The organism is Neobacillus vireti (assembly GCF_036962345.1).
Classification (GTDB): domain Bacteria; phylum Bacillota; class Bacilli; order Bacillales; family Cytobacillaceae; genus Neobacillus; species Neobacillus vireti_A.
This window is the reverse complement of sequence record NZ_JBALNB010000025.1, coordinates 1-57,671: the sequence shown is the minus strand read 5'-3', so window position 1 is coordinate 57,671 and position 57,671 is coordinate 1. Positions and strand designations below refer to the sequence as shown.

Genomic DNA, 57,671 nt, shown 5'->3' with positions numbered 1-57,671 from the left:
CCATATAATAATTTGTTAATGGCTCTGATACCCCCAATAGAATGAAGGTGATAGGAACCCAAATCCATTTAAAATTCCTCCACATTTCAAGCATCTCTTTTTGAAAAAGCGTTGACCATTGCCTCATTTCCCCACCACCTTCATAAATACATCTTCTAGGGTCATACTGCTAATTTCAAACTTATCGAGGTTCCAATCCTTATCGGAAACTAACTTCAAAAATTCTCTTCTTGCACCCTCAACATCCTTAACAAACACACTAATTTTATTTCCGTCTGCTAATACAGATTGTGTTAAGTAATGATTTTTAAGTACGTTCTCCATCTCCTCTGATTTCTTACTAAAAACCAAGTCTATCTTTGCTTGTTGGTGCCGTTCACGCAAGTCTGCCATGGTTCCGGATTCAACTATTTGGCCATTATGTAAAAATAATATTTCATCACACACTTCTTCTGCATCATTGAGAATATGAGTGGAAAAAAGAATGGTGGTCTCCTTTTTCAGTCCCTCTAGAAGTTCGAGTACCTCCCTTCTGCCAAATGGGTCTAATGCAGAGACCGGTTCATCAAGCATAACGAGCTGCGGACGGTGAATAATTGCCTGTGCAATTCCGAGTCTTTGTTTCATACCTCCTGAGTATTTACCAACTCTGCGATTTTTAGCATCGCTAATACCCACAAGCTCCAGTAGCTCTAAAGATCGTTCCTTTGCCTCCTTTCTAGATAAACCAGCAAGATGTCCAACATATTGGAGAAATTCATAACCAGACATCCAGTCATAAAAAACAGGAAATTGCGGAAGATAGCCAATTAAATGGCGAATATCTCCGTCTTTTTTAGCCTCATTAAACACGATCGATCCTTTAGTGGGTTTCATTAAACCTGAAAGCATGTGCAGTGTTGTCGTCTTTCCCGCACCATTTGGCCCTAAAAGGGCAATACATTTGCCCTTTTCCAGTTTAAAGTCTAACCCCTTTATCACTTCTGTACCTTGAAAACTCTTTTTTAATCCTTGAATTTGGATGAGAGACATTAATTATTTCTCCTTCCGATTACAAAATAAAGGATGGGTCCAACAATATTTACAAAAATAATGATAAATACCCAAAGCAGCTTCGGACCATTGGTCTTTTCAATTCGGGATAAATCTACGAGTGATACAATCAGTAAGATAAGTTGGATAATTAATAAAGGCGCTATCAATCCCCAGTTAATTCCTTCTAAGAATTCCATTCTAATTCCCCCTTGTTTTCACTTTATACAATGATATGACGTTTGAACGATAAAAACGTTCAAAAACCCAGCAAAAACTTTTTTGCTGGGTCAAATGGCCGAACTATTTATTTAATGACTCTAAAAACTAATGGAAATCGATATTCATTTCCTTCATATGCCTTAACTACTGCGATGATTGTAAATACTAAGGCCATAATACCCAAAATCCATAATAGGAAAATACCTACAATAAGGAAGACTAAGATACCGCTTATTACAGAATATACTGTGTAAGAAATGAAAAAGTTAAAATATTCTTTTCCATGATAATTGATAAATGATGACTCATCCTTCTTTAATAACCAAATAACAAGTGGTCCAATGATTGGAAAAAAAAGACTAACCACATAGAGAATGGCCGCAAGCATTCTTTCTTCACTTTTTATCATTTACTATTCCCCCATAGGAAAAATTTTTTCTGTCTCCCCCTAATACTTACGCCGACAAGGTTAAAAGGTTTCATCATTTTTTATAAAACATTTATTTTCCACTGTCACATCAACTATTCAATTGATAAAATAGTAAAAATACTATTTTAAGTGTGCAGAAAGGTTTAATTATCATGAAAATACTTTTAAAAAACGCCATTGTTTATCCCATCACATCAGGACCTATTCAAAACGGTGAGGTCATAATTGAAAATGGAAAAATAATAAATATAGGAAAAAATCTTGAGGTCGACACAACTGTCAAAATTATCGACTGTAACAATCAATATCTTTTACCGGGATTTATAGATGTCCATACACACCTAGGACTTTATGACGAAGGGACTGGATGGGCTGGGAATGATGCCAATGAGACAGCCGAAGCCATGACACCGCATATCAGAGCCATTGATGGTGTTTATCCACTAGACCCTGCTTTTTCTGATGCGATTAAAAGCGGAATTACAACCGCACATGTAATGCCTGGAAGTGCGAATGTAATTGGCGGAACCACTTCCGTTATTAAAACAACGGGTAAAAATGTAAAAAAAATGATTATCCAGGAAATTGCCGGCTTGAAGGTTGCGTTAGGGGAAAATCCGAAAAGAATTCACAGTCAGGGCAATAATGACTCGATTACAAGAATGGGGATTATGGGAATGCTGAGGGAAGCATTTTATAAAGCCTTTCATACAGATACTCCTGAGGATCTTAGGGTTGCTCCACTTGTAATGGCTTTAAGAAGAGAAATTCCAGTCAGAATTCACGCTCACCGAGCTGACGATATTATTACTGCCTTACGGCTTGCAGAAGAATTTAATCTTGATTTAAGAATTGAACACTGTACAGAAGGACATTTAATTGCCAGCGAATTAGCTGGTAAGAATTTAAAGGTATCCGTTGGCCCGACTTTAACTAGAAGGTCAAAAATTGAATTAAAAAATAAAACGTGGAAAACGTATCAAGAGCTCACAAATCACGGTGTCGAAGTTTCGATTACAACCGATCATCCATATACCCCTATTCAATATTTGAATATATGTGCGGGTATAGCTGTCCGCGAAGGTTTATCGGAGAAAAAAGCACTAGAAGGAATCACTATTCTACCTGCTAGGAACCTTAAACTAGAACACAAAATCGGAAGCATTGAACCAGGGAAAGAGGCTGATTTAGTGCTATGGAGCCACCATCCTTTTCATTATTTAGCAAAACCAAAATGGACAATGATTGGCGGAGAAATCGTTTTCTCAGAAGAGTAGAAATTTGTTGAAATTTGGAAATAAATAATCAAAAAAAAACGGTAAAAAACCTATTTATTTTTTGGATATTTTCTTGTATGATACTCTAAGTGAAACCGAAATTGGCCTAAAAATCTGGGGGGTAAATCACATTCATTCGCAACAGACAAAATGATATAGGGAAGGCAAATGGTGCGCCACCAGTTATACCTGGTTCTAGTGGGTTCGATTCCCACCCCGAAATTTTTTAGTTTATCTGAATAAAAAATTTCGAGGGTGGGCCGCTTCTTTAAACATGGGATCGGATTGCCCAATGGAGGGAAATTCAATGCTTAAGAAACGAGATCTTCATGACAGCCAAGTATTATTTGAATTAATGTCGCACCCAGATGTCTTCCCTTTTGTGCGTCAAAAATGTACTTCCTATGAAGAATTCATATTTATGACGAAACAAACGATTGAAGCCGAAGAGCGTGGTGAATGTATTTCACGGACGATTCTCGATGAATGGGGTGCCCCAATCGGAACAATTAACCTTTTTGATATTGAAGATAATGCGGGATTTTTAGGTACATGGCTAGGAAAGCCATATCATGGAAAAGGCTACAACAGCCCTGCTAAAGATGCATTTTTTCAAGAAGTATTCTACAATATGGGAATCGAAACAATCTTTATGAGGATTCGTAAAGTAAATATTCGTTCCATAAAAGCTGCGGAAAAACTTCCTTATGTTGTGAAGGCTAATGAAACTAGAAAATCACTTTACGAGCAGTTGAATGCAAATGGCGAAGTGTATGATTTATATGAAATACCTAAAGACCAATACTCCTTCTATCTCTTGAGAAACGGTGCTCCGCAAGAAGAACCTTCTCATCTTTTAGAAGCATAAAAGCAAGCGGCTTAAAGCCGCTTGCTTTTTTGTTTTAAAGAAAATAGTATTAATCCGTTATATCTTGTTCCATTGCTGAATTAACCTCACTTATACCCATATGGAGCAAAAATTCATCTAGTTCCTCATTTGTTAATGTTTCAAAACGACCATCATGAAAAAATACTTGAGTTTGGTTTGGATTAATTCGGTTCATATTAAAACTCATCTTCTTTGCTCCTTTCATAGATGTGTTACAACTATTATCCACAAAAGGAACATAATTCATTCTTCGAAATCAAATAGTTCGAAAAATTATAAAAGGTACGTTTATCTTCTATCCTCCGCTCGCTGAGACAGCCTTTCTTGAAGGAGTGCCTTACCAAGAACATCCGCACCCCCAGTAACAGGAATGATACTGCCGGTAATAAAGTCCGATTTTCCATCAATTAAAAACGAAATGACCCTGGAAATATCCTCTCCTGTACCCTGTCTGCCAACTGGCACATTGTCATTAAGGATGGCTTCCTCAATTCCTTTCTCTTTCCAGTGAGATATGATATCTCCAGGACAAACCATATTTGCGGTAATTCCATTTACAGCTTCTTCCATTGCAATGGTTCTCGTCAATGAGGCCAGCCCTGTTTTCGCTGCAGCAAAGGCAGAACGATAAATCCAGCCAGGTGCGGTTTCCACTCGTTCAAAACCCATTGTTATAATCCTGCCCCATTGTTTTTTTCGCATTAGAGGAATAATTGCTTTCGATAAATAAAAGACTGCATTCAGATTCCCATTGATTAAATAATTCCATTCCTCTAGCGTATAGTCGGTTAATTTTTTTCTTTCATGTACATAGGGTCCTGCATTATGAATCACCACATCAATGGAGGTAAATTCAGAAATTACTTTTTCCACAATGTGTGAACAATCAATCGCATTTGCCACATCTCCTTGTATACAAATTATTTTATTTCCAAATTTTTCTTCAAGCTCTTTCGATAAAAGAATCGCCTCGGTGCTGCTATTTCGATAGTTAATCGCCAGCTGAAAACCTTTTTCTGCAAGCTGATAAGCAGTTTTTCTCCCTAATCCAGTTGCTCCTCCAGTAATGAAAGCCGTTTTTTTCTTCAAGGGTCATTACCTCTCTATAAGGTTTTCTTTACTATATGTTAGAAATGCTTGGCTATATATGTAATTGTATTAGTTTTTTGGTTATTTATAACGTTTCGAACCATTTTTGCATAGAATGTGGTATAAATGCCCAGAGAGTTTGCTGAAAGGTGGAGAAGTTATGTTCCCGTGGAATTTATTCCCTTTTAATAAAGATATGAAGAATAAGCTGCAACATATAAATCCTGAAGAAATTGACAAATATATTAAAGACATAATGGGAAATGTAATGTCATCGCAATCAGGACTAGGCAGCATAATTCCTCAAGACTTAATGAATTCTCGCTCCCAACCTACTCAGCAGGCAAATTCATTGAATGCAACTGCCTTTGAAACACATGATACGGTATTTGTTAGAATACCAATTAAAGATGAGGCAATGCTTAAGGAACTTCGGATTTATCATACAGCGAATCAGTTGTTGATCGAACATATTCCGGAGCAAGATAATAAGCATTCTATCACCCTGCCAGCTATAGTCAAAAAGAAGGGGTCATCTGCCAAATATAAAGATGGCGTCCTTGAAATCAAATTAATAAAATCCTATGACGTCCAATATTCTCAAATCGATGTGACAGAACAATAAAAGACAGCCGACTCACCTGGCTGTCCATTTTGTTTAATGCCCTTCCATGTCCATTTCCATTGAATCCTTCGCGTCCTTTGGATCCTCTGGTTCACTTGCGGTACCCACGATGAATTCTTTTTTAGGCATGTTGTGCATGTCTCTTGCAGTTACATGAGCGATAATATAGTAAGTACCCTCTTGCTGAAATGACTTCTCTAAACGATAGATTCCGTTTTCGACGTGGCTAACATCGATTTTTTCATGTTTTTCGTCCTTGGAACGCCAAATTTCAAAGGTTACCTTATCTGCATCTTCTACATTTTCTTCCCCTTGTGTTACCTTCGCTTCAATACTAATGGGTTCATTGACTTGTCCCGTCTCAGGGCTTATCCTCAATTCTACCTCCACAAACTCAGGTAATTCGTCCCCCTTGTTGTCATTGTTCTTGCTATTATTATTGCAGGCACTGAGCACCAATAATAATAAAATAGATAAACTTACGAATATGAACTTTTTCATGTTCGACCCTCCTCACTTGCATTGTTACATACTTTCCAACATTATTGCAAAAAATAGATTTTAACACTACCTTGAAAGGAGTAACCTATGACAACCCCATATAAATGCCCAAATTGCAAAACAAATCGAAGCCGTTTTAATGTCATTCAACAAGTTTCCCAATCAGTAAAACTTGATCCACAATCAGGTGAAGTGGTTAAAGAATATGGCGAAACTGACTTAGAACCGTTTCATATGCCATATAATGGACCAGATTATCGTATTCAATGTGGTGTTTGCGGTTTGATTGAAGATGAAAGAACCTTTATTAAATTTGGAGAACAGGCATAGAAGAAAAACACCTTTTCGTTAAGGTGTTTTTTCCTTTTTAAAGGTCATTTTCTTTTAAAAACAAGTCAGAGTCAACCTTCCACGCATCCATAGTAGAAAAACGGACTAAATGGATTTTCCCCCTATAACTTTGTCGCCCTCTATTTTTAATAAACCAATCAATCTCAATGGGCACCTCTATACTTATTTCCTCGGTTAAATCTTCAGCTGGTAAAATCGGCATCCGGGTAATTCTTACATTTTCAATTTTCCCTAAGATTGGTTTCCAGTTTTTCTTTTGTAAGGATATGTTTGATGAAATATAGGCATCCTGCTGCTTTAAACCAGCAATATAGGCTTCTACTGTTTCATAGGGAGATGTTTTGCTCAGATATTCTTCCAGCCTTCCTGAAGCCTTATAAATCATGAGCATATGGGAAAGGTCCATAGAATTTGTTCGATGGGTAGTGCTTCCGTAAAAATGGATACAAAAATGTCCAGGAAAATTATTCTTTAATGCCCCTCCTCCATGCGGCATACCGTGCATCGAGGCGGCAATCCATTGGTCTTTATTAATTACGACAATGGCTCTTCGTTTCCAGCTCCACTTATCACCGTAGATTTTTTTCATAATTTTGGTATCTTTTGTCGTCAGTGGCTGTACATCAGCATGATGACTGCCCGCACGCCTTTGGACTTTGAACCTTTTCCCAGTTTCAATATCAAGTACCGTAAACTTTGAATACTTGGGCAAAACAGTATTTACTTCTTCCCATGGCATCATTACAATTTTGTAGCTAATATTGGCTGCAGCTTGAATCCTCTGTCCTATTAGGAGGAATAGAATAACCATGAATAAAACTGCTTTCTTCTTCATCTAATCCCCCTTTAACATGTAAAATAACTACATTTAAAGAGTTACCTGAAGAAGAAATGTTCATTCATTTTCTTTTTAATTTTTGAATTCCAGCTCTAGACTTTTAAGCTTTTCTTCTATCTCTGTCCAATTCATATTTTCGCCAATAAATACTAAATTTAAGGGTAAATTCATTTCTTCCTTCATGTAAAAAGGCATTCCATAAGAATATTGGAAGAGATAGGGTTTTGACGAGGAATCGAATTTAATATAACCCTTCACCCTGTAAATGGTCTCTGGTAATTCTTTTAAGAAGTCCTCAAAAGCTGAATGGCTGACTGGTTCCTGGAATTGATACACAAATGTAGTTAGATTCAGTGCTTGTTGAGTGAATTCCGAACTAGTCTGTTTTGCAAATGATAAGGTTAACTTCCTTAATTCAGCGATGGACACCTGAGAATAATTCGTTAACAAGCAACGCGCTTTAGGATTGATTCCTTGTATTTCAAAAATAATTTTTGACTGATCTGATTCTGACAGTTCATCCATTTTATTTATAAGAATAAAGTCGGCGTGTCTAACCTGCTCAAGCAGTAACTGTTGGAGCTGTGGGCTTAGTGCCTTTCTATCCCTCCATCTTAAACCATCCACGGTTGTTACAATCCCTTTGATAGTAAACTGATCAGCAAATAATGGTGAAAGGATGGCGTCAAGGACTTCAACCGGATGCGCTGCACCTGTGGTTTCAATATAAATAACCTCTGGTTTTTCCTTGAGTAATAAGCCTTGCAGCTGCGACTCAAGCTTGTCCTGAATGGTACAGCAAATACAGCCTCCCAATAATTCCTTTAAGGCAATATCCTCATCTCGAGCAACTTCAGAATCAATTGAGACCTTCCCTAGCTCATTCATCATCACCGCTGTTTTTCTGCCTAATAGCCGTTCATGCTCTAGCAATGTTTTTAAAAGGGTCGTTTTTCCACTTCCCAGAAATCCGGATAATATATAAATCTCCGTATTATTCATCCTTCTTACCCCTTTTCCATCACATATTCCTTTTATTATATAGGAAATTGGGCTATCAACTAGTATGAAATGGCTTATAATAATAATAAAAGAATATTCAGAAAGGAATTTCCTCATGATCTATGAGTATGTCTATCCAAAAAGTCTCAAGCAATTCGTTAAAAACCCTTCACATGAATCTTTAAAAGAGCTTCTCCTAACGAATACGGGTGAAACGGATTTTTTAGACTTTAAGACAAAATGGACGGAATTTTCTAAGATGGCAAAACATATACTAGCTATTGCTAATTCGGGTGGAGGATGTATTATTGTCGGTGTGAATCAAAATGATGAGGGTGCTATTTTGTTAACTGGTCTAAAAGAAGATGACTTTTTAGATAAAGCGGATATTGACAATAAACTGGCAAATTTACTGCCAAAATACTTAAAATATCGGACCGAGGATTTTCAATTCGACGGGGACCAGCAAAACTTAAGCGATAAAAGGTTTCAGGTACTCATCATTGAATATGATCCCAAATACGTACCTTATACATCCATTATTCAGCGAAATGAGCTTCGTTATGGCGCTATCTATGTACGGCAAGGAACTAAATCACTCGAAGCTACGAATGATAAACTAGTAGAGATTATCCTGCGCAAGGTTCAGTCAGGAGGCTCTGGCGTAAATGAATATACACTAAAAGAGCACCTCGACCAATTAAAAGAATTATATGAAGAACTAGCCACACAAAAAAATACGGATTATGCTCATTTTATTGCGGAGCTGATTGAACGTAAAAAAGAAAGAATACGGCATTTATTAGATATTCTTCCAGATAAATGATATAAAAGCCTGAACCGATGAGTTCAGGCTTCTTCCTTATTTCATTTCTTCTTTTAATACTTCAATTGCTTTTTGGAGCTGGGTATCATTCGTTTGTATCTGCTCTCTAAGTTTTTCCATTAATTTAAAGGTGGAATCACCTTTCAGTACCCCGTCAGCAGGGAGATTATTGGCTATTTGAAAACTCACTACTGCTTCATGAGTTTTCTCATCAAAAAATCCATCCTCACGACCTGGATCATACCCAATCGCTTTTAACATTTTCTGAGCCGTCTCTACCTCGTTTGATGTGACTGACAGCTTCAACTCTTTGTCTGGATTGATGATCGGCAATGAAGCATAATCAGGAAGCGGGACTTCAAAATCCGGCTTAATTCCTTTTTTATGAATCCAATTGCCATTTGGCGTCAGCCATTTGGCCGTTGTAAATTTGATATTTGATTTATCAGGAAAATCCTTGGCAGTTTGCACGGTTCCTTTACCAAAGGTATTTTCGCCTACAAGCTTTACACCAGCAGATTCACTTACTGCACCCGCTAGAATTTCCGATGCACTAGCACTGCCTTTGTCTATTAACACAACCAGAGGGAAATCAGGGTTTCCGTCGTTTTTAGAAGGGTACTCTTCGGTCTTTCCGTTCCTGTCCTCTACTTTTAAGATTAATTTCCCTTTAGGAACAAACATGCTGGAGATGCTAACGGCTTCATCTAATAATCCACCTGGATTTTGACGAAGATCCAATACTAATCCTCTCATTCCCTGATTTTTAAATTCATTTAACTTTTCTACAAGTTCCTTCGAAGTATTGCTAGAGAAACTGGTAATTTGCACTTTTGCAATACCCTCTTCCATCATTTCACCATAAACGGTTTCAATTGGAATATCGTCACGGATAATTGGAACCTTAACAGGAGCATCTGTGCCTGGTCGTTGGATCGTCAATTCAACCTTTGTTCCCTTTTTCCCACGGATAATCGATACGGCCTCTGTTGAAGTCATTCCCTGCAGACTTTTTCCATCTACCGAGGTAATGATATCATTTGGTCTCAATCCAGCTCTCTCAGCAGGAGAGCCTTTAATAGGAGAAACAATCAAAATATGACCGTCTTTTTCTTGAATTTCTGCACCGATTCCTTGGAAAGAAGAATCAATTGAACTATGGAATTTTTCTGCTTCGTCCACGCTCATATAGTCCGTATATGGATCGTCAAGGGCTTTCACCATACCATCAATCGCCCCATTGATAAGTTTCTTCTGGTCGAGTTCCTCAAAATATCCACTTTTCAGCGTGTCATATGCTGAATAAAGTTTTTCAAATTCTTTTCTTTCGGTACCTACAGTAATAACCTTTTCTTCTCCAAATGACAGTGCAAACACTGTAATACCAGTAGATAGTAAGATAAGGAAAAATAAAATCAATATAAAATGAAATTTTTTAATGTGTAAGTAACCAGATTTTTTTTCTGTTAATTGTTCTTGTTCATGCTGCCCTTGCTCAACATTCTTTTCGTCCAAAGTTTTCACCACTTTCATTCTCCAAAAAATAATATGTAAAACTAGCCTCTAGTGATTAGAATAACATCTTTTATAAAAAAATAACAATAAAATAAAAGCGGCACAACCATCAGAAGGGAGTGCCGGTAGTCATTAACTATATTTTCTTAACTACATTAAAATATTCCTCTAACGTCCAGTTATGCTTGTACATAATCGTCGCAGACTTCACACCTACATATCGGAAATGCCAAGGCTCATACATATAGTTGGTAATGTCCCTTTTCTCTTTCGGATATCGGAGGATAAAGCCAAAACGATGAGCATTATCTTTTAACCATTTACCTTCCGGTGTATTAGCAAAACTTTCATTCAAATAAAATTTATTGGACCTGCTCGAAATATCCATTGCTAACCCTGATTGATGTTCACTTGAACCAGGACTGGCTACAGCTTGCTCTGCCTTTTCAATTCCCACTCTATTTATTTCAGCATTGAACAAGGATTGCTGCCGGCTGTATGAGCGGTATCCGGAAACGGCATACAGTTCAATCCCGTTTTTAGCAGCATCAGTGAACATCTTTTCCAAGGCTTCTGCTGCTTCCTTTCTCATTAAACTCTTTTCAATTTCAACATCGCCAAAGGAGAACGCCACGTTAGGTCTAACAAGATCTTCGGGAATATAATCCGCTGGTAAGTAAAACTCCTTGTTAACCAATGCCATAACATTCGTAGAGTTTTGAATGACATTTTTGCCATCCACTTCTTTTATTTCATTAAAAAAAATGGATTCTAAACTAAGCGGGTCATTGATCTGGGATTCCTCTTCCTCTTTCGTTTGCTGTTTATTGCTAGAATCATCTGAGATGAATGGAAGTTTATTTACTAGGGAATTTATTTGATTACAACCGCTGACTAGAATGGTCAATAAACCAATCAATAAAATATTTTTCCAAGCCATTTTCTCACCTATCATCTTTCTTTCTTCTTCCTTTTTGCAATATATCTATTTTTGCCAAAAAGGTCAATAAGAAAACCCCTTTCATATGACGAAAGAGGTCGAATTTCCTATTCTTTTGTCGCGGCTTCTAAAGCCACTTCAATCATTTCGTTAAATGTTGTTTGTCTTTCTTCCGCAGTTGTTTCTTCGCCCGTTAAAATATGATCACTTACCGTTAGAACCGACAAAGCTCTCCGGTTAAATTTAGCTGCTAGAGTATATAAGGCTGTTGTCTCCATTTCGATGGCAAGAATTTGATACTGTGCCCATTTTTCTAATTCTGCATTGTCATTATAGAAGGAGTCTGCAGTAAAGATATTCCCTACCTTTAAATTAAGACCCTTTTCCACTCCAGCGTCATAGGCTTTTCTGAGCAAATCAAAGTTTGCGCATGGCGCAAAATCAACTCCACCAAAGGTCATTCGATTCATGTTGGAATCAGTGGAGCTGGTCATTGCCAAAATAACATCGCGTACTTTCACATCTTTTTGAATGGCTCCACATGTGCCGACCCGAATTAAATTTTGAACATTATAGCTATTCATTAATTCATTCACATAAATTGAGATAGATGGAACACCCATTCCAGTACCCTGGACAGATATTCTCTTTCCTTTATAGGTTCCAGTAAAACCAAACATGTTTCTTACTTCGTTATAACATTTAGCATTTTCTAAAAAAGTTTCTGCAATATATTTTGCCCTTAAGGGGTCTCCAGGCAGTAATACCGTTTCAGCAATATCATTTTCTTTGGCGCCAATATGTACACTCATTTCTAAATCCTCCAATCAATTAAAGTGAAGCCAGAAACTCCACACATGTCAATATATCATAAACCTTTTTCAATTGAAAAAGGATTCACTAAAAAGGTCATGAATTTTATTATTTGTGGGAAGCTATTTTTAGATTATCCAAAGGAGGTAAATTACATTATGGGAAAAAAGCATAGAGCACAAACAAATCGTCCAAAGAAAAATAATCATATTCCACCTGAAGCGATTGAAGCAGAGCATAATGCACATGCAAAGGAACATAATGCTGCAGGCGGACGCAAAAGTAATGGTTAACATAAATAAAACCTAAGGATTTCCCCTTAGGTTTTATATTTTCTACCTAATATGAATTCGGTTTACAGACTGCCATCCGCCTGGCTTTAGCTGATAATAATGCTGTCCTCTACGACCTTCATCAATCAAGATGATGTCTCCAGTAGAAATAAATCTTCCCTCATAATTCGATGGTATTCGATCGGTAACATTAAACGTGCTAAATGTTTCCTCCAGACAATTTTCATGACTGTCCGCATGAATATGGGTACGGTAAACTTGTTTGTACCCTTTATATTCTCTGTACTTTGGAGTTTGAAAGATTGTCACATCATATTGAATATTCGTTCTTCTCGTTATCGCCTTGATCATCTTATCCCCTCCAATCATAAAAGTAAAAGTTGTTACTTTAATAATTAGAGATAGACGTGGCAGAATCCTTCAACGAAGACCGTCTTTTTTTGTCGACAATTAAGAAAATCTTTGGATAACACTCTGAATTTGCTGTTGTAAATTTGGAATATCAGCAGATGTAACGGTTAATCTTACATTTGATTCGTCCAAACCAGCAGCTTCTGCAAATAATCCGCCTAGACCACGTGCACGGCGGTCAACCTGGAAAAGTAAATCCATTGAGCCATTTCCAGATGGCCGGAATACTAATTCCAGTTCGTCTAATCGTCCGCGAAACGGACCTGATGCAGGAACATATTCGAATTCTTGCACAAATGGCAGGCGGCCGCGCAGGCGGCTTGAAGCCTGTTCACAATCTGCTTCACGTAAACGGAAGCCGAGACTATCAACAGCATTAAAAACAGCATTCATTAAGGAATTCGGAACAACCTGAATATAGTCCTTATCACCTGGGTCCACAGCATTTTTTATATCTAAACCAGTTGTTACCCATATTTTCGACCTGCCGATTGAGAGTGGGGTATCAAGTGGAAGCTGAAAAGAAAAAGGAATCTCTTTTCGTTCATTTTTACCAATTACAAATGGGCTTGTAATACGGAAACGATCAATTGTAGCAGTCACATTATACTTTTTATCATCAGCTTCTTTTAGATAGGTAGTATTTAACGTTAAATAAATATCATCTACCTGCTGCTCTACTTTCCCACCTCTAATGTCTACTACACCATTCACCGTCTCACCAGGCGTATACGTATCTCTTTCAAGCTTTGTGTCAACATTAGCAGAACCAATTCCTACACTAGCAAATACTTTGTCAAATAAAGACATGATTATTTCCTCCCTATTTCTCCAATAATTTTTTTGATATCTGATTTTACTTGTTCGCAGCTATCATAGCCAGCTTCAATTTGTAAAAGCCTGTTTATGATATGTTTGGCTTGATAGGAAATATCCAATTCCTCTTCCCAGCTGCTTTCTTTCTGGTCTTGTGGGAACGAGTAGCTGGAATAAAGTAAAAACAACAAGAAATGACCAAGACCATAAAAGTCCGCTTGGCGATTGGCCTCTTTCCGTAGATTTCGCTTGGGCTTTTTATCGTTTTCTTGATCACATTTTCTCGTAAGTCCTAAATCAATTAGAAAAATCTTTGAACCACTCATAATCACATTGGGGATGCGAATATCTCTGTGAATAAGATGATGTTCATGTAAATAGTGAATAAGTTTAAGTAATTCATAGGCGATGCCAAAAGCTTCTGTTTCCGTATATTGTTGACCATCTTGAAAGATTAACTGTTCGAAGTTTTTCCCTTCTATATACTCCATCGTATAAAAGGGAATTCTTTTATATGTTCCATCCTCATAAAATTTTGGAAACTGAGGATGCTTTAACGATTTAAGTATGTTTATTTCAAGCTTAAATCCTTTTTTTCCAGACTTTTTGATTCTTTTATGGATACGTAATGCTTTTAAAACTTTCTGCTGCTGTGATACTCGATCCAATACTAAGTAACTATTTCCGTAGCTTCCAGAACCTAGATGGCTGATAATTTGATAGCGTTCGGCAATGATTTCATTTTGCAGAAATCGCCTTTCGATCAAGTTTGCAGCACCTAAAGTGATTCTTTTAAACATAAAGGTTAACTGCTAAAGAAGCTAGAAAAGCTGCCACTTTTATGTTTCTTTTTATAGTGGTTATGACCAAAGTGCTTATGTTTGTGGTGTTTCATTTTTTTCCAAGAATTACTTGAATGTGAATATTTTTGATGATGAAGTTTTCTTCCTAGAATAGATTTTAATATCTTTTTAAGCATCCTCACTCCTCCTCATCTTTGCTATTCATAATACGGGAAAGAAAAAGTAAAGTTTCACCAAAAAATGAAATATGAAAAAAATATTCCCACAAACAAAAAGCGAGCAGATTCAATGCTCGTCTTTTGTTATTTCCTATTTAAAAGATGAATAAGGTAACATGATATTTTACCTATTCATCTTCTACTTCTTCGTCGATAATACTTTTCTCGATGAGATACTCGAAGGTAATGTCAGCAATTTCTTCCAACTCTTCTTCCGTAGGAACGTATCCTCTTTTCACTAGCTCATGAAAGAAAAATTCAGCAATCTCTTCCGTATCAATAAATACTTCAATTTCTCTCACAGCATCGCCCCCTTTTTAGAGAATGTATGATGAATTCTGCTCTTTCATGCTATTTACTTCTAGAAGAATCGGTAAATATTCTGCAACTTAAACATAGAGAGCAAAATAAAAGATAAATATGTCTTTTTTCCTTTGGACAAGCATAGGATGAATAAAAAGAACGATGATGAGGTGATTGTATGTCAAACCTACAAGCAAAATTTGAAGCTATTTTGGACGATGTGAATCAGGAGGATGGAAAAATCATCACTGCCTTTGAGAAAATCACAGACTGGCTATTCTTTCTAATAAAATGGGGTGGATTTCCTTTAGTGACTTATTTATTATGGACAGTATCAGGGTGGTAAAAGCTAGACATGGCTTTTGCCATCATCATTTACGACACTTTTCAGTTTCCTTAGAATGACACGCATCACTTGGTAATACTCCTGATCGTGGAACATATTATATAAAATTTTGTAATCATTAAAAATATCTAATAAATGATCGATTAACTGTTTCTTTTCCTTTTTTCGTTCGATTTCTTCAAGTTCTGCTTTTCTAACGATGTTTTTTTGTGTCTTTGATATGGAAGCTTGCTGCTTCTCTTCATTATTAACTAAATAGAGGAGTCCTAATTTTTGAATAAACGTGTCCGCACTCTCGGCGTCAGCTACGAGAGTCATTTCCTCTTCACCAGCTTCTAGCCATTCCCCATCACTAATTCTCGAAAGTTCATAAATTACATCTTCCCACGCATCCTCTTTATAGCGCCAAATTTCTGTTCGAAATCCGACAATCTTAAACAAATCTGCGCCGTAACCAGCGACCTGAACTAAATCCCCGAAAAAGAATTTATATTCAATATCTATTTGTTCCTGCTCCACCAAAGTACCTTCATATTCTGAAAGAAGCTGAAGTCCTGATTCAACAAAAAGACCATCACTTTTATTCACTTCATATACATAATTGCCGTCAATCAGCTTGACATCGGTTATTTTTCCAACTGTACCATACATCGTTATCACGACCGTATCACCGACCTTATACTTCGGTATATTCCTTCTTTTCATATCCTCCATCCTCTCAATGATGAGTCGTGAATTTTGATTACAATAGTATATGCACTCGCTTGCTGACCGCGCACAATAGGGAAAAAGAAAAATCGCCTCTTTTTAAAGAGACGATTTTAAAACTTATTCTTTAGCTTCCGAATGAATATAAAGCTCCCAGGCCTCATCAAATACAGTCATGGACTCAAGATAATGACCATTAAATTCTAGGTAGGAACTGACTTCATTGTATTCCTGTGATGTTTTTGGAAAGCTGTGGTCCAGATATGCATCATTGGCAAAGACACTAATTGCGTTCTCTGGTAATGGATGCCTGAATTTCATTAAAAAGTGATAAAAGGATTTACTCATAATAACGCCTTTCTCTCCATAGTAGGCTTTTCTAATTGATACTATAACGGATGTGAGATTCTACGTCTAGAGACTTAATTGAAAACCGGCCTTAAGAATGATTGGTATAAATTGCACAAAATTGATATAATTTTACCAAATATCTATAGAAATAGAGGTACCTACATTGGCAAAGAAAAAATTTCAATACTGGTTAATACAGATTCTTTTAATTTTAACCATCATTTGGGTCTCAACTAAAATTTCATTTTTATTTGAGCCAATCGGAATCTTTTTTTCAACCATTTTTTTCCCGATTCTGATTACAGGCTTTTTATATTTTTTACTTAACCCAATTGTTACCTTCCTTCAGCGTAGAAAAGTACCAAGACTATTATCAATTATTATTATTTACGTAGTCTTTTTCGCTCTTTGCGTATTTGCGATTGGAAATTTAGTACCCGCTATCACAAAACAATTTACCGCACTTGCAAACGAACTTCCCGTTTACGCCGATAAAACGATGGATTTCTTTGACTCGGTCGTCAAATCTTCTGAATTCAAATGGATTATGGACGAACAAAAGGATATTTTTGAGACAGTTCAGGAAAGACTGATTGAATTTGCGAATACTCTTCCTAACACGATTACCGGCGGCATAACAAACATTCTTGGTGTAATCACGAACATTGCCATTGTACTTGTAACCGTCCCATTTTTGTTATTTTATATGTTTAAAGATGGTCACAGGTTTCCAACCGCACTATCTAAATTTCTTCCGGCTCCTTATAGAGAAGAAGGTCTATCCATTTTAAAAGAAACAGGTGACACGCTTTCAGCTTATATTCAGGGCCAAGTTACCGTTGCCTTAGCAGTTGGAACGCTTGCCTTTATCGGCTACCTAATTATTGATTTACCATTTGCACTTGTTATGGCCCTGATTGTAGCCTTTACCAATATTATTCCTTATATCGGTCCAATTCTTGGGGGAGCCCCAGCCGTGATTGTAGCTTTATTTGATTCCCCTACCAAAGCCTTATTAGTTATCGTTGTTATTTTGATTGCACAGCAGATCGAAGGAAATGTGTTATCACCGCTCATTCTTGGAAAAAGCTTGGATACACACCCAGCAACCATTATTATTATTTTACTTGCTGCCGGAAATCTGGCTGGGGTGCTTGGGATGGTACTGGCAATCCCTTTTTACGCAGTTATGAAAACCATTGTATTAAACTTAGTTAAATTTCTACGGGCTAGGAAAAACGCTGCAAGTCCTATTCAAACAGAATAACATCAAATAACCCCCTATCAGGTGATAGGGGTTATTTATTAAGAAGAAAAATCAAAATAATTTCTCTTCAACAACCTTGGAAGTGCCATTAACTCTTGATAGCGAATGCTTTTACCAATTTTCTTGGTATCCACTAAAAATAACTGATCTTCAATTTCCTTTGTTACTTCATCTGTTTGATATTCCATCTTACACGTTTCGCAAACAACTGCTGGTGTTTCTGTAATTTCAATCGCTCTCGTACCGTCTGGAAGTTCCCAATAAACAATATTTTCACTATTTTTGGCGTCATTTCCGCACCATTCACACACGATATCCATATACATCCCTCTATTCATCTGATGCCGAGTTTACATCTTTATCGTTTTTACCCGCTGTTGGTTTATTTTGCTGTGCCTGAAATTTCTTTTCCTTCAGTTCATCCCGCTTGCTGCGTTTATCCTTTAACGAAGAATGATTAGGATTCTGATTGTATTCTTTACGGCGATTTAATCTAGTTAATCCCTCTGGTACTAAATTGAAGTGCTGGTCATTCATGATACCTGAAATGCCAATATTGGAGCGTTTCTCCTCCATATCTGGATAAACCTTTTTAAAGTACCCTTCTGCTGTACCAGGCTTATAATTCTCGGGTTCCGGATAAGAAGTAATCACCCCTTCAAAGTTGCGAAGGACAACCTTTTCAGCACTTTGGGAAATTAAATAATTCGGCTGAAGAGAAATTTTCCCGCCACCGCCTGGGCCATCTAAAACAAATGTAGGTACTTTATTTTTTATTTACTGTATGAAGTCAAATATAAAAAAATCAGCCAGTATTGGCTGATTCCATTTTATCACTTTTTTATTGACTGATGATAAAGGTTATTTACCATTTTAGCAATTAATTCGATGTTAGGCTGATTCTTTCTTGTTACTTTGCAAGGTGGCTGATTAGTGTTTTTCATGTTGAAGGTTCCCATACCGTTCACCACTTTCATGCCTTTATAACCAATATATTTTTTAAGCTCACAATATTGCATATCCAACAAATTTAATTTTTTACACTATTGCAGTTTACTTTGATTAAAATTGTTTTAAATTATTGTATAACATCTCATTTTCCAGGTTCCTACCTTACTTGTGTTTTGTTATGTGATTTGTTCTGTTAGACTCTGATACTAGTTTTGGAATAAACCACATACTCTATACATCTAGTTAAAAACCCGAACATTTCATATTCTAAAGCGAAAAATATATTTATTTTTATATTTTTATAGTTTAAATTAAATGTAAAAAGAGAAATAAATGTTTTATTTCTTTTCAAAAAATAAAATAATAAATAAATATTATTTTTTTAATCTGTTTCCGATAATAGAAAAAATATTTTTTATATGTAAAATTTTTTTGATTTTTTTTCAAAACAATTCTCGTTGTCGTCTAATGTTCGTAATTTGACGTATTATTCCTGCTTTTAGAATTTAATACTTATTCATTTATAATATTTCACGAACGTTAATAAATGAACAAGTCAGCGTAAGCGGGCTTTTAAGGACTTAAATTAAAATTCCCTATGTTATGGACACCTCCATAAACTCCATTACATAATAGATAACCAAGTCATTGCTTTAGCTCTATACCTCACAAATGTAACAACAAAACCTCTTCACCTTTTCTGATTGTAAAGTTACTTAGAAAAAATGAATCCTCTGATAATTCCACATTTTTATTACTCTACAATTAATTGTTTAAAAATAAAAAAGAGCCCACTAAGGCTCTAATTTTAATCAAGTCACTAAAACACTTCGCTATAACTCATCCTTCTCTACCACTTATCCCACTTCCACTGGCAAGTATTTCCCCCAGTACAATTTAAAAAGGAATATACCCTATTACCCTAAACATATTTACGAGTCAAATTATCTTCTAATCGTTCGGTTAAATTTGATCGAGAACTACTGCATTTTTCCTCTTGCGATATCATTTGAATTCCCCTATCACCAAAAAAATATTTTATTCTACCTCCAAATTATTCTACTTCCAATTAACGACTAACACTATTCAATAAGCAACTTTAAAAAATACTTTTCATTAATGGAATCCCAATTAAATGCATAATCATTCTTTAATTGAATTGTAGGTCCGTAAGGATTCACTGTTTTATATTCTAATCTTGAACCAGCCTTATAAGTCTTTCCATCTCTCATATCAAAGTCCTGAGTGTTCGCAGAATAACTAATTTGATTTACATAATGAAGGTGATCAGTACCTACAATAAAAACTCCAAAATTATATTGATTAGAATGAACATATTCTTCTAAATTCAGAAGATCATTAAAACAGTCATAACGATTATTTGGTTCCCGTTGATTTGTCTTATGGAAGTATTTTAATTCTATTGCACATGATACTTTACTCTCAGCTTGCAACCGATTTTCCATTGTTAAAGTTATATCAATTTTTGCTTTTTTTGACTTGCTCTTAGCTAGTTCAAATTCAGATAAGAAAGGTGTTTCTAATCTTATCGAAAATAAATCATCTTGTGATAATTGGTGTAGTTCACCTATGACTTTTAAAATGTAGGAAAACTGTAATTGAAATGATGCTTCATTATCTATTATGATTCTACCTTTTGAAATTTGAGATAGAATTATACTATAACTTTTTTCAATTATTTCTTTTAATATCTCTAAATAATTCATATTAACAAGAGAAGGTGTTCGCAGTAATATCGCTCCAATCTTTTAATCATTTAAATAATTATCTTGTTTTCTCTTCATTTGTTTAGCCGTGTATACATATCTATTACTTTCTTTTAAGTCTTTCAATGTATATAACCATCCTCCTGCGTTATTGGTTGGCGGATGCGGTTCATTGGGTAGATCACAGTGCAGACTTAAGAGATAAAATTTATATTTTGAAGACTTATCAAATTCGAAATCTCTATATCGATTAACAATATAGTCGATGACATTTTCTTTAACTGTTTCAGAAATGTCTATTTTTTCAATCTCACTACTCCATTCTTTCATTTCAAGAGGGAACATTTTATTAATGCTATAAATTTTATCCATTACACCACCATTAGCTTTACGAAACGTGATGTATTTTGTAGGTGTATAGTTATAACCACTTGAGATTGGATGAGCATGTACAAAATGCTTTTCAATTAAATGGATTGTGCCCCCAGCTGGAACTGATAAAATATAGGGATTTTCATCTACTAATTCTTCTGAATTTAAATCTGCTCCCCATGAATAAATTATTTTTCCCCTCTCTTTTTGGCTTTCTTTATAACTTTCTACAATTTCTTTTTCAATTTGTAATTGCTCAAGTGTTATTGACCAATTACCTGAATGGTTAATGCTAGTTAATAATTCATTAACATAATAATTAAATTTTTTCACCTCTTCTTGCTTGTCAAAGTATAACAATAACTCATGATTGATGTTTAAACCTTTATTCGTAAAATTAGCTGATCCAAATACACATCTTTTATTATCAATAAGATACACTTTTGAATGTAAATCTTTTAGTACAAAAATTTGCACACCATTTTCAATAAGTAATTTTAATGCATCTAAACTATTAGCATTTTCAATAAAGGACTGCGTTCAAATCTGGTAATGACTTTACAATCTATTTGATAAGTTTTTACTATTGGCACTAACTTCTCCGCAATGTTTAAACTCATAAAGGGGCTAATAATAATGATGTTCTCTTCACTCATTTGTAAAACTTTGAATAACTCTTGTTCTAAATTATCTTTAAATAGCTTCATTAAATTCACCTCTACAATTGTTTCCCATCTGCATTTTACTATAAATTCCATTTATTTAAATTAAATCAAATTATTTTATTTTTTAATAAGAAATGATTTTGATGGTGCTTTTTTATTTAGAAAAATTCTATTGGGTTCCTTATGTATTTAGTATTCAGTTTATTAAAACGATTGTTTATGGTAAAAGTCCCTTAAACAAAAGCTATCGTTTTTTGAATAGTAATAATTAACCTTATTTATTTTGAAACCTCATTTTATAGTATTACTAGTTAAAAGTTCTTCTTTTGTAATTTGTGACACGTACATCGTTTTTTTATATTTTATCCTTTGAATTTCATATACGCTATTGTAATTAACTTGAAAACACCATCTACCTTTCTTGTTTGGGTAGGTACTTCTGCTTTTTTCATCAATCATTTCTTTCAAAAATTGTCTTAAACTGCAAGCCAGAAATGTATCATAATACCTTATTAATAAAATCCCATTTTCGGCGTGATCAAAAGCTTTTAGTATATTTTTTTCGCTAATGTCAAATCGATTACCAGTATTTACGTAGGGTGAAAGAACAAATGAATTGCCTCTTGTAAAAATAACCCCTCTGCGGCCCCCTATTTGGTTATAATCAAGATTGTCGATTAATATAGTCGTTAATTCACTTTCCATTAATATCACTCCTTTTTAAACATACCTGGATTATATACCAAATATTTGAAGTCGTGTTTGGAAAGTTTTATGCTGTTGAACGGCTAATAATCAAAAGTAATTAAAGAGTAGCTGCAATGACCAAATGTATTCTGTTCTTCGTTAATGGTTTTGTAAACAAATGATAAAAATTAAAACTAATATATGGAATATACGCTCCCAAAGCGGATTCTTCAGCAGTTTCTAGCAATTAATTGATGTATGTTTTGGCAGCATGTTTATTAATCATTATGAACCTTAACTCAACGAATAGGCTATATAGACACTAATATTTGCATTTGTCTGAAGCTGCTCTTATTGAAAAAACAAGCAGGTTACTGCAAGAAGGATTTCAAGATGGATTCTAGAATATTATTAAACATAATTGGAATTAAAGGTGGTTAATAATATTGGATTTCCGTGAACAAATAAAAAGTAAATCGCTGGAATTTAGAAATGTATTATCAAATTATAGAAATCTTGGCTTGAAAGATACAGGAAGTGTGGGAAATTGTAGCTTTATTAATACCTTCAATAAAGTTACTTATAAACCAAGAGGAGAGGGAAAGTTCAGGATTGGTAAAATGACTGATGACTTGGATAAAAACCATATGATTATTAGACTAGATCTTCCGAAAGATGAATTTTCCGATGATTTTCTTATGAAATCAACAGGATTTACGGATGTTATTCCACGAAAGCAAAGAACTAATTTTACTTGTTTAAAAGTACATAGAGCCAGTTGGGACCATTCTATTTTTGACACAATAGATATTAAATTATATGAAGATGATATAACTGCATACAATTTTAATTCAAGTGCATTCTTAAACTTTATGAATTTATTGATTTTAAGAGCAACTGGTGAAATAATCGAAATTCCTAATAAATAATTTAAAGGTTTGTTTTATGTTAAGTTATTTATCTTCCTAAATCCTATGTACTCAAATCTGGGGTGGCTTAATTGCCACCCTTTTTTCTAGTTTTAAATTGTCAATAAAACTACAAATTTTTACCATACAAGCGTTTCCTAAATAGGATATGCTTGTTTTAGAAGTAATTTTTGGGGGTGCATTGTGGCTAATAAGTTTATTACTTTAGAAAAAGCAAAAACTGAAATAAAAAGACTCCAATACTATGTCAATTTAGTTGAAACGTACGAACCAATTAACTTAGAACAAGAAATTGTAAAAGAATATGCCAAAACAAGTAGTATTAACGAAGTTTCCAGAAGGCTAAATGTTAGTTATGAAACAGTAGTGGATGTAATATCTAGTATGGGTAAAGATGAACTTCATAAACTTGTTAGATCTGGATATATGAAGAAGACCAAACATAGTAGAACTTATTCTTATTAACAGCACGAGCATCCTTTGGAGTGCTTTCGGTTGCTTTTTACTTCACTAAATCAGCTATTAGTGATAGTCTTGTTTAATTATCCGCATTTTTTAATTGCCAAATACATTCTTCAGCTGCTGATTGTTTACCACAAGAACCGCTGATTAAAAAGCAGAGCAGCCTCCCAAATTAAATTTAATTAATAAGACACAGACAAAGCAATTAGGTAGCTTTATTATTTATTATAGTGGGATGTAAGGTTAGTGGGGAAATTCGCGTAATTTTTTAAAGGGAAAGAATATTTTACTTTTCATCAATATGCATCTGGTTACTTTGAAATGGAAAAAGATGGATCACCTTTTTAAAAAATTAAGTTTGTTAACTTCTCCAAATTGAAATAAGGGCTTTTTTATTGCCCTTATTTATTTAAAACGCTCGTGAAAAAGTAAATCTTTATAATCTATCTATACCTTTTTTGGTATTGTAACAGTTTCCTTTCAAACCATTTAGATTTTTTTTCCATGTTAATTTGATAGAAAAAATTCGGTAAATGGACAACCTCACTTAAGCGTGGGGTTCCAAATACCGAAGTTTTTTTGTTAATAAGGAATTGATAATATAGGATCAAATAACGTAAATAATAGTTACTGGTAATTGGATTTGAAAGCTGACCTTTATATATATAGGGTAGCTTTTATTTATTTTAACACTGGACATTTTGATAAGTATAAGCAGCAATAATCATCAAACAGAACCTATTTTTTATAAAATTTGCTAAACCGCTCCAGCATGTTAAGGTCCTCAATCATTTCTTCGTTACTTGGTATCATTCTACCAATTGCTTGCGACTCATCATGTACATAAGTGGATGTTTTTGTCATACCTTCTGTTACTAGCTGGAGAATCTCATCAGTGAATTTAATTTTATTAAGTCTTTGCGTTTGTACACTTGGATTGAAACGCTCGACAACACCGTTCAATAACAGTTCCTCAACTGCTCTCTCCCATGATTCTCTAAGCAGCATGTACCATGTTTTCACTTGTGGGATATACATGTCAGGATCTAATTGGCTTTCTAACTTTTTTAACTTTTGCAGTTCATTTCTCAAGTATCCAATTCTTTTACTTGTTGAAAGGGTTATCCATGGCATTTCTGTTTTTGCAATCCCTGCTCTATTACCATTTCTTCTTACAGAACAATAGGTTGCGTTAATGTTTTGTAAACTAGCATGTTTTTGTAAAGTATGTAGAAACACGATGTCGTGTGTAAAAATAATGACTTGCCGTTTATTCGCTTCCTGTACCAAGCGATGAGCTACATACTCTCTCCTGCTGTGATCTAGAGAAGAAACAGGATCATCTAGTACGATTCCTCCATTTGATGTAATTGAAGAAATTTCTGCTAGAAAAAAGGCTATTGAAAGTGCTTTTTGCTCACCTTCACTTAGGATTTCGTTAATGTTTATTTTCGAACTGGAATCCAAAGTGAGTTTTATCGTAGTTTTACCTTTTACCCCTCTGCTATTCAGCTTGAAAAGAATGTGTTCCCTTCTTAGCTTCTTAAGTTCTTTTTCGATTTCGCTCTTAAAATTGTCTGTCAACATTGAGCTGGATAATTCATTATATTTCCTTGTCAATTTTGTTGTATCCAGCGATTTTATCGCCTTATCAATTCTATCGACTTCACTGCGAATTTTTGAGAAAAGATAGACATCAGCTATTCTTTCAAAGATTTTTTCCTTTGAAACAAGCTCGTATTGTTCTGCCAGTAATTCTGATGAATTGTCTTGCAGAGCTAGTGTTTTTAAATGTTCTAATTCACTGTTTTTTATCTCTAACCAATGTTCTATTTCTTTTATAGGTGGTAATTCAAGTTCTGGAATATCATCCAAGGACAGGTTCATATCACTCTCAGCATTTTGTAATAATGCACAAATTTTTATTGCAGATTGGATGAACAATTCAACGTTCATATCCAATTCAGGTGAATCATGATAAAAAAAGGTACGAACAGAGGAGTCGGTTATTTTTGTGAAAGGTAATGATTTTAATTTAATTAATAAAACTTGCCTTTGTAAGTAAAGCTGTGCTGTCTCTTGACTGATGCTATCAGTCATAAATTCCTCAAACCGCGTTAACCGAATTCGAGATTCATCCTTTAAGTCTTGTTGGCACAAAATGCATTTTGCTTCATTCTCCACGTATGGAAATGACTGTCCAGGATAAGCGATTTCATGATATTGCTTGGCAGTGTGCCATAGTTTTTTCCAGGGATCACTACCAACACCAGCTAAAGGCTGTTCTACAAATGCTTCACGAGTTAAAACTTCTAGCGTTGCTTTCGAATCAAGGTATCGTTTATGTAACAAGATAAATCCTTTAACTTTCTCAGAAGTAAATTCGTTACGAATTTGTTGGAGATTGTTTTTTAAGTTTGAAATATCATTTATGTTCCTTTGAAGTTCCTGAATCAATTTAACAGGATTTGCATCAATAAGGACCTTTAAGTCTTTTGAAATCTGATTAAGCCGCTCCTGATCTTTTTCAGTAAAGAAACAATTCTGCTGAATGTCCTTTTCTTTCGTTTTGTAAGAAATAGATTCAACAAAAGTTTTGGCTTTAGAAGTGCTGGTTAACTCAGGGAATGAAGGCAATGTTTCCAAAATTTCTTCTTTTAACTGTAATAACCTTTGTTTTATTTCAGTTTGATGCTTAGCAAGATCATCGAAGATTTTAAATTCAGTTGGAATAAACAAAACCTCGTTTTCAGATTCTGCATAAACTCTCGCACAATCAGTGTCGAAAATACTGATAGATGTTAACTGCTGTTCAGGTGCGGTATTTACAATTCTATTAATAATGGTTTCAGTGCCATTTTGTTGTATATAGATGTCCGCTGTGCTTATTGAATCACTTGATAGGTAGATATTTGGATGGATTTTTGTTTTATCATCGACAGCCCTACATGCTTGCTTTAATACCTTAGCATAACTGGATTTACCAGCAGCATTTTCACCGTAAACAACAGTTAATCCATCTGGTATAAATTCTAGCCCGTATTCTGGTTCGACGGCCGCAATATTTTTGAAGTTTCTTAATGCCGTTATCTTAATGTTATCTTTCCTATTTTTAAAAGGGATGTGACTTTTTTCTAAAGGAGTAACAGTTAAATTTTTTTCAGAAAAACCATTTTCATGCAAGATATTATCGATTACTTGATTTATTTCTTCTCTTTCGAGTGTAGACTTTTGATAAAGTCTTCTGATAAGATCATTCTGCCATTTAGGAAGTGCTAATGACCACTCCCAAATATGTTCATTAAATTCCATATATTTCCCCCCTGACATTAACTTAAACCATTCCACAAATGCTGACAATATATTTCTAAAAAATGTCGCATTGCTATTTGAATCGACTCAATCCAAATTATTTCTTTAATTTAGAGCTAGTTTCGTTAAAGCAGGGATATTTACTTTTTAATTGATTTTTTGGAATAAAAAGAGTAATAAATGTTACAATGAAGGTAAAGAATTTACTTTACTAACTATATGGTAAAATTAAATAAAATAAAAAAAACACTTACGGATTCGTAAGTGATGTTTTATTCTTTATTGATTAAATAACGATGGTCATAAACCACACCAGGAGCCAAATCACCGAATTTCCATTCAATCAAATGCTTGGCAAGTAATTTAGAAAGCCTTTCCCCTTCAACTACATCACGTTCCATATCATCATTTGGAGTTTCAATAAAAACTTGCAAAAAAACACCTCCTAGAATAAGTATTCCCAATTCATAGGAGGTTTATAATCGTGCTTATTAAATGCTTATTTCAAAATTGTAATCAATGTTGGCGAAATTTTCAAAAGTAAATTTATCCTTTAAATTCCAACGCAAAGTTACTGTTGCTTCGCGTCCATTAAATTCAACTTTTTCAACTAAATTTTCAATGTATAAGCGCTTCCGTTCTTGACTAAAATCGTTATAGCCGTCGATACTGGAAAAATAATCAAGGAAATCTTCAAGATCTTTCTTGTCAACATCAATCGTCTTTAGTTTTTTCTGGATGACACGTATTTTCTCTTTGTATTCAGCAGCATCAAGCTTCTTTTCTTTTATTCGGTCACCATAAATTTTAACTAAATCTACATCAGTTGTTTTTTCTATATTTATCAATAGATTTTCAATGGCAGTGCTAATTTTTTCAATTTTGCTTTGGCTTTCTTTAATTTCATCATAAAGATGCTTAGTTACGAATTCGAGTTCTTTTTTTCCTTCTAGAAACAAAGAGTCCTTATCGATTTTTCTGATTTCCAAAGCAAGATGTTTAAACACAAGTGAGTCTAACATTTTTGAGTCCACACGTTTTGAATGAGGATGTGGAGAAGTATCATTGCAAAAGTAACGGTAATGCTCCGTTACCCTCTGTGTACCATCCTTCCTTTTATATGTTGTGCATCCGTTTCGACCAAACATTTTTTTACCGCAGTGACCACAATAAACTTTGTCGGATAACAAAAATGATGATTTAGGAATAATATTATTTTTTGATCCACGTTTTTTTCCCGACCGAGAAATCATGATCCCCTGAACTTTGTTCCAGTCTTCCAAAGTGATGATAGGGTCGACCCAATCCACTTTGGTTTCAAAACCTTCAGACGGAATTGGTGCAGCACGTCTTTTGGATGTTGTAAATCCCCAACGATAATACCCAGTATATATTTTAGATTTCAATATTTTTGAAATAGAATAAGGTAGGAACTTTTTCATTTTTTTTGTTTTATATCCCTGCTCGTTAAGGTTTTGTGCGATTTGTTTGACACTCAGCCCCTCATACAAATACAAATCAAAAATTCTTTTAACTATGTCAATTTCTTCTGGTACAAATTCCATACGTTTTGTATGTTTGTTCCATTGGTACCCTGTAAAGATACCACCGACATATTTTCCATCCTTTGCTCTTTGTCTTAGATGTGATTTTATTCGTGACCTTAATTTTGCGACCTCAGCTTCATCTCTCCAGGTAGACATAATATTCATCAGGATGTCAATATCTCCGCCTTTACCCATTGGTAGTTCAGATGGATCGGCAAAGACCACTTCACAATTGGATTTATTAAATACTTCGGATACAATAACAATATCCTCAAGAGAGCGGACTAATCTGCTTTTTTGCCAACATATTAAAGCATCAATATCTCCATCCATAGCAGCATTTAATAAATACTGTAACTTTGGTCGGTCTTGAATGGAAACATTATAAGCCGAAACTTCTTCGGTTATTACTTCAACAATTTCATAGCCAAGCTCGTGAGCCTTATCACGGCACATTTTTTCCTGATAAGATAAACTTAATTTTTCATTTATTTTATCCTCAATAGAACGTCTCATGAAAATCGCTGCTCTTTTAGCGCTAATTACCACCTTGTTTTTTCCTCCTAGTCGTATACGATAGTAGGAAAAAGCGCTATAATATAATTGTATTAAGTTCGGAGCTATTCCAATAGCTCTAGCACTTTTTCCTTACTAGCTTTTTTATATGAAAGTTTTGCAAGAACTTCGCCAAAGGTTCTCGCCTCATTACCTATGAGCTTCGCTAAGGCTCAGGTATTACTTAATGAGTACGTTATATCGACGTACTCATTTTTATTTTCTATTAGCACTCCCTGTCTGTTTTCAACCCACACTACTACTCCTTCAATTTTTTTAAATGAAGAATCTTACAGGAATTAATTTTAGTCCGCTGTCCTACCACTAGGCTAGCGGAAATTAATGGTAATTATTAAATATCTATTGTAAAAAAGTATATTTTTTTATATAATTATTTATTTTGTTGCCAAAATTCCATATGAAAATATGTTTTTATTAAATTATAGGTAACTCTTTTTATATTTTTTGGTGCTTTTGATAGAATCGGTAACTTTTTCAAATAAATATATATCTCTCCAACTTTTGTAGTTTAGGGAAATTTTCGATCATCCATATGATTTAGTAAGGATATAAATAACTATTGATGTCGATTTGAAGAAGCAAGTCTTTTGGAATATAAAACCAAACATGAGATTCGCCGACATGTGGATTATTTAGTTCATAAAACTTAAGAAGACTAATTTTAGCGATTTTCTTCGGATAATAACTTTCAAAATAAATCTTCATTTCGTTTATTGAAATTTTATTATTATTAGTGAACACCTTTAAAGGAATTGGAAAAGCATTAATCGAGGATAGTTTGCTAGAGTAAATATAAAAATACAGATCAAAATAATAATCAATACTTAACGTATCAACTGACTCTTGAAAAAAGATACCCCCTTGTTGTTTTTGCTGTGTTAAGAAACTCTTCACTTGCCTCATCGTAAGTCCTACATCGCATTTATTGATAATTTCTCTGATAGTCACCTTCATAAATTAACCTCTTTCTTTATTAAAAAATCACTTCATTTTTACACCCAATAATTTCAATAGGATGGTATAATTTCATTAGATAGTCAGAATATTCTTCCAGTTCCTTTAAATAAGGAATAACAACAGTTGACTATCTTGTATTCATAAACAAAAAGTTTGGAGGTTTTTCCTTTTATGTTAAGAGACATCGGTCAAAAAATAAGACAGCTCAGAACACAGAAAGGTATAGGACTAAATGCTTTTGCTGATAGGTTAGGTGTCTCAGCAGGATACCTTTCCAATCTTGAAAACGGCAAGACCGATACTATACAACTTACTTTGTTAGAAAAAATTCAGGATGAGTTATCTATATTCCCTAATGAAATTATAGAAAGCTTGGATACTGATGATCCTGTTAACTTACGTTTAAAACATATTGATTCGCTTTTAAGGAGGCTTCATAACGAAAATCCTAAACAAGCAGATTATCTGATGACAATGGTTGAAAATGGTATAGACGTATTTCATACAAATGAGTAATATCTGTTCACCTTAATTATTTCCAATTTTTTCTAATAATATTCATCAAGGTGAATAGGTTGTTCATTATTATGAATAAAACTAAATATAAATGGAGAGTCTGTTTGATTATAAACAGACTCTTTTTTTGTTTATTTATAATACTTAGCTGAAAGAAGTGAATTAAATTGCATGACTCAAAATGGTATCCACATCAACCTACTATTGAGAACCATCCCCAAAAAAATTGGATTTATTATTTATCTAGGCGATTTATCATCGACCCAAATCTTATGTTTTGGTTGTTCTTGCAAGGATATAACACAGAACACAAAATAGAGAATCTATTCTTTCCGTCAACGGAAAGTTTCCATGACCCATTTTTACTTAATGATATGGAAGTGGCAGTGACTCGGATTTTAAAAGCGATTCATAACAATGAAAAAATCATGATCTTTGGAGATTATGATGCAGATGGGATTACGTCGACCACCCTTTTATATAAAGGTTTAAAAGAGGTAAATTCTAATGTGAATTTTCGTTTACCGTTGCGAGAAGAGGGATATGGAATTTCAGCTGCCGCTGTGGAACAAATTGCAGCACAAGATTTCGGACTGATCATTACGGTTGATAATGGGAGTTCGGCTCATCCAGCCATGAAGAAAGCAAAAGAAAAAGGTATCGACATTATTGTCACTGATCATCATGACATTTTAGGGGAATATCCTGATTGTCTAGCCTTCATTAATCCGAAACGGCAGGATAGCACATATCCCTTCAATGATTTATGCGGGGCTGGAGTTGCTCTAAAATTAATGGAAGCAATATTTAAAACATTAAAACGAAATTGGTATTATGAAATGGGAGACTATATTGAATTAGCAACCATTGGAACAATTGCAGATCTAGTATCACTTACTAATGAAAATAGAGCAATTTGTCATGTGGGTTTAAAGAAGATGAATATGAGTCCTCAATCCATTTTACAAAGAATGTTTCAAGTTCTGAAATTATCTTATATTGACAGCTCATCCATTGGTTTTCAAATTGGTCCAATCCTTAATTCTGTGGGTCGAGTGGATAATCCCAATATAGCAGTTTCAATTTTATGTAATTCCCAAACATCTGAAAATGAAATAAGGAATTTAATTGCCTATAACCAAAAACGAAAGGATATGACAATTGAACAATATATGAATGCAGAAAAACAAATCATTGAATATCAACTAAATAAGGAACAGGTTATTGTTGTTTACGGTGATTTTAATAAAGGAATTATCGGAATCATTGCATCGAGGATAAGTGAAAAATATAAAAAACCCTCAATAGTCATTAGTTCATGTGGAACAGCTTCATGTCGAGGAGTAAACGGAACCGATTTTTCCATGATTAATACATTAACCAGATGCAGCCATTTCTTTGACAAGTATGGCGGTCATAAGGCGGCCGCGGGCTTTTCAATTAACCCAGAGGTGATTGATTCTTTTAAAATCGCGGTTCAACATTCGGCAGAAAAAGAGGGATTAAAAATCCCTGTTAAGCAATTTCTTTGTCTACTCCCTATTTCAACATACAACCATGAATTTACTAAAGATCTACAAGCAATAGAACCATTTGGAATGGGTTTTCCTAAACCATTATTTTATTCAGGAAGATTAAAAATTACATCTGCCCAGACTTTCGGTCAAAATAATGCACATCTATCTTTTGCAATTGGAAAAAACAGAGTGTTTGCATTTTCCAAAGGAGAATATGCAAATCGAATAATAAACAAGGAAATGGGCTTTTTATATTCAGTCCAAAATAATTATTTTTCTGCCGAAGATATTAAATATATTAATTAATATAAAAAATGAATCACACTTCTTAAAAAGAATATTTAAATATATAAATGCAAAAAAGCTACTATTTTATGGTAGCCTATTTTATTGAATAGCTGCCCCGTTACTTTAATAAGAAAACTATTGAGTTATTCAAGTATGCACCCTCTTATTGTATGTAGAGGTAATCGAATTAGAGCTGGGACACCATTAATCCAATCACCGACCACCGCTATTTTTCTTCCATCTTTTGTAGTTTTTTAACTTCCCACCTTTTCTTCTGGGAGAAACTCTGCGATGACATGATTAATTCAAATTTGTTCAGCAAAAGAATGATGTTTTTTAGATCTTGCTAATAGAGTCAAAATCAATAAATGTAACGTTACCATCGCTTTTCTTTATCCATTCAATTTTATCGCCAAACAAATATCCATTCTCTTTAAATTCATTGATTCCTATTTCCACATCTTTATCATTTATTTCTAATAAGCCTTCAATCAAACAATGTTCACCATTGATAAATTCTAGTATTAAATACTTTATGGTATGTTGATTTTCAATGGGAAAAAATAATTCTGGTATTAAGTTCTTTAATGAAGGATAAGAAGATATTTCTTTATACATGTTAAACTCTTGATTTAAATTTTTAACATTACCTAAATTATCTTTTAAATAATCAAGATAATAATCTGACACTCCATCTTGTTTATTTATTTTAATAATTTCTTCCTTTAAGGAATCCGTATATATTGTTTTAATGCAGTAATCACGTGAGTTTTTCGCAATTAAAACAACACCATTTAGACCAAACCCTATGATATTAAAATGTTGAATAACTGAATCTTCAGCCATACATTTTTGAAATAAATCAACAAGTTCCAAAACATTATCGTTCATAACATCTATCTCCTTCTCCACTAGTCCGTTAAAGGAATTTATTATTTCTCATACAACTTACTAAACAGTAAAAATTATACATTAACAGAAGGAAATATTAAATGATAGTTGTTGTAGATGATGTGGATTTTATGAGATTACCTTTAATGGGATAAATAAAGATATGGGCGTAATTGTTATTGTCGGTTTATCAAATGAAAAGAATTAGTCGGATTATTGTTTCAACATTATGAAAAAAAATATAAAAATAAATACCATTATTATAGATGCAACAATGCCAGTCATGTCAGGGTTAGACGCAATTAAAGAAATAAGAAAAATAAACAAGGAAGTTCCGATTGTTCTTTTTGGTGGACTGTTAAATGAAGATGCTTTTTTAAAAGTATTCAAATTGTGCAAGTTTACCAGAAGTTATTTTGTTGAAATCAATATTTAAAAAAGAATTGGTTGTAACTTTTGTGGTATCAGTGTTTGTTATGTCAACCATTTCAGGATTTGTATTCTATCTTATTTAAGGAGTTGTTATAAAGTTTAAGTTTTTAAAGAAAAAGTCTAGTTGTTGTGATGTGAAAATTGAAGAAGTGAAAAAAGAAGATTGTTGTTCAACAGAAATAAAGGAAGAATATAAAACTTCAGAAAAGGTCTCCTCATAAGAGACCTTTTCGTTTAGGGAGTGTAATTTATGGCTGTTAATCATGCCAGTACATTAAAAAAAGAGTATTTTCTTTCGTATATTAACTTGATCATGATTTCAAGAAATTGTTCCGTAAAAGAAGCTTAGGAAATAGCACTAGATCTATTTTTCCATAATGACTCAAACCACTATGGTAAGCAGACTTATGAACAATTTATTGAAGCCTTTAATGAAATAAGAGTAAGAACCAAACTGCAAATCCCAGCATAAAAAGAAGGTGGAAAAATCGCTGCACCCCAATGCAGAGAACATACCACAGATAAAGGCTCAACTAATACTGAGAGAATGTAACAAAAGCCCTTTAGTTTATTTAAGGAAAAAAAAAACGCCAACCAACGTAAGGCTGATGCTATGCATATGTCTGCTAATTCAAACGACCTTCACTCCTATAACATTATCGAATGGCACCCGTTCGAATTCGCTAGGCTTTACTTCAATTCGAAGCTCATGAGTAATAGGATTCACGTAATGAACACGCCCAGTAATTTCGTGAGTAAATCCATCTTCCCATATCGTCAGTATTACCGAATGGTTGTATTCCATTGAGTAAATTATGCGTAGGTCGAACTCCTCCGCCTCATGCTCGTCAATGATTGGCTTCCTTATCCGTTCAGTATCGCACCAAAAATCCCGCTGCATCTGTGCTTGCTCGGGCTGGAGATAAGCAGCAGCCCATTTTATTTTCCCTCGGTCGCGTATCGCCATCGTTATCACCTCATTACCATTATATACAAACAAATGTTCTATGTGTAAAGAAAAGAAAAAGACCATTTTTTTCGGTCTTTAGTTTTTTTATTCAATTAAAGCCCCAATTAGTTATAGATAAAATATTTCACAAAGAAAAAAGAACTTTCATTTAATGAAAGCTCCTTTTTATGGTTTAGAGTAAAGGTATTGCTTTTTCTGTTTGGATAAAGTTTAAACTTTTTTCTTCCTGCTTGGTCAATAAAGTAATATCTAAAGTTATTTTAAATTCATTAAAAAAAGAAAAATACAAATTCTTTCTCAAAAGAAGTATGTCTTTAATAGAAATTTCGTCTTTATTATAAACTATTATTAAATCAATATCATTGGGTGAATGGGAATAAAGTAAAGAACCAAAAAGATAAAAATCTAAATTAGAATAAAGAACGTTTTTCTTTTTTAAGTTGTTCACGCTGGTACGGAGTAAGGTAATTAATGAATAGGTTTCCTTCAAAATTTAAAGCCCCCACAAACTCATCCATGAGAAATAACCCAATTTTGTTAGCTTTCGCAACTTCCTTCCCACTTACCGAGTAACTATTCCAAGTGCTGATGGTAACAATAGCATCAATATGATTATGATTTGACATTATTTCTATAACTTCCGCTTCACTTACGACATAAATATTGGTCAAGTGAACCAACACTTTTCTTCCGTTCGTTTTGGTAATCTTAAAAAGTTGTTCTTCGACTTGTTCAATGTTTCTTACTTTATTGTGTCTACCAATAGCATCTAAAAAATATTGGATACTCTCTGGTCTAGGTATTTTTTCGTATCTTCCTCCCTCAGGCATAAATAACTTCCTCCTTATTTAGTCTAGAATTGTTAGTATTTCTTTGGGAAATGTAGGAACGTTAGAACTTTTATATTTAGATATATGATTCATTTCAAACCCTTCTATATGATTCTTATATAATCCAAGAATAAATAATTTGTCATCTGATATTAATTCTTTATTACATTCTAGTATTTCTAAAATTTTTTTATTATTTGGAATAATATCAGTAATGCACTTTTCTTTCCACATATATGCAAACTCTGAAACTGGAGTATGCTGGGCTGTAATACTAAATGGTCCATATTGCTTAAAAATTCGCTCATTTTCTGAAAATAGTTCACTTAATTCTTTTTTTACTTTATCTTTTTTATAATTTATTTCATCTTCTGATCTATTGTTATTAATTGAGAATTTTGGGATGTGATACTCCAAAACTCCATTTTCCATTTTTCTACCTAACGTATTATTTAAAGTCCAATATTCATGTTCACTGTTCCAAATATATTGGGAAACTTTTGCAACTCCATCCTGGATTAAAAAGTCTCCGAAACCTCCTAGAGCATATTCATCTGAGTGCACTCCAGCACTAACAATATTTAAAAGATTAGTATATTGATTTGCTTCTATATTGTATGCTGCTCTATGTACATGACCAGAAAGGTACAAATCAATATTAAAATCATCAAATAAACTTAGCATTGCATTTTTATCACTATCAGCCATACATTCTAATGTATGGTGCCCAATTGCAATAGATAATTTATTATTATCTACTCCTAAATTAGATAAACAATCCAATAATTTATTCTTCCCAATAAGTAATGTCCCTTCTTCTCCAGTTCTATTTGCAATGAGACATGTATTTAAATGTACAATATTATAATTTTCTGTTTCAAGTAAAAAGTGAATATCATTTAAGGGATACTCTTTTGTTAAAAAATCAAAATAAAAGGTTGAAAAAGGTTCGAAACTACTCAATATTTTAGACTTATTCTCCTCATCTTCGAGATATTCATCTAATGTGTTTGAAGGATTATTTGATTCGACGATTTCATTTATCAAATCAGTTCTATCACCATTTCTTCTAATGTCATGATTTCCAGGAATAATATATATTTGCTTTTTCGATAAATTAAGTATACGCAAAATTTCTTCGAAAAATCTCATTTGATTTTCGTTAAAACCTTGCCCTTGATGAGAGAGATCTCCTGTTAAAATAACAAAATTAAATGGGTTTACTTGATTTAACTCATTTATTTTTGTTAAAAGCCGCATCCTCATTCTTCTAGATTGATAATTTTCAACTTGAAAATGAATATCAGAAATATGTAAAAAACGCAAATGCATTGTGTAGCACCTCAAGTATTATTAAAATTAGATCGGAATAAAAATCTATATCCAACACAACTGTATAAATGATTGTATTCTACATCGCTTCCAATTTTTCCTTCTTTAACTAATCTGCCCATTAGTTTAAGTACATTTATTCACATACACTTATGGTCATTATTACCTATTTTTAAATATCGTTGATTTAATAACAAAATGAAGTGCTAAATCCTTTGTCATTTAGCACTTTCATTGTAATGTTATTTTTGATTTTCTCCTCAAAAACTGAACTAATTATAATATTCTCCAAGCTCTTTTATTAAAGTTATTTAATTCTCAATAGGTAATTACGTCGAACTAATTTGTGGAGTTCATCCTTTGGATGGGCAGCGATAATGTCTCTTACAAATGAATGGTCGAATTCTCTTTCGTTATTAGTAAAACCTTTTTGATTACCTCGATTAACCACTTCTTTAATGCTGCTGGTGTAAGCATATTCTTTTATAATCCATTTTTCGAGACTATCAGCCTCATAATTATCAACAAGATCAATAAAGTGTTGCAACCGCCTTATTTCTTCTTTTGCACTGGGAACCGTCAATATTTTCATGAACTCACTCCTTCCGAATAAGGAGAAATTCGACAGACAGAAAGTTTACACCTTTCGACGATTTGGTGAACAAAAATAGGGGTCAAGTCGTTGTTTTAGTTTATATTTAATTGCACTTTTCCAATATCGGAAGTTACCTTCTTTGTAACCACCACCGTTTTCCTTTACATAAAAATTGTATTGAACAAAGATATCATCGTTAATAGGTTGATGAATTTTAACATTTTGTTTTCGCAATTCATCATTTGCTTTTTTTAACTGCTTGAACTTTTCATTAAAGATTTTTTCGTAAAATGCTATTGATTCCTGTAAGTTTCTTTGACTTGCCTTTTCTAGTTTCCTTGTCAAGAGATGAATTTCCAAGTCTAAATAAATCTTTTCATTAATCAACTTCTCTAACTCTTCTGATATCCTTGCCTTCAAATTGTCACCACCAATATAGAACGTACGTTTGTTTAAATTTTAATAAAAAATAATACAGTAAACAATATGCTGGAAAACATTATATAAAAGACCATCATTTTGATAAGTAAAAGTTTGATTTACTTTGATACAATTACAATGAGGTGAAATAGATGTTTGTTAGTCCGATGCTATTAGAAAGAATAGAAGAACCATTTAATTCGGACGATTACATCACTGAGCTAAAATTAGATGGGATACGACTATTACTTTCCAAGTTTGATAATAAAATACGCCTACACACTCGTCACAATAACGAGGTCACAGCACTTTTTAAGGAAATATACCAAAACATTGATATACCAAATGGAACGGTTTTGGATGGCGAACTGATTGTTCCTGGTGCCGATGGTTCACCAAACTTCGAATATGTGATGGAGCGGTTTAAATCTCCTAGAAGTGACCATTTTCTTCAGTATTGCGTTTTTGACATTATTTATTTCAATGGAAACAAAGTAGATAAATTGCCTTTACTGAAACGAAAAGAGCTTTTAATGGGATTAGAAATGGATTGCAACCGTGTTGTTCCTATTCAATGGATTGAAGGGAATGGAGTTCACTACTTCAATGCCGTAAAAGAAAGAGATTTAGAAGGAATTGTCCTAAAAAGGAAAGATTCAATTTATGAAATTAATAAAAGATCCGACAAATGGCTAAAAGTAATCAATTATAAATATCAGGATGTTTTGATAACAGGAATGCTCAAGAAGGAACGATCCTTTTTATTGAGTTCGTTGGATAAAAGCCACCATATTGGGGTTATGGAGTTCATACCAAATCAGGAAAGAAAGTTCATATACAGCGAGATAATAAATAAGGGTACTATTGAAACTAATGAAATCGTTCGGTTCAAGGAGGGAATCCGTTGCAATGTAAAATTTAGAAACTGGACTAGTAAGGGTAAATTGAGAATTCCTTCGTTTTACAAATGGATTTCTTAAAAAACGGAATATGATTTGTTTCTGCGAAAAAATCACGCCAAAAAGGCTTAAAGGAAAATATCCTCTAAGCCTTTTAATTTATATTGATTATTTAACTAAAGCCCCCGATAGTTTAAGTGAAACCTTTCACAACATTTAAATTTATTTTAGCATAAAGTCTCCAAATTCCTTCAAAAATTAGTTCGCTTATTATTAAACCAAACTACCTCAGTTTTAGCACGTATTTTAACAACACCGCATAAATTTATGCAGTATCTCCAATTTGTATGCGAATTGAAGTGCTAATTAATGTGTTAAATCCATTGAAGTGTTAATGTAGCAATAAAAAGGAGACACTAATTCATATGTGATTGTGTCTCCGAATAGATTGTTATTTGATGTTTTCTCCCCAACAACCGAACCCGTTAGCATAAGAGGCCTGTCTTTGTTTTTAGTATCCAATTATAAGAATTCCTTTAAAAGGTAATTTTAATCTACTACTAGCATAAAGTGTATCAAAAAATTGTGTGACTTTTTCAAAGTCCTTCTGTTTACGATAATAAGTTCTAACTGCAATTGTTAGATATTCCACATCATGCATCATGGCCGCTTGAAATAAGTCCTTTAAAAACTGGAAGTTATCAACTGCTCTACCAGCTTCAACTTCAATTACTGTTTTTTGGATGGGATGGTATGCATCCGCTTCAAAATATAACTCAAGTTTTCCATTCCTTCCAAATAAAACAGGAACTTTAATTTTATCAATTTCCCTCTTACTTTTTTCTACTTGATAGTGCAGAGCTTCTAATTCTTCAGCAATAACGGCTAGCACATCATTGCTCGGAAGAGTAAATTTAGACGAGTCGATTTGATTTTGTTTATTTTCAAATATGTTAACAACAGCATATAAGTGATTAGGGATTAAGTCTGTCTTAGGATAATATTGCCAGTTTATCATTTCACCATTTTCCTTAAAAATATGTTTTATTTATTATTAAATAATCCTATTCGTCAAAATTCCAAAATTCTATCGAGATTTGCTTCTAGTTTGATATAGTATTCCAGCAAAAGGTATAATAATTGCTGTCCACAAATATTTTACAGCCTTGGGTTCTGTTTCCATCCTCTTTATCTTCTAAATCTTTCCTTACATATGAAAGAATCGGCACAAGAACGATAACGTAGTGAAAAAAATTAATCGAAGTTCTCCCCCCATACCAGCAGGATCTTTAATCTAGGCTAAACGTTTTAATTATTCTTTCTAAATTCAGCATCAAGCATTTCAATAAGTTGTTGAGCATCTAGTTGCTCCTCACTGTTTATGTCATTAATTGAGGCCTTATATTCTACTTGATCTTGAAGATACGTTATAATGCCTTCTGGTGAATAACTATGATGTAGAGTATCAAAGTTATGAGTGTAGTACGTTAATATCTTTGAAATCTTTTCCAATAGCCTAATTTGTCTTTCATTTAGATTTGTTTTTCCCGTTTTATATTGACTTTCTGAGGGGACACTCCCCGTGTTTATATTATTAGTTCTCTTCATTTATCGCCATCTCCCATCTTATTTTATGAGCACGCTATTCGCAGAAAAGTGTCAATCCTAATATATATAAAACGACCGCTTTGTATTTGTTGAATAACATTCTTACGTTACTATGGAGTTCTACTCTCTTTTTCATAAGAAGTAGTATAAAATAATAATAATTATAAGTCCCACGATAATTGATAGTCCGATTGTTCTTTAGTACCTAGTGAAATAAGATCTTTTCCTCTTAAACCTTTTTTATACCTCTTCCACAAGGTACTTCGATCAATACCAGTCACTTTTGACCATTCTACTAAGGACTTGATTGCACCATCTATTTCTACTTGAATAACTTTTCTTTTGTACTCGAATAATTTTTCTCCTCGGATCCCCGACTTGTATCGTTTACTAATAACAGTTTCGGATATTCCCTTTTCTTTGGACCATTCTTTAATGGTCTTAGTTTCATCCCCAACGTTAATATACACTTTCTGAACACCAACTGGCAGCAATAAATCCTTTTCAGACCATGCTGATTCGATTCTATACCTCAACGCTTTTGACTTATACCCGATATTTCGGACCACTGGGCAATTGTTTTGGTCTCTGCATTAATTGTAATATGACGGTTGAATCTGGTATTGTTCCCTTGTTCCTTTGTAGTTGCCCAGCGACAATTCGTAGGCTCGTATTTGCCATTAACATCAACCCTGTCCAGAGTAAGATGGGGTTCGTATCCATAGTCCATTGCCCACATATAAAAAGCCTCGAATTGATTTCTCCATTCCTCGCAAATTGTAATCCCTCTAGCTCCATAATTCTTATAATCCTTGCTGTTTGGACGGAGGCAACGTGCCTTCATGGTATCCCAAATGTGATATAACCGAGTATTTCTCATATTATGTGTAGAGTTAGCCTTGTTTCGTTCAATCAATCGTTCTCTTGAAATACAACCGCAGCTATTGGCAATTCCTTTTAATAAGTTGTAGCCAATTATGGTTTTGTGAGTTCCACAACTACAATGACATTCCCAATATCCCGTCCTTTCTGCTTTTTTCAGCACAGTCAACCGACCATATCTATTTCCTTCTAATTTGGCATTTTTCCGATTAATGCATGTTCCACACGTTGTGGTAATCCCTTTGGCTAATCCTCTTACTAAAGAGCGCCCATCTCTGATAACTTCCATTCCACAATCACACCGACACATCCATTTCTTATTAACCTGATACCTGCTTTCTTCGCTCAATTTTATGACAGTCAATCTTCCGAACTGTTGTCCTGTAAGGTTAATAAAGCTTGCCATCATTATTAATCTCCTAGCTTTTCGTAATTTACCTTTTATTTGTTCTTTTATTTTATATTAAAATAAAATTTAAGGAAAAAATTAAGAGAAAAATTAAAAAAAATTTAGAAATTTACATATGTACAAGCCTTACTGCATAAAATAATAAGTTGTACACAAAAAAATGAGCATAATTCCCTATATAGAAGCGTAACTTAAAAGTAAATCGAAAGGAGGAATATATTTGTGAGGAAACGTAAATCTTTATCAAAAGAAGAAGCTATGGTTGTTATAGAAAGGATTTCCCATCCCAAAGTTGGGTATCTTGTTCGGTCTCTTGTGGAACAGGGATGCCTACTAGTCCTCCATGGTGAAGAAAAGTATTGTAACGTACATGATCCTACTAAAGGAAAAAATATACTTGGTGACATTTCAATTTACAGCAAAAAGGTAGTTTCAAAATAGAGGTAGAAAGCAATACATGGAGAGGGGTGGTGGGATTATTTATTCATGGAAGAGACTTTGTGGAACAGGTAATCAAAAGAGTAACCGCGGTATCTTGATTTTTAGATGAGATGATAAATATTTCTATGCAAAACTAAATAGAAATTACCCAGTTCAACGTATAAAGTGCTGTAAAAAATAATAGAGGAATTTATATGGTGTCCTCTATTACTTTTTACTCCATTATTTCAGTTAGCGGGCTTTCTATTTTATCTAAGTAATATAAAATACCATTTAATTCATTGTAAGCATCTGCCTTGCTATAAATGTTGTCATATTGTAATCCATTCATTATTAATAAAATTTTTTGTTTTAATTCAACTATCAATAACTTATCTAATAGTTCCATAACTATCCTCCTTCAAATTAAAGTTTTTAACTAAAAAGTATTAATATCTGGAAAATATTAAAAAGATAAAATCATATAAAGGATATCCATCTCATTTTCATAAGCTATCCCTCCATTAATTGTTACAAAAGAAATATTGGAGGCATTTAAAGTTACTGCTGTATCATAGAGTTTTTGCTTTACATCTTCGAGTATTGCTTTATTATCTTCATTGTAGTCTTCCATCATTTTATTCAAAGTATTAAAATTCCCCATATCTGAAACAATGTACTGGTATTTATCTAAGCGACTTTTTTGGAGACAATTTATGGCAAGGATTGCATGAAAATTATTAATAGATGGCTGCTTAGAGAAAAGTTCCCTCATATCTGCTATGTCCTTAATTAGTCCGCCACCATTCCTATATTTCCAAATATTATCAGTTGCCCCATAGCCTAAAATAAATGGTGAGAATGCATTTTTTATTTCAATAAGTGTATGCGGGACAAAATGGTGCTGAGGGTAAATCTTAGTGTTTTCCTTTTCTCTAAGAATAGCGATATCAACCTTAGAATTTCCGCTTAAAGGATCCCACATTCTAGGATTCCATTCTGGTGTTACAATAAACTTATTGGATTTGCCGCCTTTTAGGATTTCCTGTTCGATAAGGTATGATAGTTTATCTCTAAAAAATAGTTCACTTTTCTTTCTAAATAAAATTGTAGCAAGTTCGTCTTTATCGAAACGAACTCCAGAATCCTTTAATATTTTATTAAAGAAATGATGGTCAAAATTCATTTTAATCTCCCTATTCATATAATTAATACCGATGCTGTTTCAATACAAATTCCATCTCTATTTCCATTTAAACTCCGTTCACTAAGTCCCCTGAAGACACTTCTGTATAATAATTCAACAAAGAATAACTAGCCCCTTTATTAACAATCTTAGGTTTAGATATGTTTTAAAACATAGATTCCGTCCAATTTTTTAACGAATTTTTTTAGTATGCAGGCTTTACATTATCCTACGTCGAATAGTTTTTTTTATAACTAGTAAGGGAGAAAAAATTTTGATAAATAATTGGCATGTACCACGAAATAAACGTAAGCTTTACCCAGTGGTAGACATTTTATCATTGTTTACACTGCAAAATTTAGGGGAGATTTGGAATCATGATTTAGCTAGACAATTAAATTTCGAAGCAGAATTGGAGCGTTTTGGAATAAAGAGCGATGGAGAAAGACGTGACCAGAAGGCAGGTGGAGCTAGAACTTACGAATCTTGGTTATATGCTTTAGGTCTCATTTTTGAGGAAACAAATACTGAAGTTATTAGGACCACGCTAGCTGGTGATGCATTGCTTGCAGGAGAATCCCCCGTACCAATCATTAGAAATCAACTAATGAAACTGCAATATCCATCTCCTTACTCAATTCGTAGTGGTGTTGGAATTCACTCAAGGTTTCAGGTAAGACCGTTCCGCTTTTTATTGCAAATCCTTCTTGACTCCAGGCTGAAAAAGGCAAATGGAAGAATTGAGTTGACAAAACAAGAAATAGGTCTTTTCTGTTTAACAGAGGCTGAAAATGAAACAAAACGCTGCCTTGACCATGTGGTTAATCGAATTTTAGCATTCAGATCTAGAGGAGATGCAATTATACCTTCTAACTTTGGTATTTTACATCCAAGCAGTAGAAAAAAAGAAGCCCGTTCAAAGAATGATGCTATGAAAGCATTAATCGATAACGCTAATGTTTTTATAAACTTTCTTGAGTATACGCAATTGGTGAAAAGAGATAAAAGAAATCTACCAATTTACATCCCAGAACAAAAGAGGAAAGATGTAGAAACAATCTTAAATGACAATACCCGTCTCAGAAAGCTTGATACAGACAATCCATACGGCTTAGAAAACTTTCAGAGAAATTACGGTCTTCCCCCTAATATGGTTAGAGATAATCGCACCTTTGGTGGCAGAGCTGTAACGGAACAAATTTACCGTTCTAGGCGTGTACAAACGGAGCTTTTACATATTGCATCAAGGAAGCCAATTCCATTAATATCACCAGAGATTATTGATGAAATTTCTGAAACAACTGGCTATACATCTACTCAAGTAATGCAAGGATTAGAAAATTTTAGACCAAACACTTTCTCATTGTTTGAAATTAGCTATATGAATATGGCTTCAAGTGGAACTGAATATGCTACCGAATTTGAGGTTGCCACCGTGGAGATATTTAACCAGCTGGGGTACGAAACGACCCACACGGGTTCCTTGCCACTGCATCCAGATGGAATTGCTATAACTCCAGAAAATTATAGCGGGATTTTTGATACAAAAGCGTACAAATCATATTCCATTAATAATGATCATCGAAACAGAATGGTGGTCAACTATATACCATTATTAAAAAATTCACATCCTAATTCTAGTTTTTTCTTGTATATAGCACATGGTTTTAAATCAACGATCGGTAATCAAGTACGGCGTATCGCGGAAGAAACAGGAGTAAACGGAGCTGCAATAACAGCAGAAGCTATTCTTGAACTCTACCGTAAAAATAGATTGAATCCTATACCCCATATTGATTTGTTCCCAATTTTCACTTCCAATACATTAATATCATTGGACGACATAAATCGATTTTTTGACTCAGGCATCTCAGTTTCCAATGACCAGGAATATAAAGTAGAGCCCGCTTCAAGAAATCATTCTGTATTCAAAGAAGTTATATTTAAAAAAGGAGAACTGTTCTGTGGAGCTGGTGGGTTATCATTAGGGGCTGAACTTGCAGAAATCGAGAAGGACGGAAAAGTCTATAAAGTAGAACATGAGTGGGCTAACGATTTTGATAAGGATGCATGCGAAACATTCCGTAAAAATATCTGCCCTGATAGACCTGAATCGGTCTTTTGTCAGGATTTGCGCAACTTAGATATCACCAATTTACCAAAAATCGATGCATTTTCATTCAGTTTCCCAATAGAGGGTTACAGTATTGCTGAGAAAAGAAATGCTCACAGGCAAAATAATGACCCTTTATACACATATGGCATTGAGGTATTATACTCCCATCAGCCTAAATGGTTTATTGCTGAGACTGGACCAGGATTTGCAAACATGAAAAGGCTCAATGAATTCATTCAAATCTTAAAGGAAATGGAGGAAGCGGGATACCATGTTACACCTCACCAATATAAATTTGAAGAGTACGGGATCCCTCAAGTGCGTCATAATATAATTGTTGTAGGAATCCATAAAGATTTAGGCTGGAAATTTAAAGTGCCAAAAGCACCTTATAAGAATAATTTTTATGAATGGGAAACGGCAAAGGATGCGCTCGAAAATCCACCTATTCCAATTAATGCAGCAAATCATGAATTCACTGTTCCTAAACCAAGAATTACAGAATTGCTTTCTGTGATTAAACCTGGAGACAACGCTTGGGCTGATTATATCCCTGAACATCTGCGTTTGAACGTAAAAGGGGCACGTATGAGCAACATATATAAACGTCTTGACCCTAACCTTCCATCCTACACCGTAACGGGTTCTGGCGGAGGCGGCACTCACATGTACCACTATAATGAACCAAGGGCGCTCACCAATCGGGAACGTGCCAGACTTCAAACTTTCCCAGATGATTTTGAATTCATCGGCGGGAAAGAATCAGTACGAAAGCAGATTGGGTATGCTGTCCCTGTTGATGGAGCAAAAATTATTATCGAAGCAATACTTAAGTCATTTGCAGGCATTGCTTACGAAACCGAACCATCTAACCTGGAAAAGGATCTTATCAGGTGGTCTTATAAATGATTTAAAAGTGAAAAAAGGAATATCAAATTCCTATTCTTAGAGATCCTTTTCTGGATCTCTTTCTCCTTTCAAAATAATAAAAATACCAACCCAGAAGAGAGTTGGTATCAATAGCGGTGAAATTAACTTTTAGTTGCCCAAAATTAAATTACTATATTTAAGTATTCTGTAAATTTATCTTCCTCTAGTTTAAAGTGATATAGCCCTTCCATATCTAGAGAATAATTGATTTTAGATATTCTTGAGGGAACTGGTTCTTTTAATTGTTGATTTGTAAAAACTGGAAAACCTTCATTTACAGGGAAAACAGAAGATTCTACAACTATAAAGCAATTATACAAATCATCGTCGCTAGGGTTGTAACCGTATTCTTGTAATAATACATTAAATTCTTCGATATAATCGGGGCGGTCGTTTAAGATTTGCTTTATTTCATCAACAAAGTTTGTTATTGATGTGCCGTTTTCAGAACTCATTAGCTTAAAAGAAACAATCAATAACCCTCTATCGTCCTCTTTTTCAAGTTGCTCTAAACCATTTATGACAAGTTTATGTCTTGATGATAGAGTTGTTTTAACTTCGATAGAAATATTATCAAAGTAAAAATCATGTTTACTTTTTAAAGGACCTTTCCATTTAGTTATTGCATCATTAACTCCTAATTTGAGTAACTTGTTTAAAACATACAACTCACCAAAAAGACCACGTTGCATTTCCTCACTGAGAAAGATGCTTTTTTGTCTTCCCCAAAAGCTGGTACTCCTCCTAAATACTGTAAGAATCGATCTATGAATACTAAAATTTTTTGAAAAGATTAATTCACAAATTTCATTTACCATATTAGTGAATTCTTCCTTATGATGGTTTCCAGTACATCGTAAATCATAATAGTTTTGTCTCTCTCGACCTAAGATAAAATGATTTTTTATAATTTTCAATTCTAGACCAGCGACATTTGGGTCTGTAATTTCAAATTGGGATTCAGATTCACTGATTTCACACAAGAAGTGCATACTAGTATCAGTTGATACAAAAATACAAAGGTATGGTGACTCTTCTCCGCTATCAGAGAGGAGCTGTAAGTTTACAACCATATCTGGATTTAATGCTTGCCTACTTGAAAGATTATCCCAGTCATTTGTTGTAATTTTAGAATAAGTCATTTAATCACCTTCTTTCGACTTGTTGAGCGACATAATCTTCAGGTTGATTTCGGCTTTTTGGAAATACGATGCCTAAACCGATAACATCTACTTTTTCATCATTTTCACCGAACAATGGTTCTAACCTTTGTAGTTTGTTCCTTGTTGGTACTGAATCCTTCCAAATCCTATAAATCAACAATAATGGATTATCACGTTTATGCGGATCAGAATGGTGGTAATTATCCATCAGCAAATCCAGCTCCTGTGTAAGGACACCAATCTTTTGCTCGTCTACCCTTTTGGAACGGGTTACGGGTACCATCTTTAATCCACCAAAACTAATTAATTGATTACCTCGCTCCTCATTCTGCAAACCTGGGATACCAACATTCCAAGTAGTTAATTCTTTTCTACTAAAATTAGTTGAAACCCGCCTGATGTATGCGATGATGGCATCAGAATCGAAACCAGATTGATTAGTAAATATAAATTGCTCTAATGCATTCAAAATAACTTTTACAGGTATATTTTTAATTAAGTGATTGCCAGATGCATTTTCCCATGAACCTTCTTTTGAAATATCATTAATAAGTGTTTCCGCCACAGATAGATTACTTCTAAGAACTTCTGGACTTTGAAACGGCAACCAAATTGTTTGAGCCAATTTTGAACTATAAGTAGGCTCAACCGTTCTTGCAGCTCCCATTTTATTTGGTGCTGTTATCTTCATTTCTTTATGTGCACGGATTTTTACTGAAACTTGTGCAGGTGTTATATTATCTTCCTCGTAACGGTACAATTCTTTCCTAATTTCCTGTTCCACTAAAGCTAGGTCCTCAAAATACCCTGCTAATTTTTTAGTTGTATAAACCCTTGTTAAATCTTCATATCCTTCTCTATATCCAAACCATCTTCCCATTTGAAGAAGTGTATCATAAGCTTTACTTTTTCTGATAAAGTAACTTGTCATTAATCCTTCTAGCGTTAGTCCCCTTGATAATGTATTACCTCCAATTGCTATTACTTTAATGTCTGGATATTGCGTATAGTCAAGAAAATCAGTTGATCTTGCATTTAATTCTAATATACTTAAATCATTCAAAAATTCTAAAATATAAGGCTTAACTTCTTCAAAAGAAACATATTTTTCAGGTTGAAGCTGTTTAGTTGTAGGACAGAAATCAGATTCCCACAAAATTTTAAAGATAGAATAAAGAATCTCGGAATCTCCACTATCTAGTGTATCTTTTAAATCTTTTATAATTTCATCAACAATTTCTTTCATGTCTGAGTGTCCATCCTGTAAATGCGTAGTATGGATTAACATTGTCATCGGTTTATGTCTATGATTCCTTTTATATCTAATTGCAGCAGACAAACAAAATGACATGATTGATTTTCGTAAGTAGAACTCATGATTTGATCCCTCGATATCAGGATCGGAAACCTCCCTTACATAGTAATGGGCTTGACCTTTACTGAAGATTTGTTCTGCTCCCATATAATCATCAGGTTTAGGTAAAGAGACTATAAAGTTTCTAGGATATAGGTCGCGTTCTAATTCATCAGAATTTACACTCATGTCAATTAAAAGATTGGCAAATGGGGTTGCTGTGTAACCTATATAAGCGTTTTTATTAAAATAACGTAATATTAAACGGATATGCTCATTTGTTGGTGAGGTCTTACCCTTTTTACCAGTATCCGTACTTGCTTGGTCTGCTTCATCATCAATTAATAAAAGAGGGATTGTTCTTCTAACTTCTTCAGGTGCTTTTTTAATCCACCTTAATAATTTTCGCATTATTACTGGCTTTTTCTTCATAACTACCAGTATCGGTCTACCCGACTGTGCAATTGTATCTAACCGAAGTGTAGTTCCCTCATTAAAGTCACTTTCGTCAGTGAGACGTACCCATTGCCTATTTGCAAGTTGAGGAATTTCAACATGCTCTACTTCATCTTTAAATGGCTCACCTGTAAGTTCACTATCTAATCTTAATTGTGTTTGAGCCCTTAGGTTATTATGTAGTCCTGCTAGAACAATAATAAACCTATACCCAGCATCAACAGCTTTAGCTATTACAGCAGTGAAGTTAGCAGTTTTTCCACTTTGTACATGTCCTATTACCAAACCTTTTGTTTTAAATGAGGGTCTAGATGGATTTTCTAACCTTTCGACCACCTTATTTGACGCATTATCAATGGAGGCTATTATTTCACCCGCCCTTTTTGGGGACATTTTCTGAGTGAACTTCTTTTCTAAAAAGGTTTCAAGCCTATTCCAATGGTACCTTTTTGTTTCATTATTATTAGTTTTTAACCAATCGGCAAACCACTCATCATGTCCTTCTGGGTCTACAATTAAGGCAGGGTCTTCAATTTCTGAGTATTTACGACCTTCTTCAAATTCCCTTTTTCTTTGGATTTGAGGAAGAATTTCCTCTTTTTCTTCTTGTGATAAAAAATCTCCATCTACTGGATCACTGTATTGATCAATTAATTCTTCAAGTGTACCCAACCCTTTATTTAATTTCCTTAATATTATAGAAATTGCGATATTCAATTTATCCACCAAAATACCTCCTTTTTTACCTAATTTTATCAAATTTTAGGTCGTTTAATTGTAAAAAGTTTAAAAATAAATTGAATTATTAAACTCCTTACGTTGATTCCATTATTATAGGCAAAAAGATCCCTGTTTTTATCCCCACCCTCTCGACAAAACAAGAAAAGTTCCCCTTAATTTTATAAAAGTAAGGAATTGGCCCCTAAGAATCCGTTTATCATGCTATGAAAAAGGAGATAGGTAATAAAAGAGGTGTTGGATATGGCTGACAGAATTTCGAAAGAGAGCAGAAGCAGAAATATGAGGGCAATCAGATCCGTTTCCAAACTGGAAGATAAAATTGCAAAGGAACTGTGGAGTAAGGGAGTACGATACAGAAGGAATGTAAAAGATTTAATCGGCAAGCCTGACATTGCCATCAAAAAATACAAGATCGCCATTTTTATTGACAGCTGCTTCTGGCACGCCTGTCCTGTTCACGGAAATATGCCGAAAAGCAATACAGTTTACTGGGAAAAAAAACTGGAACGGAATGTAAACAGAGACAGAGAAATTACGGATCATTACCTAAAGAACGGCTGGTATGTAAAAAGAATATGGGAGCATGAGGTAAAACAAGACTTTGATAAGGTTATCGAGGGCATTATTTCATTCATAAACGATATAAAAAAACAATAGATATCCATTTAATGTTAAAATAGGTGATAGAAAAAAGAGAAAGAGTGAGGATACATGAAACAAGTTGAAACAATCGGAACGGTACTGGATGTAGCACAAGTCATTCAGGAACTGTTTCAGCATACAGAAATTGTAGTAACAGGTTCTGGAGCAGAAGAAGTGGGCGAATATGTTGTAAAGACTCTTACAGATTTTAAAGTCACACATACAGAAAAATGGACGGATGAAGGGCATTACATAAAAATTTACGACTGAAAGCAAAAAAGGAGATCATTTAATTGATCTCCTTTTTTTGCCTATTATTCAGGTCACGTACTTCATTGATTCTTTTTCCGTAATCATAGGGTTGGCTGTATAATACCTTGCCGCACTCCATACATTCCACATCGCACAATCGGTCATAAAGTAACTTTTCTTGTTTTGACAGATGTTCTGGTGGCTCTTCAATCCGAATGACCATTAACGGGGCCCCGCATTCACAAATCATGATTTTACTCCTTTACGACTTTGTTTTCTTCTAACTCCATCGTAGTCTGACCTTCTGGTGGTGTTTCTTCTTTCTTTTTTGCTTTACCTGTTCGCTTCTTCTTTTTGTTTACGCCTGTTTTAAGCATTTCTGTAATATGTTCCTCATCCCATTTGGCTTCTTCTGTTTCGTAAGGGATTCCTGCCAGTGTTTTTAAAATGGCTTCTACGATGACTTTCGCTCCTTTTGGAGGAACTGCCATCCCAATTTGCTTTCTGACACTTTCTTTTCCGCCAATGAATTCATACCAGTCAGGGAAGGTTTGCAATCTCGCGCGTTCACGGTTCGTTAGGGCACGTGGTTCATCGTAATGATACATATGTGTTCCTCCGCCTCCTGAACCTGTTACCGTGTAAGCTGGCGTGTCTGGATGAAGTCTTCTGTATATGTTGGACATTTTCGTTTTCTTCACATTTAAACGCAGATGTTTTGGCAGATAATCCACCCAGCAGTTATCACCAGGTTTGATATGAGATAACATTTCCACTACTTGTCCTTGATGGTTCGTAGGTTCTTGATTCGTAGCATCCTCTGGAATCGGTGGATTTTCTAGTGCCTGTCTAGAGGTTATCCATTCTTCCTTGTTTTTAAAAGGAGCCTTTGGAACTTGATATCTTAACCCTAAGTCCTTTCGGATACCAACAATAATGATACGGTGACGTGCCTGTGGCACACCATATTCTTCAAATTTATATTTATGAGGGGTAATATAGTATCCTGCTTCTTCCATCTCTTTTAAGATCTGGACAAATGCTTTTCCTTCATTGGCTGACTCTAAACCGCCAACATTTTCTCCTATAAACCATTGGGGCTGATGGTGATTTAATACTCTGATACCATATTTATATAACCCGCCGTATTCTCCTTCTAATCCTTTGGTTTCACCCACAAGAGAGAAATCGTTACACGGGAAGCCAAAGCTGAAGCCATCGATCGGTGGCAGTGATTCAATATCCAACTCTTTTACATCGCCGTAAATAACAGAATCAGGATTATCTGGGCAGATATTGTGGCGAAATGTTTTACATGTGTCTTCGTGATAATCATTTGCCCAAGCGTGTTCTACTTTATGTTCTATACCATTTTCATCAATTATAGTCGCTTCTTTGGCACCGAGACTCAAGCCTCCTGGACCGCAGAACAACTCTCCTTTTCGATACGTTGCCATGTCTATTAACTCCAATATTTGTGCATTTATTTTTATTAGTATATTTAATATTAACACATCATGTCGAATTATGACATGTTATAAAGCTAGCAAGTTCTGCCTTCCTTTACTATGATTATATTGAAATACTACTAAAGGAGGGAAACTATTGTACTATCATCAGAACCTGGAGGGTACCGCTTTTGCTGACCCGTACATACGTGGTTTTCGGAAAATCCGAATTCTGTCGGGTTATGCAAGCAGTATATTTTTGACACATATTATGGATAACTATCCAGATATTGAAATTGAACTCATTATTGGAATGGCGAAAAGAGACGGGATAAATAAATGGGACCACAACAAATATAAGGAAATGATGCAAAATAATCCAAACATCACGGTTAAGTATCATATTGGCTCTCCTGCTGTGCATACCAAAGTCTATCATTGGTACAAGGATGGCTTATTTTCTGATTCGGTTACATTTGTAGGTTCATCCAATTTTTCATGGGGTGGATTCAGAGATTTGAAAGAATTGTTGGTTGAGGCGAATCACGCAAATATTAATGATGTGTTCGACCAGGTTAATCCCATTTTGTGTACCGATCCAAATGTGGAGCAGCATATTGTATTCAAAGATGTACAATACACAAGACGGACGAATAATGCGAATCCAACCTTCACATTAGTAGATTTACATAACACTGGAATACCAGTTTCAGGAACAGAAATGCCTGCTAGTGAATTTGTAGATTTGCCATTGCTTATTAAAAATGATACGGCTATTCAGGAGAAAGCTGGTCTGAACTGGGGTCAGCGTCCAGGACGGGAACCGAATCAGGCATATATCAAAGTACCGCTTGAAGTGCATCGTGAACACCCTGAATTCTTCCCTCCAAGAGACCATCAGTTTACGGTGATTACCGATGACGGTCACCAAATGGTATGTGTGGTGGCACAGGATGGCAGAAAAGCACTTGAAACATCCGAAAACAACAGTATCCTTGGTGTTTATTTCCGAAATCGTTTAAACGTTCCTCTAGGTGCAAGAGTTGATCCGCAGAATGTTATAAATTATGGAAGAACAACTGTACGAGTTTTTAAGATTGATAATGAAACCTATTTTATGGACTTCAGTGTATAATAAATAGGAAAGGCAGGCTTCTTTCTGGCTCTTTTTATGCATCATATCTTTTATATTTTCGAAGTCTCATTCCCGAAAAATTTTTCTTATTCTCTGCTTTGATCTTCTTTGGTTAACAAAAAAGACAGGAAATATTCACTGTCTTTTTTTGTTTTCTTATTAAAGTTTAACCAAATAAAGTAAGTTGGTGAACCTTCATTTTTTCATGAACAATTTTTTCAATATCGTTAAAGTCTAATGTATCTAGTATTTGAACACCGCCAATACTATTAAAATACCTCATTAGTTCTCTAAATAACTTAACATTAGAATACACTTCTTTGTCCATCTTCGAAAAAACTGTTAGTAAATTACGAGTAAAGTTAATATTTCTTGGAAATGTCCTTTCAAGCAAGTGAAGGACTATTTCAGCCGAGGTAAACATCACTTCTGTCAATTCATAGGGATTGCTGTTATTATTATCTTTTGTCAATTCTGCTGCCCACCATAATCTTGAAATTCCATTTCTGACTAATCCTCGGTTCCCATGAGTAAAATAGCGTTCTAGTATATAATTTTTAGGATTTTTCTGGTTTTCAACGTTCCACCTTAAAATCATATACTTCCAGAAGGTTACGTGTGATAAATAAGTCCATAATCGTTCGTCAATGGCCTGTGATCGGTCCAAGTTTAGCTTTCTATTTAATTCAATTGCATTTTCACAATCATATGAAACTCTACCTGATGGCATTTTTAATGTTATTCCAATTGATGGAATATTTGTTTCCATCAACCAATTTGTCCCTTTAAAATATTGTGAAAGCCAATCATTGTTGAGTATATATTTTTCAATGTTACTATTGATATCAGATTTTAATCTGGATAATGATTCGTCATTTAGAGACTGAGTTAACATCCTATCCACTCCCCTCCCTTATCAGCCTATCTGCATCGCTAAATCCTGTAATTCCTCTAATCCTTTTGAAAGTGGATCTCCCAACATAAAAAGTGCAATTTGGGCTTTTTTATCTTCAAACGAACTTTTATCATATATATCTATACCTAATTGTCGTAATCTCCGTTTGACTATTGGAAACCATTTGGTATCCTCAAAGCCTGTATCCCCTTCATTATCTGAATGCTCTAATTTTTCTAAGAGTAAAATTAGAGCAGGCATTACTAATGAACTTGTTATAAAATTGGTTGCTACACCATTTTTCCTAAGTTGGTTATAACTCTGGAAATTCATTTCAGACAGCCTTATTACAATCTTGGTTTCGCCAAATACAACTTCGTAAGGCGGTGCTTCAACATCGCTATTTTTCCAAACAGTAAAGATGGAAGGAACCACTTTTAGAGAATCCGACTCAACTTCAGCTACAAAGTTTTTGGGTTTGTCTACCGCAAGAATATCCCCTTTATTTACTATTGTACTTACATTTTGGTAATCAGGATGAAACGTGTCGCTTCCATAATCAAGGATTTGTTCCTTTGCAAGAAGGAGACATGAAATTTCAACTCTGCCTGAAAGATCACGGACATCAATTTCTAAATCAAGCGTGTCAGTATTAGAGCGATAAACCTCTCTAAATCTCGTTTTTGGACAATCCATATGTATAACATAATGTACTTGACCTTTTTCTATAAGATTTAAAAAATAATAATTAGTAAGCCTAAATACTACATGAAATTTAAAATGAGTTTTTGTACGACTTGCTTTAATTTCTGTTAAGAATTCTCCCTCTTTTACGTCTTTAGAAAAAGGAGACAGAACTGCGTGTGGAAAATACCTTAAATCAATCTTCATATACTTCAACTCCTAGTGCACAGATAATCGGTTCTTTTAGTTCAACTTTCACGCAAGTCCGTATCCCTTTTTCAAAAACAATCGGTCCAATGCTTTCAGTATTAATAATTAATTCTTGTTTTTGTGACTCATGGTAGGCGCTTTTAATGTTAAATTTCTCATTGCCGTCATCACCCACGATACTTAAATCCAAATGTCCAACTCCATCAGCAGTAGGAGTAAAATAAATATTGTATATTCTTCCAACTCTTCCATCAGCTACTACGCTTCTAAAGTCATCAAGTGTTAATTCTTCACGCTCTTCTTCACTCTTACTCTTTTCATTGCTTTGTGGCTCATTTATTGGACGTTCTTCATTTTTATTACTGCTAACTGGTTTTTCTTTTTGAACTTTATCTTTTGGGTCCCTCCCTCTTGGGTCTTCTTCTCTAGGATCCTTTTCACTTGGGTATTTTTCTTTCTGACCTTTATTATTATCTTGGCTTGCGGGTCCGAAATCATTTTCGAAATCGTTAAACTCATCGGTTGGAAGTTCTTCTTCACTTATTGCAGTATTCTTTTTAGTCTTTTGCTGATTTCTTTTCTTTGCTTTAACTTTATTTTTATTATCAATATTATTGACATTTACATTTTTTGAAGTGAGAGTAACCGCCTCAATTTCAATTTCCTTTTCTTCCTGTGTATTAATGTCATTATCATCTGGAAGGAATTGACTCACACCTTCGATTTCTAATGATTCAATATTCTCAATTGAGCCTAGATTTTTCACCTCTTTGTTTATCCAAGCGTATATAGCCTTTAAAACACGCTCTGCTTCCTTTTCATTTTCTTCAAACCGTTTTGAATTCCAACGATTATGTTCTGGATTTTCAGTTTGCCGTAGCAATTCATTAATATCTTCACCGTAAGCTACAAATACCCCCGCAAACCGAGCTATACTCTGGAAACGGTCTTTATCAAAAATTTTCATTCCAGTTTTTCGAATCATAGCAATTCTATTTGGTAAGCCTTTACCTTCTATCAAACTAAGCTTCAATCCTGTTTCAAATCCTGGAATATTTCCTTTGATCCATTTTTCCTGTTTTAAAGACTGAAAATAGTAAGGAAGGTAATTTTTTTTATTTGCAGCAAAGTGTTTATTAATTAAATCTTCCATAGTAGCAGAGTCAATTAGTATATCTTCAACATAAACAACTAATTTATTTGTGTAAATTGCATAAAAAAAGTTATCCAAAACAGCTTTGATTATTTCTTCTTTCCAATTTTCGAACTTAAAACCTGCAATGAAAATATCAGTTCCGATTTTTTTTCTATTAAAAAAGTCATCTATGAATTTCATATCATTATTTACTAAAGGCTTATTTTCTCCAGGTACACCAAAATAGCCTGTTCCCTGGGTAACATAATTTCGATAGTTGTGCGATGCAAGTTTTGCTACACCCTGAAAAGCACTTGCACCTTCAGTATTTTTTGTACTATAAAAAACTGTATGTAGAGATGATGAAGCAAAAGGTGCATGTTTGCCTATCCCGAAAGAACCTCCTGACCCAGTTCCCTTGTCTGAAACACCAACTGATTTTACCAATTGGAACCATTTTCCATTTAATTCATCTTCAACACCTAATAATCCAGTGGTATTATAATCACTAATTTTTAAAAACGGAATTTCATTTTGTTCCAAAACGCTTATCATTTTTTCAATTATCTTTTTATCCTTTTTAATATGTCCCCATCTCTCAAGACAACCATTTAAAGAATTTAGTAGACTAGTTCTTCCTGGAAAAATAGAGGATGGGACCATATGGCGACTAAATCGGACTTCAACTGGACCTGTGGCATTTGGATCAGGTGCATCAATACTATTTTGAATTGGTTCTCTGGTTCCATTTATTAATGCATCATCCTTGAATTCCTCAATTCCTGAATCTCTAATTCCATATACTTGCCCATTTCCGTTCGTAGGAAAATCAAATTGCGGCTCCATTCCTGCAATTCCTCCTTAATTTTTATAGGTGTCAATTAAGTGTTCAATCTTTTTTGAAAGAAAATTGTATATCCTCATTCGTATTTTCTTTACTAAATCTACTTTTTAAGTATTTTATTTCAATTTCTAATGAGTCAATTATTTGTTTAACATGTTTTTCAGAATAATCATAGTTATTTCTATTTGACAGATTACTAATTAATCTAATTTTTTTTATTGCTTCAGTAACTCTTTTTTCTGCTAGCCTTTCAAATTTCTCTAATTTTTCACTCATAAAGCACCTCTAATTAATTCTAATTTATTTAAATAATAACATGTATCACAGATAATTACATTTTATTAGAAATTTATACTAAATAATGTAAAAAAGAAAAACCAATCTTCGAATAAAGATAATATTCTTTTATCTATCTATTAT

The 57,671-nt window shown here is 34.1% G+C and carries 66 protein-coding genes and 1 pseudogene (1 of these 67 running past the window's edge); 19 read left to right on the top strand and 48 right to left on the bottom strand.

The features are described 5' to 3' along the window. From V7108_RS25240 to V7108_RS25225, 4 genes are all read right to left on the bottom strand, one after another. Positions 1-127, bottom strand: the 5' portion of a protein-coding gene (locus tag V7108_RS25240) for an ABC transporter permease (protein ID WP_335569744.1). It extends 653 nt beyond the left edge of the window; only the first 127 of its 780 coding nucleotides appear in the window; it begins with the start codon at positions 125-127; the stop codon falls past the left edge of the window. Continuing rightward, entirely contained in the window at positions 124-1,032 is a 909-nt protein-coding gene (locus tag V7108_RS25235) for an ABC transporter ATP-binding protein (RefSeq protein ID WP_335514889.1), read from the bottom strand. Before V7108_RS25235 ends, V7108_RS25240 begins: the two co-directional genes overlap by 4 nt. Then, complete coding sequence (locus tag V7108_RS25230) at positions 1,032-1,232, bottom strand: PLD nuclease N-terminal domain-containing protein (RefSeq protein ID WP_335514892.1); 201 nt, start codon at positions 1,230-1,232, stop codon at positions 1,032-1,034. Before V7108_RS25230 ends, V7108_RS25235 begins: the two co-directional genes overlap by 1 nt. A 107-nt stretch (positions 1,233-1,339) precedes the next feature. Next, positions 1,340-1,663 carry a DUF4870 domain-containing protein gene (locus V7108_RS25225; RefSeq protein WP_335569743.1) on the bottom strand — a complete coding sequence of 108 codons (324 nt, stop codon included), beginning with the start codon at positions 1,661-1,663 and terminating at the stop codon, positions 1,340-1,342. A 170-nt stretch (positions 1,664-1,833) separates the two neighbouring features. Here V7108_RS25225 and V7108_RS25220 point away from each other — a divergent pair, with 170 nt between their 5' ends. Both V7108_RS25220 and V7108_RS25215 read left to right on the top strand, forming a co-directional pair. Further along, positions 1,834-2,961, top strand: a complete 1,128-nt coding sequence (locus V7108_RS25220; protein WP_335515436.1) for an amidohydrolase — start codon at positions 1,834-1,836, stop codon at positions 2,959-2,961. A 307-nt stretch (positions 2,962-3,268) separates the two neighbouring features. Then, complete coding sequence (locus V7108_RS25215; protein WP_335515433.1) at positions 3,269-3,829, top strand: GNAT family N-acetyltransferase; 561 nt, start codon at positions 3,269-3,271, stop codon at positions 3,827-3,829. A gap of 49 nt (positions 3,830-3,878) precedes the next feature. Here V7108_RS25215 and V7108_RS25210 read toward each other — a convergent pair whose 3' ends face one another. After that, on the bottom strand, positions 3,879-4,037 hold the full coding sequence (locus V7108_RS25210) for a hypothetical protein (protein ID WP_335515430.1): 159 nt from the start codon (positions 4,035-4,037) through the stop codon (positions 3,879-3,881). 101 nt (positions 4,038-4,138) lie between these two features. After that, positions 4,139-4,939, bottom strand: coding sequence for an SDR family oxidoreductase (locus V7108_RS25205; RefSeq protein ID WP_335569742.1), 801 nt, complete (start codon positions 4,937-4,939; stop codon positions 4,139-4,141). A 160-nt stretch (positions 4,940-5,099) separates the two neighbouring features. Between V7108_RS25205 and V7108_RS25200 the strand changes: the two genes are divergently transcribed. Next, entirely contained in the window at positions 5,100-5,564 is a 465-nt protein-coding gene (locus V7108_RS25200; RefSeq protein ID WP_335515424.1) for an Hsp20/alpha crystallin family protein, read from the top strand. A gap of 33 nt (positions 5,565-5,597) precedes the next feature. Here the strand turns inward: V7108_RS25200 and V7108_RS25195 are convergent, their stop codons facing one another. Further along, the gene (locus tag V7108_RS25195) at positions 5,598-6,065 is read right to left on the bottom strand and encodes a FixH family protein (protein ID WP_335515421.1); all 468 of its coding nucleotides are present in this window, start codon (positions 6,063-6,065) and stop codon (positions 5,598-5,600) included. Positions 6,066-6,152: 87 nt separating this feature from the next. Between V7108_RS25195 and V7108_RS25190 the strand changes: the two genes are divergently transcribed. Next, positions 6,153-6,395 (top strand): DNA alkylation repair protein, encoded by a 243-nt coding sequence (locus V7108_RS25190; RefSeq protein ID WP_335515418.1) that lies wholly within the window; start codon positions 6,153-6,155, stop codon positions 6,393-6,395. Positions 6,396-6,432: 37 nt separating this feature from the next. Here V7108_RS25190 and V7108_RS25185 read toward each other — a convergent pair whose 3' ends face one another. Both V7108_RS25185 and V7108_RS25180 read right to left on the bottom strand, forming a co-directional pair. Continuing rightward, positions 6,433-7,251: a hypothetical protein gene (locus V7108_RS25185; RefSeq protein WP_335515416.1), complete on the bottom strand. Its 819-nt coding sequence runs from the start codon at positions 7,249-7,251 to the stop codon at positions 6,433-6,435. Positions 7,252-7,326: 75 nt separating this feature from the next. Next, positions 7,327-8,256 (bottom strand): CobW family GTP-binding protein, encoded by a 930-nt coding sequence (locus tag V7108_RS25180; RefSeq protein ID WP_335515413.1) that lies wholly within the window; start codon positions 8,254-8,256, stop codon positions 7,327-7,329. Between the two features lie 115 nt (positions 8,257-8,371). Between V7108_RS25180 and V7108_RS25175 the strand changes: the two genes are divergently transcribed. Continuing rightward, the gene (locus tag V7108_RS25175) at positions 8,372-9,082 is read left to right on the top strand and encodes an AlbA family DNA-binding domain-containing protein (protein ID WP_335515410.1); all 711 of its coding nucleotides are present in this window, start codon (positions 8,372-8,374) and stop codon (positions 9,080-9,082) included. A gap of 36 nt (positions 9,083-9,118) precedes the next feature. Here V7108_RS25175 and V7108_RS25170 read toward each other — a convergent pair whose 3' ends face one another. From V7108_RS25170 to deoD, 3 genes are all read right to left on the bottom strand, one after another. Further along, on the bottom strand, positions 9,119-10,615 hold the full coding sequence (locus tag V7108_RS25170) for a S41 family peptidase (RefSeq protein WP_335569741.1): 1,497 nt from the start codon (positions 10,613-10,615) through the stop codon (positions 9,119-9,121). Between the two features lie 118 nt (positions 10,616-10,733). Further along, complete coding sequence (locus V7108_RS25165) at positions 10,734-11,552, bottom strand: M15 family metallopeptidase (protein WP_335515403.1); 819 nt, start codon at positions 11,550-11,552, stop codon at positions 10,734-10,736. Positions 11,553-11,644: 92 nt separating this feature from the next. Beyond that, on the bottom strand, positions 11,645-12,349 hold the full coding sequence (gene deoD / locus V7108_RS25160; RefSeq protein WP_335515400.1) for a purine-nucleoside phosphorylase: 705 nt from the start codon (positions 12,347-12,349) through the stop codon (positions 11,645-11,647). Positions 12,350-12,508: 159 nt separating this feature from the next. Between deoD and V7108_RS25155 the strand changes: the two genes are divergently transcribed. After that, the gene (locus V7108_RS25155; RefSeq protein ID WP_335515398.1) at positions 12,509-12,643 is read left to right on the top strand and encodes a hypothetical protein; all 135 of its coding nucleotides are present in this window, start codon (positions 12,509-12,511) and stop codon (positions 12,641-12,643) included. Positions 12,644-12,685: 42 nt separating this feature from the next. Here the strand turns inward: V7108_RS25155 and V7108_RS25150 are convergent, their stop codons facing one another. The 4 genes from V7108_RS25150 to V7108_RS25135 all read right to left on the bottom strand — a co-directional run bounded on the left by V7108_RS25150 (position 12,686) and on the right by V7108_RS25135 (position 15,193). Further along, entirely contained in the window at positions 12,686-12,994 is a 309-nt protein-coding gene (locus V7108_RS25150; RefSeq protein WP_335515396.1) for a YodL domain-containing protein, read from the bottom strand. A 99-nt stretch (positions 12,995-13,093) separates the two neighbouring features. Next, entirely contained in the window at positions 13,094-13,864 is a 771-nt protein-coding gene (locus tag V7108_RS25145) for a sporulation protein (RefSeq protein ID WP_335515393.1), read from the bottom strand. 2 nt (positions 13,865-13,866) lie between these two features. Then, complete coding sequence (locus tag V7108_RS25140) at positions 13,867-14,670, bottom strand: serine/threonine protein kinase (RefSeq protein WP_335515390.1); 804 nt, start codon at positions 14,668-14,670, stop codon at positions 13,867-13,869. 349 nt (positions 14,671-15,019) lie between these two features. Beyond that, positions 15,020-15,193 carry a YozD family protein gene (locus V7108_RS25135; RefSeq protein ID WP_081954691.1) on the bottom strand — a complete coding sequence of 58 codons (174 nt, stop codon included), beginning with the start codon at positions 15,191-15,193 and terminating at the stop codon, positions 15,020-15,022. 179 nt (positions 15,194-15,372) lie between these two features. Here V7108_RS25135 and V7108_RS25130 point away from each other — a divergent pair, with 179 nt between their 5' ends. Continuing rightward, positions 15,373-15,540, top strand: coding sequence for a hypothetical protein (locus V7108_RS25130; protein WP_335515387.1), 168 nt, complete (start codon positions 15,373-15,375; stop codon positions 15,538-15,540). 3 nt (positions 15,541-15,543) lie between these two features. Here the strand turns inward: V7108_RS25130 and V7108_RS25125 are convergent, their stop codons facing one another. Both V7108_RS25125 and V7108_RS25120 read right to left on the bottom strand, forming a co-directional pair. After that, positions 15,544-16,254: a hypothetical protein gene (locus V7108_RS25125; protein ID WP_335515382.1), complete on the bottom strand. Its 711-nt coding sequence runs from the start codon at positions 16,252-16,254 to the stop codon at positions 15,544-15,546. A 114-nt stretch (positions 16,255-16,368) separates the two neighbouring features. Next, on the bottom strand, positions 16,369-16,596 hold the full coding sequence (locus V7108_RS25120; RefSeq protein WP_335515380.1) for a YozE family protein: 228 nt from the start codon (positions 16,594-16,596) through the stop codon (positions 16,369-16,371). 166 nt (positions 16,597-16,762) lie between these two features. Here V7108_RS25120 and V7108_RS25115 point away from each other — a divergent pair, with 166 nt between their 5' ends. Next, positions 16,763-17,866: an AI-2E family transporter gene (locus V7108_RS25115; RefSeq protein ID WP_335515377.1), complete on the top strand. Its 1,104-nt coding sequence runs from the start codon at positions 16,763-16,765 to the stop codon at positions 17,864-17,866. Positions 17,867-17,904: 38 nt separating this feature from the next. On the opposite strand, the gene V7108_RS25110 is transcribed toward V7108_RS25115, so the two are convergent. The 6 genes and pseudogenes from V7108_RS25110 to V7108_RS25085 all read right to left on the bottom strand — a co-directional run bounded on the left by V7108_RS25110 (position 17,905) and on the right by V7108_RS25085 (position 22,286). Beyond that, the gene (locus tag V7108_RS25110; RefSeq protein WP_335515374.1) at positions 17,905-18,186 is read right to left on the bottom strand and encodes a YokU family protein; all 282 of its coding nucleotides are present in this window, start codon (positions 18,184-18,186) and stop codon (positions 17,905-17,907) included. 10 nt (positions 18,187-18,196) lie between these two features. After that, a pseudogene (locus V7108_RS25105) lies at positions 18,197-18,631 on the bottom strand (lysine 2,3-aminomutase); the annotation flags it as partial. A gap of 1,268 nt (positions 18,632-19,899) precedes the next feature. Next, positions 19,900-20,544: a hypothetical protein gene (locus tag V7108_RS25100; RefSeq protein WP_335569740.1), complete on the bottom strand. Its 645-nt coding sequence runs from the start codon at positions 20,542-20,544 to the stop codon at positions 19,900-19,902. Positions 20,545-20,586: 42 nt separating this feature from the next. After that, positions 20,587-21,393 (bottom strand): phospholipase D-like domain-containing protein, encoded by an 807-nt coding sequence (locus V7108_RS25095; protein WP_335569739.1) that lies wholly within the window; start codon positions 21,391-21,393, stop codon positions 20,587-20,589. A 29-nt stretch (positions 21,394-21,422) separates the two neighbouring features. After that, complete coding sequence (locus tag V7108_RS25090) at positions 21,423-21,623, bottom strand: hypothetical protein (protein ID WP_335569738.1); 201 nt, start codon at positions 21,621-21,623, stop codon at positions 21,423-21,425. A 249-nt stretch (positions 21,624-21,872) separates the two neighbouring features. Further along, positions 21,873-22,286, bottom strand: coding sequence for a hypothetical protein (locus V7108_RS25085; RefSeq protein WP_335569737.1), 414 nt, complete (start codon positions 22,284-22,286; stop codon positions 21,873-21,875). Positions 22,287-22,714: 428 nt separating this feature from the next. Here V7108_RS25085 and V7108_RS25080 point away from each other — a divergent pair, with 428 nt between their 5' ends. Both V7108_RS25080 and V7108_RS25075 read left to right on the top strand, forming a co-directional pair. Beyond that, positions 22,715-23,197, top strand: a complete 483-nt coding sequence (locus V7108_RS25080; protein ID WP_335569736.1) for a hypothetical protein — start codon at positions 22,715-22,717, stop codon at positions 23,195-23,197. Between the two features lie 183 nt (positions 23,198-23,380). Further along, positions 23,381-23,662: a helix-turn-helix domain-containing protein gene (locus V7108_RS25075; protein ID WP_335569735.1), complete on the top strand. Its 282-nt coding sequence runs from the start codon at positions 23,381-23,383 to the stop codon at positions 23,660-23,662. Positions 23,663-24,397: 735 nt separating this feature from the next. Here V7108_RS25075 and V7108_RS25070 read toward each other — a convergent pair. From V7108_RS25070 to V7108_RS25055, 4 genes are all read right to left on the bottom strand, one after another. After that, positions 24,398-26,971 (bottom strand): AAA family ATPase, encoded by a 2,574-nt coding sequence (locus V7108_RS25070; RefSeq protein ID WP_335569734.1) that lies wholly within the window; start codon positions 26,969-26,971, stop codon positions 24,398-24,400. A 272-nt stretch (positions 26,972-27,243) separates the two neighbouring features. Continuing rightward, on the bottom strand, positions 27,244-27,405 hold the full coding sequence (locus V7108_RS25065; protein WP_335569733.1) for a hypothetical protein: 162 nt from the start codon (positions 27,403-27,405) through the stop codon (positions 27,244-27,246). Between the two features lie 57 nt (positions 27,406-27,462). Continuing rightward, positions 27,463-29,067: a recombinase family protein gene (locus V7108_RS25060; protein ID WP_335569732.1), complete on the bottom strand. Its 1,605-nt coding sequence runs from the start codon at positions 29,065-29,067 to the stop codon at positions 27,463-27,465. A 564-nt stretch (positions 29,068-29,631) separates the two neighbouring features. Continuing rightward, positions 29,632-30,048: a hypothetical protein gene (locus tag V7108_RS25055; protein ID WP_335569731.1), complete on the bottom strand. Its 417-nt coding sequence runs from the start codon at positions 30,046-30,048 to the stop codon at positions 29,632-29,634. Positions 30,049-30,222: 174 nt separating this feature from the next. Between V7108_RS25055 and V7108_RS25050 the strand changes: the two genes are divergently transcribed. Then, a complete protein-coding gene (locus tag V7108_RS25050) occupies positions 30,223-30,567 on the top strand; it encodes a helix-turn-helix domain-containing protein (protein ID WP_335569730.1) in 345 nt (114 codons plus the stop codon). A 167-nt stretch (positions 30,568-30,734) separates the two neighbouring features. Next, the gene (recJ, locus tag V7108_RS25045) at positions 30,735-32,390 is read left to right on the top strand and encodes a single-stranded-DNA-specific exonuclease RecJ (RefSeq protein ID WP_335569729.1); all 1,656 of its coding nucleotides are present in this window, start codon (positions 30,735-30,737) and stop codon (positions 32,388-32,390) included. A gap of 318 nt (positions 32,391-32,708) precedes the next feature. Here recJ and V7108_RS25040 read toward each other — a convergent pair whose 3' ends face one another. Next, on the bottom strand, positions 32,709-33,263 hold the full coding sequence (locus V7108_RS25040) for a hypothetical protein (protein WP_335569728.1): 555 nt from the start codon (positions 33,261-33,263) through the stop codon (positions 32,709-32,711). A gap of 229 nt (positions 33,264-33,492) precedes the next feature. Here V7108_RS25040 and V7108_RS26965 point away from each other — a divergent pair, with 229 nt between their 5' ends. After that, positions 33,493-33,699, top strand: coding sequence for a response regulator (locus tag V7108_RS26965; protein WP_420489218.1), 207 nt, complete (start codon positions 33,493-33,495; stop codon positions 33,697-33,699). A gap of 627 nt (positions 33,700-34,326) precedes the next feature. Here the strand turns inward: V7108_RS26965 and V7108_RS25030 are convergent. From V7108_RS25030 to V7108_RS25010, 5 genes are all read right to left on the bottom strand, one after another. Then, positions 34,327-34,662 (bottom strand): YolD-like family protein, encoded by a 336-nt coding sequence (locus V7108_RS25030; protein ID WP_335569727.1) that lies wholly within the window; start codon positions 34,660-34,662, stop codon positions 34,327-34,329. A gap of 413 nt (positions 34,663-35,075) precedes the next feature. Beyond that, positions 35,076-35,495 (bottom strand): hypothetical protein, encoded by a 420-nt coding sequence (locus V7108_RS25025; RefSeq protein WP_335569726.1) that lies wholly within the window; start codon positions 35,493-35,495, stop codon positions 35,076-35,078. Between the two features lie 18 nt (positions 35,496-35,513). Continuing rightward, entirely contained in the window at positions 35,514-36,827 is a 1,314-nt protein-coding gene (locus V7108_RS25020; protein WP_335569725.1) for a metallophosphoesterase family protein, read from the bottom strand. 307 nt (positions 36,828-37,134) lie between these two features. Then, positions 37,135-37,419, bottom strand: coding sequence for a hypothetical protein (locus tag V7108_RS25015; protein ID WP_335569724.1), 285 nt, complete (start codon positions 37,417-37,419; stop codon positions 37,135-37,137). Positions 37,420-37,464: 45 nt separating this feature from the next. Continuing rightward, positions 37,465-37,842, bottom strand: a complete 378-nt coding sequence (locus tag V7108_RS25010) for a hypothetical protein (protein WP_335569723.1) — start codon at positions 37,840-37,842, stop codon at positions 37,465-37,467. 152 nt (positions 37,843-37,994) lie between these two features. Between V7108_RS25010 and V7108_RS25005 the strand changes: the two genes are divergently transcribed. Then, entirely contained in the window at positions 37,995-38,822 is an 828-nt protein-coding gene (locus V7108_RS25005; RefSeq protein ID WP_335569722.1) for an ATP-dependent DNA ligase, read from the top strand. Positions 38,823-39,252: 430 nt separating this feature from the next. Here V7108_RS25005 and V7108_RS25000 read toward each other — a convergent pair whose 3' ends face one another. From V7108_RS25000 to V7108_RS24985, 4 genes are all read right to left on the bottom strand, one after another. Beyond that, positions 39,253-39,759, bottom strand: coding sequence for a hypothetical protein (locus V7108_RS25000; RefSeq protein WP_335569721.1), 507 nt, complete (start codon positions 39,757-39,759; stop codon positions 39,253-39,255). 290 nt (positions 39,760-40,049) lie between these two features. Next, complete coding sequence (locus V7108_RS24995) at positions 40,050-40,349, bottom strand: DUF6680 family protein (RefSeq protein WP_335569720.1); 300 nt, start codon at positions 40,347-40,349, stop codon at positions 40,050-40,052. 161 nt (positions 40,350-40,510) lie between these two features. Then, positions 40,511-40,885 carry a hypothetical protein gene (locus V7108_RS24990; protein ID WP_335569719.1) on the bottom strand — a complete coding sequence of 125 codons (375 nt, stop codon included), beginning with the start codon at positions 40,883-40,885 and terminating at the stop codon, positions 40,511-40,513. After that, a complete protein-coding gene (locus V7108_RS24985) occupies positions 40,882-41,640 on the bottom strand; it encodes a hypothetical protein (RefSeq protein WP_335569718.1) in 759 nt (252 codons plus the stop codon). The genes V7108_RS24990 and V7108_RS24985 overlap by 4 nt, the downstream gene beginning before the upstream one ends. Before the next feature lie 222 nt (positions 41,641-41,862). On the opposite strand from V7108_RS24985, the gene V7108_RS24980 reads away from it, so the two are divergent. Next, positions 41,863-42,081 carry a hypothetical protein gene (locus V7108_RS24980; RefSeq protein WP_335569717.1) on the top strand — a complete coding sequence of 73 codons (219 nt, stop codon included), beginning with the start codon at positions 41,863-41,865 and terminating at the stop codon, positions 42,079-42,081. 214 nt (positions 42,082-42,295) lie between these two features. Here the strand turns inward: V7108_RS24980 and V7108_RS24975 are convergent, their stop codons facing one another. Both V7108_RS24975 and V7108_RS24970 read right to left on the bottom strand, forming a co-directional pair. Further along, entirely contained in the window at positions 42,296-42,469 is a 174-nt protein-coding gene (locus V7108_RS24975) for a hypothetical protein (RefSeq protein WP_335569716.1), read from the bottom strand. A gap of 57 nt (positions 42,470-42,526) precedes the next feature. After that, complete coding sequence (locus tag V7108_RS24970; RefSeq protein WP_335569715.1) at positions 42,527-43,246, bottom strand: hypothetical protein; 720 nt, start codon at positions 43,244-43,246, stop codon at positions 42,527-42,529. A 274-nt stretch (positions 43,247-43,520) separates the two neighbouring features. On the opposite strand from V7108_RS24970, the gene dcm reads away from it, so the two are divergent. Then, a complete protein-coding gene (dcm, locus tag V7108_RS24965; protein WP_335569714.1) occupies positions 43,521-46,271 on the top strand; it encodes a DNA (cytosine-5-)-methyltransferase in 2,751 nt (916 codons plus the stop codon). Between the two features lie 143 nt (positions 46,272-46,414). Here the strand turns inward: dcm and V7108_RS24960 are convergent, their stop codons facing one another. Further along, the gene (locus V7108_RS24960) at positions 46,415-47,434 is read right to left on the bottom strand and encodes a PD-(D/E)XK motif protein (RefSeq protein WP_335569713.1); all 1,020 of its coding nucleotides are present in this window, start codon (positions 47,432-47,434) and stop codon (positions 46,415-46,417) included. Positions 47,435-47,438: 4 nt separating this feature from the next. Further along, positions 47,439-49,991 (bottom strand): Z1 domain-containing protein, encoded by a 2,553-nt coding sequence (locus V7108_RS24955; RefSeq protein WP_335569712.1) that lies wholly within the window; start codon positions 49,989-49,991, stop codon positions 47,439-47,441. A gap of 255 nt (positions 49,992-50,246) precedes the next feature. Here V7108_RS24955 and V7108_RS24950 point away from each other — a divergent pair, with 255 nt between their 5' ends. Both V7108_RS24950 and V7108_RS24945 read left to right on the top strand, forming a co-directional pair. Beyond that, positions 50,247-50,663 carry a very short patch repair endonuclease gene (locus tag V7108_RS24950; RefSeq protein ID WP_335569711.1) on the top strand — a complete coding sequence of 139 codons (417 nt, stop codon included), beginning with the start codon at positions 50,247-50,249 and terminating at the stop codon, positions 50,661-50,663. A 54-nt stretch (positions 50,664-50,717) separates the two neighbouring features. Next, on the top strand, positions 50,718-50,918 hold the full coding sequence (locus tag V7108_RS24945; RefSeq protein WP_335569710.1) for a hypothetical protein: 201 nt from the start codon (positions 50,718-50,720) through the stop codon (positions 50,916-50,918). A gap of 19 nt (positions 50,919-50,937) precedes the next feature. On the opposite strand, the gene V7108_RS24940 is transcribed toward V7108_RS24945, so the two are convergent. Further along, a complete protein-coding gene (locus V7108_RS24940; RefSeq protein ID WP_335569709.1) occupies positions 50,938-51,150 on the bottom strand; it encodes a hypothetical protein in 213 nt (70 codons plus the stop codon). 4 nt (positions 51,151-51,154) lie between these two features. Then, a complete protein-coding gene (locus tag V7108_RS24935; protein ID WP_335569708.1) occupies positions 51,155-52,357 on the bottom strand; it encodes a DNA cytosine methyltransferase in 1,203 nt (400 codons plus the stop codon). A 148-nt stretch (positions 52,358-52,505) separates the two neighbouring features. Here V7108_RS24935 and V7108_RS24930 point away from each other — a divergent pair, with 148 nt between their 5' ends. Beyond that, a complete protein-coding gene (locus V7108_RS24930; protein ID WP_335569707.1) occupies positions 52,506-53,483 on the top strand; it encodes a restriction endonuclease PLD domain-containing protein in 978 nt (325 codons plus the stop codon). A gap of 166 nt (positions 53,484-53,649) precedes the next feature. Here V7108_RS24930 and V7108_RS24925 read toward each other — a convergent pair whose 3' ends face one another. From V7108_RS24925 to V7108_RS24910, 4 genes are read right to left on the bottom strand one after another with little or no spacing between them, the layout of a single operon-like run. After that, positions 53,650-54,378 carry a DUF6339 family protein gene (locus V7108_RS24925; RefSeq protein ID WP_335569706.1) on the bottom strand — a complete coding sequence of 243 codons (729 nt, stop codon included), beginning with the start codon at positions 54,376-54,378 and terminating at the stop codon, positions 53,650-53,652. 21 nt (positions 54,379-54,399) lie between these two features. Continuing rightward, complete coding sequence (locus V7108_RS24920; RefSeq protein WP_335569705.1) at positions 54,400-55,269, bottom strand: hypothetical protein; 870 nt, start codon at positions 55,267-55,269, stop codon at positions 54,400-54,402. Next, entirely contained in the window at positions 55,259-57,253 is a 1,995-nt protein-coding gene (locus V7108_RS24915; RefSeq protein ID WP_335569704.1) for a hypothetical protein, read from the bottom strand. The genes V7108_RS24920 and V7108_RS24915 overlap by 11 nt, the downstream gene beginning before the upstream one ends. Before the next feature lie 43 nt (positions 57,254-57,296). Then, on the bottom strand, positions 57,297-57,527 hold the full coding sequence (locus V7108_RS24910) for a hypothetical protein (RefSeq protein ID WP_335569703.1): 231 nt from the start codon (positions 57,525-57,527) through the stop codon (positions 57,297-57,299). Positions 57,528-57,671 lie beyond the last annotated feature (144 nt).

Bases quoted from the DNA above. Each gene is read 5' to 3' on its own strand.
- V7108_RS25235 (WP_335514889.1), bottom strand. From the start codon at position 1,032: ATGTCTCTCATCCAAATTCAAGGATTAAAAAAGAGTTTTCAAGGTACA.
- V7108_RS25230 (WP_335514892.1), bottom strand. From the start codon at position 1,232: ATGGAATTCTTAGAAGGAATTAACTGGGGATTGATAGCGCCTTTATTA.
- V7108_RS25225 (WP_335569743.1), bottom strand. From the start codon at position 1,663: ATGATAAAAAGTGAAGAAAGAATGCTTGCGGCCATTCTCTATGTGGTT.
- V7108_RS25215 (WP_335515433.1), top strand. From the start codon at position 3,269: ATGCTTAAGAAACGAGATCTTCATGACAGCCAAGTATTATTTGAATTA.
- V7108_RS25210 (WP_335515430.1), bottom strand. From the start codon at position 4,037: ATGAGTTTTAATATGAACCGAATTAATCCAAACCAAACTCAAGTATTT.
- V7108_RS25200 (WP_335515424.1), top strand. From the start codon at position 5,100: ATGTTCCCGTGGAATTTATTCCCTTTTAATAAAGATATGAAGAATAAG.
- V7108_RS25195 (WP_335515421.1), bottom strand. From the start codon at position 6,065: ATGAAAAAGTTCATATTCGTAAGTTTATCTATTTTATTATTATTGGTG.
- V7108_RS25190 (WP_335515418.1), top strand. From the start codon at position 6,153: ATGACAACCCCATATAAATGCCCAAATTGCAAAACAAATCGAAGCCGT.
- V7108_RS25185 (WP_335515416.1), bottom strand. From the start codon at position 7,251: ATGAAGAAGAAAGCAGTTTTATTCATGGTTATTCTATTCCTCCTAATA.
- V7108_RS25180 (WP_335515413.1), bottom strand. From the start codon at position 8,256: ATGAATAATACGGAGATTTATATATTATCCGGATTTCTGGGAAGTGGA.
- V7108_RS25175 (WP_335515410.1), top strand. From the start codon at position 8,372: ATGATCTATGAGTATGTCTATCCAAAAAGTCTCAAGCAATTCGTTAAA.
- V7108_RS25170 (WP_335569741.1), bottom strand. From the start codon at position 10,615: ATGAAAGTGGTGAAAACTTTGGACGAAAAGAATGTTGAGCAAGGGCAG.
- V7108_RS25165 (WP_335515403.1), bottom strand. From the start codon at position 11,552: ATGATAGGTGAGAAAATGGCTTGGAAAAATATTTTATTGATTGGTTTA.
- deoD (WP_335515400.1), bottom strand. From the start codon at position 12,349: ATGAGTGTACATATTGGCGCCAAAGAAAATGATATTGCTGAAACGGTA.
- V7108_RS25155 (WP_335515398.1), top strand. From the start codon at position 12,509: ATGGGAAAAAAGCATAGAGCACAAACAAATCGTCCAAAGAAAAATAAT.
- V7108_RS25150 (WP_335515396.1), bottom strand. From the start codon at position 12,994: ATGATCAAGGCGATAACGAGAAGAACGAATATTCAATATGATGTGACA.
- V7108_RS25145 (WP_335515393.1), bottom strand. From the start codon at position 13,864: ATGTCTTTATTTGACAAAGTATTTGCTAGTGTAGGAATTGGTTCTGCT.
- V7108_RS25140 (WP_335515390.1), bottom strand. From the start codon at position 14,670: ATGTTTAAAAGAATCACTTTAGGTGCTGCAAACTTGATCGAAAGGCGA.
- V7108_RS25130 (WP_335515387.1), top strand. From the start codon at position 15,373: ATGTCAAACCTACAAGCAAAATTTGAAGCTATTTTGGACGATGTGAAT.
- V7108_RS25125 (WP_335515382.1), bottom strand. From the start codon at position 16,254: ATGGAGGATATGAAAAGAAGGAATATACCGAAGTATAAGGTCGGTGAT.
- V7108_RS25120 (WP_335515380.1), bottom strand. From the start codon at position 16,596: ATGAGTAAATCCTTTTATCACTTTTTAATGAAATTCAGGCATCCATTA.
- V7108_RS25110 (WP_335515374.1), bottom strand. From the start codon at position 18,186: ATGGATATCGTGTGTGAATGGTGCGGAAATGACGCCAAAAATAGTGAA.
- V7108_RS25100 (WP_335569740.1), bottom strand. From the start codon at position 20,544: ATGAATTATTTAGAGATATTAAAAGAAATAATTGAAAAAAGTTATAGT.
- V7108_RS25090 (WP_335569738.1), bottom strand. From the start codon at position 21,623: ATGAAGCTATTTAAAGATAATTTAGAACAAGAGTTATTCAAAGTTTTA.
- V7108_RS25085 (WP_335569737.1), bottom strand. From the start codon at position 22,286: ATGGAAAGTGAATTAACGACTATATTAATCGACAATCTTGATTATAAC.
- V7108_RS25070 (WP_335569734.1), bottom strand. From the start codon at position 26,971: ATGGAATTTAATGAACATATTTGGGAGTGGTCATTAGCACTTCCTAAA.
- V7108_RS25055 (WP_335569731.1), bottom strand. From the start codon at position 30,048: ATGAAGGTGACTATCAGAGAAATTATCAATAAATGCGATGTAGGACTT.
- V7108_RS25050 (WP_335569730.1), top strand. From the start codon at position 30,223: ATGTTAAGAGACATCGGTCAAAAAATAAGACAGCTCAGAACACAGAAA.
- V7108_RS25040 (WP_335569728.1), bottom strand. From the start codon at position 33,263: ATGAACGATAATGTTTTGGAACTTGTTGATTTATTTCAAAAATGTATG.
- V7108_RS26965 (WP_420489218.1), top strand. From the start codon at position 33,493: ATGAAAAAAAATATAAAAATAAATACCATTATTATAGATGCAACAATG.
- V7108_RS25030 (WP_335569727.1), bottom strand. From the start codon at position 34,662: ATGGCGATACGCGACCGAGGGAAAATAAAATGGGCTGCTGCTTATCTC.
- V7108_RS25025 (WP_335569726.1), bottom strand. From the start codon at position 35,495: ATGCCTGAGGGAGGAAGATACGAAAAAATACCTAGACCAGAGAGTATC.
- V7108_RS25020 (WP_335569725.1), bottom strand. From the start codon at position 36,827: ATGCATTTGCGTTTTTTACATATTTCTGATATTCATTTTCAAGTTGAA.
- V7108_RS25015 (WP_335569724.1), bottom strand. From the start codon at position 37,419: ATGAAAATATTGACGGTTCCCAGTGCAAAAGAAGAAATAAGGCGGTTG.
- V7108_RS25005 (WP_335569722.1), top strand. From the start codon at position 37,995: ATGTTTGTTAGTCCGATGCTATTAGAAAGAATAGAAGAACCATTTAAT.
- V7108_RS25000 (WP_335569721.1), bottom strand. From the start codon at position 39,759: ATGATAAACTGGCAATATTATCCTAAGACAGACTTAATCCCTAATCAC.
- V7108_RS24995 (WP_335569720.1), bottom strand. From the start codon at position 40,349: ATGAAGAGAACTAATAATATAAACACGGGGAGTGTCCCCTCAGAAAGT.
- V7108_RS24985 (WP_335569718.1), bottom strand. From the start codon at position 41,640: ATGATGGCAAGCTTTATTAACCTTACAGGACAACAGTTCGGAAGATTG.
- V7108_RS24975 (WP_335569716.1), bottom strand. From the start codon at position 42,469: ATGGAACTATTAGATAAGTTATTGATAGTTGAATTAAAACAAAAAATT.
- V7108_RS24970 (WP_335569715.1), bottom strand. From the start codon at position 43,246: ATGAATTTTGACCATCATTTCTTTAATAAAATATTAAAGGATTCTGGA.
- V7108_RS24960 (WP_335569713.1), bottom strand. From the start codon at position 47,434: ATGACTTATTCTAAAATTACAACAAATGACTGGGATAATCTTTCAAGT.
- V7108_RS24950 (WP_335569711.1), top strand. From the start codon at position 50,247: ATGGCTGACAGAATTTCGAAAGAGAGCAGAAGCAGAAATATGAGGGCA.
- V7108_RS24945 (WP_335569710.1), top strand. From the start codon at position 50,718: ATGAAACAAGTTGAAACAATCGGAACGGTACTGGATGTAGCACAAGTC.
- V7108_RS24940 (WP_335569709.1), bottom strand. From the start codon at position 51,150: ATGATTTGTGAATGCGGGGCCCCGTTAATGGTCATTCGGATTGAAGAG.
- V7108_RS24935 (WP_335569708.1), bottom strand. From the start codon at position 52,357: ATGGCAACGTATCGAAAAGGAGAGTTGTTCTGCGGTCCAGGAGGCTTG.
- V7108_RS24925 (WP_335569706.1), bottom strand. From the start codon at position 54,378: ATGTTAACTCAGTCTCTAAATGACGAATCATTATCCAGATTAAAATCT.
- V7108_RS24920 (WP_335569705.1), bottom strand. From the start codon at position 55,269: ATGAAGATTGATTTAAGGTATTTTCCACACGCAGTTCTGTCTCCTTTT.
- V7108_RS24915 (WP_335569704.1), bottom strand. From the start codon at position 57,253: ATGGAGCCGCAATTTGATTTTCCTACGAACGGAAATGGGCAAGTATAT.
- V7108_RS24910 (WP_335569703.1), bottom strand. From the start codon at position 57,527: ATGAGTGAAAAATTAGAGAAATTTGAAAGGCTAGCAGAAAAAAGAGTT.